Raw genomic sequence first — 57671 nt, 5'->3', positions numbered from 1 at the left:
GGTTGCTCAGGTGACGCTGTCTGATCCCCGTCAGCCGGTCTCTCAAGTTGCGCTGGAAACCCGTCCTGACCTGGTGCTTGTGCTTGACGGGATGGATATCCCTATCGAGCATATCGATGCTATACGCCAAGCGGGCATTCAGACGGCGATCTGGCTCACCGATGATCCGTATTATACCGACATGACTCTGGAGATTGTGAAGCATTATGATCATGTGTTCACACTGGAACTGAATTGTGTAGAACTGTATCGCCAGCATGGCTGTGCATCCGTGCATTATATGCCTTTCGCCGCCTTTACGAACCACTACTTCCCAATTACAACCCCATCCCCACTGAAAAGGGACGTCAGCTTTATCGGCTCGGCATACTGGAACCGCGTGTATTTCTTCAACCCGATTATGCCACAGCTCATGTCGCATAATACCGTCTTTAACGGTATCTGGTGGGATCGATTGCCTGACTATACGGCTTATGGCGAGAAAATTGAGCTGGGTCGCTGGATGAGTCCTCAAGAAACCAATGAAGTTTACAACGGCACCAAAATCGTTATCAATCTGCATCGCTCCCATGAGGATGATTCGGTCAACAATAATCAGATCAAAATTCCGCCAGCTTCACCAAACCCGAGAACGTTCGAGATTGCAGGTAGCACAACATTGCAGTTGACCGATGCACGCGACGATCTGGCTCGTTTCTATAAACCGGGGGTAGAGATCGAAACGTATTCTTCACCGCAAGAGATGATGGAGAAGGTCGAGTATTACCTCACCCATGAGAAAGAGCGGCGCGAAATTGCCCTGCGAGGACTTGAACGGACGTTGAAAGACCACACGTATGACCGAAGAATCAATGAGTTGTTAAGCATTATTTTCCCTTAATCTCGGCCAGGAGGAGGTGTGCACAGTACCCCGTATCTGCTTGTAAGTTGTATACGGGGTCCGTGTGCGGCCATGGCAATGAAACCCAAACTGATGCTGTTTTCCCATGTGTGTAATACCCGCAGTATTACAGGGGCGGAGAAGCTTTTGCTTCATTTTATGAGAGAGATTGGCACGATCTTTGAATGTGTGCTTGTTGCGCCGCAGGAAGGGAAACTTACCGGACTCGCACGAAGGTTTGGCATCCAGGTTCATATATGTAATCTGCCGATGCTTCACGGTGTGTACACACCGTATCAGGGGATTGCACAAGATGCGGAACATCTGCGGAATACACCGGCATTTCAGGATGCGCTCTGGCTGATCCGCAGTCACGAGCCGGATATGGTTTTGACCAATACCTGCGTGAATGTCATGCCTGCTGTAGCGGCAAAATCGCTCGGGATTCCAGTCATCTGGAAAATTACCGAGATTATTCAAACGAATGAGCATACACCCGAAGCGATCCAGATGATTGGGTGGTATGCGGACTGGATTATTGCAATTTCCGAGACAGCGTCTGTGCCGTTCAAACAAGCAGGTATGAGTGACAGGATAACGATTATTCCTCCTACATGGGAGCCTGCTCTGCCTGCACCGGACCGCTGGCTTCACCTGCGTGAGCGAAAACGGTTGGAGCTTAGATTCAAGTCTTCGCATACCTGTATCGGTTATATTTCTTCCTTTATATATGATGCCAAAGGTTTAAAGCCCTTTGTGGATATGGCGCTGAAGCTGTGTGAGACCCATTCACGTTGTCGCTTCTGGATCATTGGCGCACCGTCAGACAAAAAGTATTACGACGAATGTGTTTACCAGGTGAAACGATCCGGGTATTCAAGGCGTTTTACGTTTACCACGTTTGAGGAAAATGTATCGCTGGCTTACTCCGCAATGGATATCGTGGTCATTCCCAGCATGGTCAAAGAAGGCTTTGGCATGACTGCGCTGGAGGGACTTTATTTTGCTAAACCAGTCATCGCTTTTGCCCAGGGTGGTCTCAGTGAATTGATGGAATCCGTAGGCAGCGGTGCATTTCTGGCTCCACCCGGGGATAGCGATGCGCTCGTTACGCTGGCTACGACGTTGCTGAATGATTCCGAGCTTGCTTCCGATACCGGATGGCGTAACCGGACAGAAGCGGAAAAGCTGTACGGAATCGAAACCTACCGGGTGAAGTTGCATACGATGGTCACACAGTGGTTATTGCGTTTTCCCGGATGGTTCACGTATATCCAGCCACCGAGCGGTCCTGTGCTGGCGTGGGGAGAAGGGGGACTGCGTACAGTGCTTAATCCCGATCCGGCCCTTATTCGAACGTTGTTGCTTCCAGAGAGTATTGTACAGCTTCTTCCTCGTTCTTCGTTGCCTCCAGTAACCGTAACACAGCAGGGGGAGGGAGCCGGGAAACCCCGCGAAGAAGATCAACGGACCGAGCCGGAAATTCATGTAGGTAAACGCCGTAAAAGAAAGGTTCCCGCTTCTCGCCGCAAGCTCAAAAAGCTGAAGCGAACGATTCAAACCGGGAAAAAAAGCCGTTTGGCTCGTACTCGTAAAGTGAAAAGGCGGCACACATCAGCCTCGAAGTTGTCCACTCGCAGACGATCTACGAGGAACAAGGGACGTAGCCGGATGGCACGTAAAGGTTCCAAGTCACGGTAATCAAAACCGTTTTTTATACTCGATAAAGCACACGGGTTCCAATATACGACAGAAGGCAGGGATGACGATGAAGATCATGACGGTGCTGGGTACGAGACCTGAGATTATTCGGCTCAGCCTGATCATTTCCAAGCTGGACCAGTATGCGTCCAAACATATTCTGGTGCACACGGGACAGAACTTCACAGAAAGTCTCAGCGGTCTTTTTTTCAAGGAAATGGGTCTGCGTGCCCCGGATTACGTTCTTCAGGATGAAGCCGCCTCATTGGGGCGACAGTTGTCCTCGATGTTTACTCAGATGGAAGATTTGATCCAGCAGGAGAAGCCTGACAAATTGCTCCTGCTTGGTGACACCAACAGCGCTTTGTGTGCGGTACTTGCTGAACGTATGGGCATTCCGGTAATTCATATGGAGGCTGGCAATCGCTGCTTCGATCTGGATGTACCAGAGGAGAAAAACCGCCGCGTGATTGATGCGATCTCGACCATCAACATGCCTTACACCGAACAAAGCAAGAAACATCTTGTCAGTGAAGGCGTGCCCAGCCGCCGCATTGTGCTTACGGGCAATCCGATCTACGAGGTGATGGAACATTACGGTCCGCAGGTCAATGCCAGCAAAATTCTGAAAAAACTCAAGCTGAAGCCCGGACAATATTTTCTCGTTACCGCTCATCGGGCTGAAAATGTCGATCACCCTCCTCATCTGCTGGAGATTATGAAAGGGCTGAATCAAGTCGCGGAGGAACACGGGCAACGCGTGATATGCAGCATTCATCCGCGAACGGCGATTCGCATTGCCGAACATCTGCAGCTGGAGATGCATCCGCTGGTGGAATTCCATGAGCCGTTTGGATTTTTCGACTTTGTCATGCTGGAGCGACATGCACGCTGTGCGCTCACAGACAGCGGAACGGTTCAGGAGGAATGTTGCATCATGGGGGTGCCTACCGTAACGATGCGTCGTACGACAGAACGTCCGGAAACGGTAGACTGTGGCAGCAACGTGGTCTCTGGCCTGGATGCCGCGCGCATTGCGGATTGTGTGAACGTGATGACCAAACTGCCAAATGATTGGGATTGTCCGCAAGGTTACAAGGCAACAGATGTGTCCAGTAAAGTGGTCAAATTTCTGCTTGGAGGGAAAATGCATGTTTGAAAATAAGCGTATAATCGTGACTGGCGGTACGGGATCATGGGGGTATGAGCTTGTCGCTCAACTGTTGCCCCAGCAGCCAAAAGAAATTATTGTGTACTCTCGCAACGAGTCCAGCCAGGTAGCGATGAGTCGTGATTTTGAAGATCCGCGCCTTCATTTCCGCATTGGTGATATTCGTGACAAGGATGCCTTGACGGCGGCCTGCCAGCATGTGGACTATGTTTTCCATCTGGCAGCACTCAAGCATGTGCCGGTATGTGAAGACCAGCCTTATGAAGCACTCAAAACAAACGTGATCGGCACACAGAATGTCATCGAAGCGGCGATTGAAAATAAAGTGAAAAAAGTCATCTATATTTCGACCGACAAAGCGGCCAATCCTTCGAACTTCTATGGAATGACCAAGGCGATCGGTGAGAAATTGATTGTTTATGCGAACCTGCTTCATAGTGATACGAAGTTTGTCACGGTACGGGGCGGCAATGTGCTCGGCACGAACGGCAGTGTAGTTCATCTGTTCAAAAACCAGATTCGCCAAAAAGGTCAGGTATCCATTACGGATATGGGCATGACCCGGTTCTTCCTTACACTTAAGGATGCGATCAAACTTCTGTTCAAAGCCTCGGTAGAAAGTGTTGGCGGTGAAATCTTTGTTATGACGATGCCAACATGCAAGATTGTCGATCTTGCCGAGGTGCTCATTGAAGATTCCGGTGTGGAAAACGTAGCGATTGTAGAACGTGGCGTTCGTCCGGGTGAGAAAATCCATGAAATTCTGATGAGTGAATTCGAGAGCATGACAACGGTTGTCTACGACGAACAGTATCTGGTCATTTTGCCTACGCTCGGCATTCCAGGATTGCGTGAGCATTACACTAACTGCCCACCGGTCCCATACAGTAGCTTTAGTTCCGAGCACCAACTTATGACCAAAGAAGAGATTCGTGAAATTCTGAAGCGCGGAGGGTTTCTATCATGAAGCTGCTGATTCTTGGGGGAAACGGAATGGCCGGCCATATTCTGGTCGACTATTTTCGCCGTCAAGGTGTGCACAGCGTCTTCTACACCACGCGGGACGTGACTGACCCGAACGGGTTGATCCTGGATGTGAATGACAGCTTTATGGTCGACAGGCTTGTAGAAGCAGTGCACCCGGACGTCATCATTAACGCGGTTGGTGTGCTGAACAGCTTCGCGGATGAGGATAAAATTGGCGCCTATCACATCAACGGTTTTCTGCCTCATCGTCTGCGGCGGATGGCCGATTCCATTGGTGCACGCCTAATCCATATCAGCACAGACTGTGTATTCAGCGGTGATCGCGGAGCATATCGGGAGGATGATGTGACAGACGGTACGTCCTCCTATGCGATTACGAAAGCACTCGGTGAGGTGCAGGATGAAGGGCATCTGACGATACGGACGTCCATTATCGGACCTGAAATCCGGCAGGGTGGTATTGGTCTGATGCAGTGGTTTATGTCCAGTACTGGTGAGGTCGGCGGGTACACACGTGTCTTCTGGAATGGGGTAACCACACTTGAGCTTGCCAAATGGGTAGACCATTATCTGGATTCTCCAGTCAGTGGTTTGATCCATCTTGCTCATCCTGCACCCGTCAGCAAACATGACCTGCTTGTGCTGTTCCAGCAAGTCTGGAACAAACAGGATGTGAAGATTATACCGGATGATAGCATGGTTCAGGATCGCACGCTGGTATCCACCCGTGAGGACGTGAAGACAAACCTGCCGGACTATTCAACTATGCTGAAGGAGCTGGCATTATGGATGGAGCAGAGCTGACGGGCAAAAAAGTACTGATTACAGGCGCGTCCGGTTTTACAGGACGACATGCCGTAACCTATTTTCAAGGTGCCGGCGCGGATGTTGTAGCCGTTGTAAGGCGGCCGGCTGTGTATTCGTTTGATGAAAATGTGGGTGTATTCACCTGTGATCTCAATAATAAGGAACAAGTTCGTGAACTGATTCAGGAGATCGAGCCGGATTATGTGCTTCATCTCGCTGGCAAAAACTCGGTACCGGATTCCTGGGCTGATCCACTGTTAGTGCTTGAAACGAACGTAATGGCGGTGCTGTACCTGCTGGATGCTTTACGCATCTGTCCGAAGGCCCGGACGGTGATTGTAGGGTCCAGGCTCAAGTATACGCCGAAACCTGGGCGCATACCCCAGCCACCACATCCATACAGCTTGAGCAAAGCGCTGGAAGAGATGGTGTCGCTATCTTGGAAGTCCCTGTTCGGTCAGCAGATCATGCTGGCCGAACCGGGCAATCTGATTGGTGCCGGGCCCTCTACGGGCATCTGCTCTCTGCTTGCCCGCCATGTGGTTGCTTGTGAGCAGACGGGCAAAACAGAAGCGTTCCGTCTATCCGGGCGCGATAATACACGTGATTTTCTGGATGTACGGGATGCGGTTCGTGCGTATGCTACCTTACTGGTGCATGGCACCAGCGGTACCGTATATCCGGTGGTGTCGGGGGTGGAACGGAGCCTTGGCGAGATCGCTGATCTTCTGATGTCGATGACCGAAGCCAACGTACCGATCCGCTGGGACGGCACTTCATCCGGGCCGGACGGAGCAGGGAAACAGGAGGAAATGTCGGAACTGCGCAAATTGGGCTGGCAACCGCAGATCTCATTTGAGGCATCGCTACGCGATATTTTGAGTGATGTTCGTATCCAGCAAGGGAGGACGACAGGATGAATCCGCGTGTATCCATTGTGATTCCGTTCTACAATTGCCCTTATGTGCCGATGGCGATTCAGAGTGCGCTGGATCAAACCTACCCCGAGGTCGAGGTTATCGTTGTCAATGACGGCTCAACAAGACATGCGGAGCTACTCCAGCCGTATCTGCCCCGGATTAATGTGCTTGGCAAAAGCAACGGCGGCACCGCCTCGGCACTAAACCACGGCATTCGGCATGCCTCGGGTGATTATGTGGCTTGGCTGAGCTCGGATGATTTCTTTTATCCTGACAAAATTCGTTACCAGCTTGAATTCATGCAACGTGAGAATGTGCTGGTCTCGCATACGAATTTTCACTATATCAATGAACATTCGGCGGTGACCAAAATGCATGGCGGGCCCGAGCCGATGTCTGAACTGGATTGTTTACGCCGTTTTAACGGGGGGAATCCGGTCAACGGATGCACGGTCATGATCCGCAAGGATCTGTTCAGCGGCGTAGGGCTGTTTGACGAACTGTTGCCTTATACCCATGATCTGGATCTCTGGCTGCGAATGCTACTTAACGGTCATCGCTTCCCTTACCTGAACGAGCCTTTAACGGCGTATCGCTGGCATGGGGGGATGGGGTCGGTGCGTCATGCGGACGTGATCGGCAGAGAAGCGTCCATGGTCTGGTCGAGGTATCGCGAACCGTTGCTGCAGCGTATTGCTGCGCTTGGCGGGTAGCGATGGAGGCCGTTATGAAGCCGCGCTGCGTGCTGATTAACGGCTTCTTTGGCGCAGCCTTTTGTGAGAGAGAGAAAGGTTAGGGAACGGGACGTACGCATAATCATGAGCTCTATGGTGCATGAGGATGCCGGGGGCTGTGACGGTTCTGCAATACGCTGCAAAATGTACGTTCACCCTGTTGTGAATGCCCGATACTGCTGGTTGAAACCTTCATATACTGGAGGAGACGCAAGAGTTTGCTTTGCACAGATTTGAGAAGGAAGGGGATGCCCGGATGGAGCCAAAGGTATCGATCGTGATTCCTTTTTATAATTGTCCATATATCGAGCAGGCCGTTCATAGCGCCCTTCATCAGACGTATCCGCATATTGAAGTGATCGTGGTGGATGATGGATCGACCCAACATGTAGAGCGGCTCCAGCCCTTTATGGATGAGATTCATTACATTCGTAAAGAGAATGGCGGCACAGCGACCGCGCTCAACGAAGGCATCAAACATGCGACAGGGGACTATTTTGTCTGGCTCAGCTCGGATGATGTGATGCTGCTGAACCGGGTGGAAAAACAGTTAAAATTCATGCTCGATGTCAAGGCTTCGTTCTGTCACGGGGCGTATCATTACATCAATGAACATGGCGAATGGCTGGATACGGTGCAGCCCGAGGTGGGAAGCCGTCTGGAAATGCTGCAGGTATTGATGGAAGGCTGCCCGATTAATGGCTGTACCGTAATGGTGGAGATGGAGGCGTTTGAGCGCTTTGGAGTGTTCGACACGGATTTTCGGTATACGCATGATTATGAGATGTGGCTGAGGCTGTTCCCGCTGTATGAGCTATTTTATTTCAATGAACCGCTGATGTGTTACCGGCTGCACGAGTCAATGGGCACGAAACGTCATTTCAAGGAACTGGTTGCGGAGATGGAACGTGTTCAGGAGAAGCACCGTCCAATCCTGCTTAACTTGCTACACGTTGGCGGGTACTGGAAATGATGGATGGTGCGGTTGTAGGTCTATCTAGCAGAGTAACATGCATCATTAGGATGAGTAGCTGAAATAGGGAACATGGGGAGCGAACACCTGAGTAGCAATGGTTTGGATGCTAAAGGGTGCACGCTCTTCTTCTTTTTTTTCCTGTATAATGAACAGTGACATGTACATAGAAGGGAATGAATGATGCGCAGATATCAATATCGGATAACCAGACTATTAACTAATGATAATGGAGGTTAACGTATTGATTACCGAATTACACACGACAAGACTACATTTACGTCAAATGAAAGCATCCGACTCTACTGATCTGTTTCAGGTATGGTCCGATCCAGCGGTCGCCAGATTTATGAATATTTCCCCGTTCTCGGATGAAAAACAAGCGCGAGAGATCTTACGAGAGAGCAGGAAGTGTAGCAGGATCAGGATTAAGACCAGAAGATGCGTTTAATGATCTGTATATGTATTCGAAGTTGGCATCCGATTAAGGAGACTTGATGTAAGAATGCAGGGATGATTCGAGAAAAAGAGAGAAAAAAGTAGAAAGTAGAAAGTAGAATAGCAAAGATAAAGCATTAAGTATAAAAAGAGTTTAAGTATTTTACTGGATACAAAAAAGAAGCTGCAGATTTAGAGCTGTGGCTTCTTTTAGTAAATGCCTGCACATTAGCCTTGAAGAGGATACAAGACCTTAATCTGTTAGTCCTTTTCATTCAGAATAACCATGGATACCGGATCGGGAAATACATATCCTTTCGGAAGCTTTTGCATCAGGGTGTTCATGGTCTCGTAGTCCACCTCAATGTGAGGCGTGGAGACGGGGACGGAAAACCAGCGATTATACAGATCGCTTGGAACAAGCAGGGTCATGTCGAAAGTCCTCCTCTATAGATGGCTTCTTGATACACATGCAACGTACGCAGTCCCATTTCTTCCAGAGAACGATGCTGTTCAGCCCAGGATTTGGCGGCGGCTCCTACCTTTCTGCGGGTTATATCATCTTCAAGCAGTGCGTGCAGCAACTCGCTGAGTGAATCGGCATCCTGCGTGGGAACGACCCAACCGGTGTGCCCCGGTTCGACCATTTCGGGCATGCCTGCTGTACCACTGACGATAACAGGGACACCTGCAAGCTGCGCTTCGGTAACGGAAAAGGGCTGTGTATCCTGAAGGCTGGGTTGTACATAGATATCGGCATGTTTGAGGAAAGAAGGGATGTTGTCCAGCTTGCCCCAGAATACGATATCGGACGCAATGCCAGCCGCGGAAGCCTGGCCACGCAACTCTTCCAGCAGATTTCCTTCTCCGGCAATCCAACATATCCAATCCGAACGTCTTTTCTTTAGGGTAGCAAGAGCTTTGATTAGTACATGTACGCCTTTGATATATTCCAGTCTTCCGGTAAAAGCAATAACCTTTTTGCCCGCAGGTGCACGATGGGGGAACCTGGCAGTCGCGGCTTTGCGATAAGCCTTCAGATCAACAGCATACGGAATCTGTCTGAATTTGGACTCCGGCACGCCGAGTTCAGTCACCGTGCTTTTGATCCAATGGCTCGATACGAGAATCAGCTCAGACAGTGCCGCGCTTCGTTCCTCCAGAGAGAGGAAATAACGTCCGCGTTTAGATTGCAGATAGGAAGATAATGTAAGATGCGGGTTGGAGTTTTGCTCATCATAAAAAGCTTCGCGGGCAAGAGCTCCATGGTAACTTGTAACGAGAGGTATGTTCCGCTTCATAATCCGTTTGATGGCTACCGCTGCAACAGGGTCTTGTGCATGAATAACGTCATAATGCTCCACGCCAAGATAGGAAGCAGCCATCTCAAAAGCATATCTGTTCAATTCGTAATAGGCCAGCAGTGAGTCAGCTGTGAATTGTGGCAGGTCCGTTGGGTTAAGCTTGGCTTGCAGCATAGGCCATACCAGGTCTTTCGAGAATGAACGATTGAGATTACGGACATAGACTTCATTTCTGGCGCTGTTTGTGCCCATGATGTCCACTTCAACACCGAGGGTAGCGAGACGGTCGGCGAGTTGTTTAATATATGTCCAGATGCCTCCCATATGTGTTAGTTCCCAATACGTAACGAGCAGAACTCTCATAACGACCTCCTTGTCGCGGCCTGCACAGGCCGAACTCCTATCCTGTTATTCTATGAAATAAGCGGGAGTTCAGGTCGGGCATCCGTTGCAATCCTTAAAATTAGGTGACTGTACATGCCAATGGACGAGAAGAAACATATTCTGTCTACAGGGAGAATTGCGAAGATTCAGGCTCCGCAGGAGGGATACAAAATGGCCGTATATATTGTCCAGATGCATGAGAATGTGCTTCAGACGTTTATTCCTGTGAAATACATGGATGTGGAAGTTGCTTATGTTGGAGATGGGGAAGGAACAGATGTATACGTTGGAGTAGGCGGAATTTACGGAGAAATGTACCGGAACTTATTTCATGTAAACCCGGGCTCCGGGGCGGTAGCCAATCGTTATGTCATTCGTAATCTGAATGTGTCCGGCGAAATCTATGAGTTGAAAATCATAAGTAATAGCTCTGTACCCAACCATCTGTTGATTCGAATCTATTGTCGCAACGGGGACGGACAGCTCATCGGCGTATTGTCGGAACATCAAATGATCAAACTTGCGGATTAATGTGTACACAACGACAAGGAGCAGGCGAGGGGCCTGGTCCTTTTTTTGTCGATTTTTTTATATATTGGTGCCTTGAAAAATAGCTTGACAGCAAAGGTATTTTCATTACAATTAAACCAGTATAAAACGAAAGTTTAAAACAATGATTTAAAACGATGGTTTGAACAATCGTCATTATAGGCAGTCCACAGGCCGGGTCATCCTGATGCCATTGCGACGCCGGAAAAGAGAGTGAGTGCGTGAAACAACAAACATCAGTACTACAGGCGACAGAAGAATTTTCAATCAAAACAATTATTCTGCCGCTTCTATCGATTATCGTCGGCATGATTATGGTCATTCTGGATAGCACGGTTGTTAACGTAGCTATTCCAAACCTGGTACAGTACTTCGAGACAGACCTGAAGACCATTCAATGGACGGTTACAGGGTATACGCTGGCTTTGTCCGCTGTGATTCCACTAGCAGGATGGCTGACCGACCGTTTCGGAGCCAAAAGAGTATTTTTATTCACTATTGCCATGTTTACGCTTGGCTCTGTATTGTGTTCGATTGCTCAATCACCGGAGCAGCTGATTTTATTCCGTGTCATTCAAGGACTTGGCGGAGGGATGGTTGCTCCAATCGGGATGGCTATGGTGTTTCGTCTGGCTCCGCCGGAACGCAGAGGGTCCATTATGGGTATGCTCGGTATTCCGATGCTGCTTGCACCTGCGCTCGGTCCGGTATTGTCCGGCTGGTTTATTGAATCGGTCAGCTGGCACTGGATTTTCCTGATTAATCTGCCAATTGGTATTGCGGCTTTCCTTCTGTGTGTTCGATTCTTGCCGGATACCGACCGTGGCCGCACACCTGCTCTGGATCTGCTGGGTATGATTCTTGCACCAATTGCTTTCTCCATGCTCGCTTACGGTGTAAGTGAAGGCGGCACGAGCTGGACGTCCGCGACCACACTTACGGGCGTTATTGTCGGCGGAGTAGCGCTGATCCTGTTTATTATCGTAGAGCTTCGTCAAAAGAATCCGTTGCTTGAGCTTCGGGTGTTTGCCTCTTCCGATTTCTCCAGAGGTATTGTCCTTGCTTGGGTAGCCCAAGTAGCTTTGTTCGGCTCCATGATTCTGATCCCGCTCTATTTGCAACAGATCAAAGGATACACCGCATTGGAGACAGGACTTATCCTGTTGCCTCAAGCGCTGGCTTCCGGGATTTCTATGCCACTTGGTGGCCGATTGTTTGACAAGATTGGAGCAAGACCGCTGGCCTTTGTAGGTCTGGGTATTATCTCAGGAGCGTTGTTTATTTTGTCCAGCATTACAGCAACAACAGGGCTTGGTCTTATTATTACGGCTCTCCTTATGATGGGCTTTGGTATGGGCTTGTCCATGATGCCACTAAACACACACGTACTGAATGCGGCTCCGCGTAAACTGGTGGCACGTGTAACACCATTGACTGCTGCTGCGCAGCAGGTCGTTGTATCCTTTGCGGTAGCGGGTCTTACCGGTTTTCTTACCTCTCGTGTAACAAGTAACACAATGGGTACGGAGAAAGCGGATATCGTAAACGGACTGGTGAGCGGATTCAATGATACGTTTTTCCTCGCAGCGTGTATTGCGCTGTTCGGTTGTGTGCTGAGTCTAATTCTGCGCAAACCGAAGCGTATGGCTGAACCTGAACCGGAATTGCAGACAGGAGATAGCCCTGACCCTGCAATGATGATGGGACATTAATACTTTCTAATATATAACAAGTCGAAGGCAGTCCAGAAGCGTATGCTCTGGACTGCCTTTTTGAATACCCAATTCTCGATAGTCGTCAATGAAAAATTCTCAAAGCCGTCATCATTTCGCGGAAAGAGGTTGCGTATCGGTCGGGTGAAAAGGACAGGCTCAGATGTTGTCTTCCCTGGATACGGATATATTCTCGCAGTTTTTTGTTGTTCATCAGCTCCATAGCTTCTTCTACTGCGGATTGCACGTTGCCGATCGGATAGAATTTACCCGTTTTGTTGTGAGTAATAAATGAACGAACGCCATCCGAATCTGTACTGAGTACTGGGCAACCACAGCTAATGGCTTCGGCTACGGCATAACCAAAACCTTCGACTAAAGAAGTGGATAACATAATCCCCCCTGAAGCAGCAATCATAGAGTAGAAGGTTGGCATCTCCGAGTGGGGAACGTTCACAAAGATCCCGATGCGATCTTCTAATCCATACTCGGCGAGCATATGCCGAAACATGACCTCATCTTCCGGATTAGCCAAGGTGGGATCGTGGAAGAGCCATAGTCTGGCCTTTGGTTTCTTTTTCATAATCGCATGGGAAATTTCGAGGAACTCACGCCAGTTTTTGTTGTGCTCCAGACGTCCGACCCACGCAAGAACCGGGTAGGGCGGAGTATCCACAGCGATTGGGGCAAAAGCATCCGTATCCAGCATGTTGGGAATGACAAAACGATGAAGCCAAGGGCAAATATGGATGAACATATCTAGCAAATGATCGGTTGGCGGTATTACAGCAGCATCGCAATGAGCCCGTAGGTAAGGGATTGCCATTTTAATTGTTTCCAGTGCCTGTTCCCGGGTACCAAGGCCCTGTGCCTCAAAAATAATACGCCCTTTGTAACCGAGACCTCTTAAACGGCCAGGCATGGCAATATCCGAAGTGGTAATAATAGCATCATAATGCTCGGTATGGATCAGATGATGTATATCCTGGTCACTGGAGGCGGTGAAAATACGAGTATCGCTGTTATTCTGCAAGCCTGAGCCTGTATTCAAATACAATAGATGGGCCTCTATGCCATGACGTTTCAATACAGCGGTTCGCAGTCGGTTGAGCGTATCAACACCGCCGCTGGGAACATAAAACGTGAACAATACTTTCACACGATTCACCCTCTGACTTTTGGTCAGGAGCACATTCTCCTGTACTGTATGTTACGTATGGCACCAGAGTGGGGTGTGGGTATAATGCTGGATGTTCACAATTTAGACAAAAAAAATTAAGCTTTATTTTAAGTGTTCTTAAGCTGAGGTTAGCGTACATGCCATATCATACAAGGAACTTCCCATGTTGTGTTTAATTGCGCTTCATGGGCATTTTTAACGGGAAAGGATGAAGGACGTGCTCGAAGTGAGACAGGTGAGCAAAGTGTACGAGGGCCAGCGCGGTGTGCACCAATTGGACTTCACCATGGAGCGAGGCGAGATCGTTGGATTTTTGGGACCCAACGGTGCTGGAAAAACGACGACGATGCGAATGATTACAGGGTACTTGCATCCCGGTGAAGGCTCGGTGCTGGTCGATGGTGTATCGGTGCATGATCAGGGGCGAAGTGTTCGCTCGAAGATCGGGTATCTTCCCGAAACGCCGCCGCTTTATCCGGATATGACGGTGCAGTCATATCTTAAATTTGTCGCTAAACTGAGGGACGTCCCGGCGCGTGAGGTCAAACTTCGGATTAGTGAGATGGTCAGCAGGCTGGGATTGCAGGGCAGGGAAAAACAACTGGTGCGCGGATTATCCAAAGGTTATAAACAACGGCTGGGATTAGCAGGAGCGATCATACATAAGCCAGACCTGCTGGTGCTGGATGAACCTACCTCTGGACTTGATCCGAACCAGATTATCGAAATTCGGGATTTGATTCGGGAATTGGGTGAAAATCATACCGTGTTACTCAGCACGCATATTTTGCCTGAGGTAAGCACACTATGTAACCGAATGCTGATTATTAATCAAGGGAGGCTTGTGCTCGATGGATCTCCGCAGGAACTTGGGTCTGCAGTGGGGGATCGTTTCAAAGTGTCCCTTGAAGTCAAAGCAACGGAGCAACAACTGCTACAGGTATTGAATCCTTGGGAGAAGGCTAAAAGTGAAATCATTACAATATCATCAACGTCTTCATTGACTTCATCCTCTGACGATACAACATCTCATGTACCTTCTACTGTTCACGTAAGACTCACCGGGGACACGTCCGAGGATTTCCGGGAAGAGCTGTTTTATCTGTTATCGGGTGCAGGTTTGCCTATTCTGGAGATGAAACGCGAGAACCTGAGCTTGGAGCAAATATTCCTGAAGTTAACAACATCCGAACCTGTCGGAACGGAGGATGTAGCTAATCCTACAGAACATACCCAGAATGTCGATCAACTGAAGACAAGCACCTCCCGAGAGGCATCTTCCGATAAGCATGAAGAGACGGGGGATCATGATGCAGCAGACACGCAGGACGTGTCTGATCCTAAAACTTCGCGTTCGGATTCAGGGGAGGGAAGCCAATGAGACGAATGATGGCGATCTGTAATAAGGAGCTACAGGCGTATTTCCTGTCACCAACCTCTTATTTTGTTTTTGCCGTATACGTGCTGATGACGAGTCTGTTGTTTTACTCCAGCTTCGTATATGTTCAGCCGAGCATTGTAGACTACCGCCTTGTCTTGGGGGATACGTTGTCCATGTTGCTTTTTGTCGTGCCATTGTTGACGATGCGACTCGTTGCGGAGGAGTTCAGGCAGGGAACGGACGAGTTGTTGCTGACTTCGCCTACACGAGTAACTGAGATTGTTTTTGGAAAATATTTGGCTTCACTCGCCATTTTGCTCGTGCTCATTTTGTGCAGTCTGGTGTATCCATTTATCATGTCTTTCTACGGGAAACTGGATCTGACATCCGTCTGGTTGTCTGCCCTTGGTTTGTTCTTCCTCGGGGCGAGCATGATGGCGATTGGACTATTTGCTTCCACGTTATCGCAGCATCAGATGGTATCTGCGGTGGCGGGTTTTATTATGTTGCTCGTTTTGTGGATGCTTGATTCATTTGCAGGCAATACGGGCTCTGCTTTGCAGAAGTGGCTTGATCCGTTTGCGCTGACGAGGCACTTTGACAATTTTACCAAAGGTGTGCTCAGCGGACCGGATGTTCTATACTATGTCACACTTACGGGTGTGTTTTTATTGTTAAGTATTCAAATTGTGGAACGGAAGCGGTGGAGGTGAGAAGATGAAAAAATGGTTAAGTCATACCAATAGTACCGTCTTGTCCGTCGCGGTGATTGGCATCTTTATATTGCTAACCCTGTTCCTGAATTCGCTTGGCGGCTTCCAGCTCGACCTGACCTCGAATAAACAATATACACTATCTGACCAGTCACTAACGGCGATCAAAAATGTCAAAGATGACGTGAATATTCTCGTATTAACGGTTGAAAATGTAAACAATACCGTCCTGAACCGCGAAGTGGCGGATACGGTTGAAGAGTATACCAAACGTAGCAGCAAGCTGAAAATGAAACAGTACAACTTGACGCAGGAACCTGCACTTGCCTCCAAATACGGGATCACAGGCAGCTCGATTGTGCTGGAGCAGGGAGACCGGCATAAGGTCATCGATATTGCCAGCCTGTTTACCGCAAACGGAGATGGAAGCGATGGGTCTTACCAATTTACAGGTGAGGAGAAATTAACACAGGCATTGATGAACCTTTCCTCCACGGAGACGAAAAAAATGGTGTTTCTGACCGGACATGAAGAACTGAGTCTGGATCAGATGGGAACATTGCGGTCTTCACTGGAACAGAATAATGTCTCAACAGAGGAGTTGCAACTGAATCAAGCCGGCAAAGTTCCTGAGGATGCCGATGTACTCGCTATTATTGGGCCGCAGCGTGATCTGAGTGATGCTGAGCTTAAGGCCGTACGGACATATATGAGCAATGGAGGTAAGTTGTTATTATCCCTCGGCTTTGCGGAAGATATGAAGTCCAGTTGGAAAAATATCGATGCGTTGATCGCAGACTACGGCGTAGTTGATGAGCATGCGGTTATGGTGGATAACAAACAGGCCAGCACAATGGGGCCGCTGTGGGTAGTTCCGGAGTACGGCAGTCATGCGATCACAGACAAGCTTGCTCAGAACCAACTGTTCCCGATGCTGTCTTTGTCGATTGCACTGACCAGCAAGGAGCAGGACAAATACAAGCTGTCTCCATTGATGCATTCCTCGGATGACAGTTACGGAGAGACCAATATTAGCGGTTTGCTGCAAAATGAAACGAACAATGACAAGGAGGTGGACATCCAAGGGCCTGTCGAACTTGGCTATGCCGCAGATACGAGTGACGGCAAACCCAAAGCCGTCATTCTGGGGTCGTCCATTTTCATGCAGGATTCGGAAATTGCGAATGGCGGCAATCGGGATTTTATTTTGAATACCGTGAATTATTTGAGTGAAAAACAAGACGGTCTGACGATTCGTCCACGCGTACAGACTGGATATGAGATTGCGTATCTGAATGGTCAGCAGGCCAGAACGATTTTTTTTGCAGCGATTGTAGCATTCCCGCTTGTCTTTGTGATCATCGGTATACTCTTATGGTGGAGGCGCAGACGGGTATGAAAAAATTAATACCAACGATGGTGGTCGTTGTTATATTGATTGCAGGCTGGGTGTATGCTGCCAATCAGAATTATTTTCGGGAAGAAGAGGCGGTGCAGGCCAAACTTCTTGGCATATCTTCAGCGGATATTCAGGCCATTACGCTACATGAGGGGACTAAAGATAAGCCTGGTACAGGTACAGGTTCAGATGCTGTGTCAACGTTAGAGCTAAAGGATGGCGTCTGGCATATGACGGAGCCGAAGGACTATCCGCTGAATGAATATAGCGTTGGCAGCTGGCTTGATGCGATAAGTAGTGCGGATCAGGAGATGGTTGTCGAAGAGTCGCCAAAGGATGTAGCAAAGTACGGCTTGGGCACGACGGCTACACGCCTGGATATCAAAGCGAAAGACGGACAAGAGTTCAAGCTTGCGATCGGCAGCCAGTTGCCTGCGGGGGATACGCATTATGTTCAGGTCAATTCAGGAGCAGTTGTCGCTGTGAAAAATGATGCCGTGACCAATATGGCTCTCACACGCCGCCAACTGCTGGATACAACTCCATTCAATATGGATGAATCTAATGTGCGTACGTTGGAGTGGGAAGGCGAAGCATCGAGCTGGATGCTGAAGGCATCGGGGGAAGGGGATACGGCATCCGAACATACTTGGACCTTAAATGGCAAGTCCATTAAGGCCGAAGATGCGATATCTTTGATCAGCCAGATTAAAAATCTGACTACCGCTGATGACGTTCGTAAGGCGTCCGATTTAAAAGATGCGATTCCTCGTTCCACGCTGTCGGTAGAACAGCAAGTGGACGGAAAGGCGGTCACGGCGGTGTATCGATTGCTGACAGTCCCTTCCGAGCCGGATACGATCTGGTTGATCACTACGGATGAAGGGTGGGCCTATGCGATGGATGCGGCTGGTCTGAAAGAAGTGGAGAAGGTTGCGGAAAAGCTCAAAACCTCCACTGCGTCTTCGGAGCCAACGAAGCAATCCACAGAATCCGCAAAGTCAGGAGCGTCTGAGCATTCAGCTGATTCTGGAAAAGATTAGATTCTCATCAACGTCCGAGGCATTTTTTAAGAAGTGAATTGAGTTAAGACGGAACAGTGTTGCAATAGATGCAGCACTGTTTTTTATATTTTGCTTAATAAAGACACCAAGTTAATTTACATAAACCTGTAAAAGTGAGCCAGCTTGTCAGGTCAGGTGCCATATCCTTTCAGCATATCGGTAACTACATACGTGCATCCTATCTATGTGAACCAAACCAACCACATTGGAGGATGAACATTACATGCCAACAGTCAAAAAGGCAACAGCGATTACGTTATCATTGTCTACTGCAATTTTTGTAATGGCCGGATTGACGGGTTGTGGGAATCGCGATAATAACATGCATACTCAAAGCGTTCGGGAACAAGCTCATGGTATCAATCGTTACGGCGTTGAAACCAACGGCATGGACGGCATCCGTGCAAGAAGTTACCGGATGCACAATGTCACAGACCTGAGATCAAGCGATGAGCTTGCAAAGCGCATTACTGAAATGAAGGAAGTCGAGTCTGCTCACGTCATGTTAACGGATCGTAATGCTTATGTTGCTGTGCGTCTGGCTCATGGACATGCAGGCAAGCTGGGCAGCAAATCGGTTGGTCAACCGGGCAGTCGTCTGAATGGCACCATGCGTAACCATGCCAGTGATACGATGCGTGGTGGCTTGATGAATGAGGATATGGGCGGTATGCGCGTTCATGGCGGTTCGGGCACAAATTCCCCATACAGTACAAGCGGAATCGCTCCGGGACTTAATACGGGTACGGCAACAGACCGTAGCCATATGGGCAATGATCGCGGAATCTATGGCACGATGGGCACGGGAACAATCGGAATGATGCGCGGCTTGACGGATAGTGGCAAAGCCCGTCCGATGAACGAAAGTCAGTATGGCACAAGAAGCGAGCGCCCACGTATGATGGATAGCTCGGATGACAACACGCCTGAAGAAATTAAAGGTAAGATTTCAGCCAAAATCAAGCAGTTCGCACCCAACGTGGAGAACGTATATGTGTCGGCTAACCCGGATTTCGTAGGCCAGGTGGAGAACTATGCAACTGATCTGCGCAACGGTAAGCCAGTCAGCGGCATGATTGATACGTTCCAGTCGATGGTAGAGCGTATTTTCCCGACCAACGCAGGTGATACCCATAACCGTGACGGTATCCTGGGTGATGGCGTCATGAATCGCAACCACGATGGCTTAATGAATCGTAACCATAATGATGGCGGCATGATGAACCGGATGACTCGGTAAAACAGTGAATTAAACAGAGTGTGCCTTTGCGGAGGGTTATACCCAATGCAAGGGCATATTTGTTATAGCAAATGAATGCGGACGTATAAAAGGACAAAGCATAATCGAAATGCAGCCCATTTTTCTTCTAAAACTGAACCAACGCCCTTGACCTTACATAAGATGAGTTGACTGTATCCCCTTAACCTTGTTACACCAACACAACCCGAGCAAGGAGGGGTGAACATTGAAGGGTATCGATCATCATAAAAGCAAATTTTTGTTAACCCACCGTGAACGCGAAGTATTCGAATTGCTGGTTCAGGACAAAACAACGCGTGACATCGCAGGGCAGTTATTCATCAGCGAGAAAACGGTGCGTAACCATATCTCCAATGTGATGCAGAAACTCAATGTTAAGGGTCGTTCGCAGGCAGTTGTAGAGCTAATCAAGCTCGGAGAACTTAAGATTTAGCTTGCGAACCGAAGTTAAAATGAGGGTAACACAAAAGCCTTTCTCTATCCTTCAGTATGAAGCATGGGGAAAGGCTTTTATGTTTGTTTTTTAACGAATACAGCTACTTTTCAAACGCTATACTCATGGATTCAAAATCAACTTTACATTTGGCTCTCATCATGAAATCAATACCAAGAATTCCGTCAAAGCCACAGGGTTCTCGAATTGAACCAAGTTGAAGAGGGAAATCAGCTAATTCAATATGTCCAATGAAAAAGTCAGGAACCTGTTGCTCATAGCAAATTTCACTGGTACCTCCAACCCCATACATTCGTTTAGCCCTTCCGTTAATGAAATCTATGTGTAAACCAATTGTTTCTAAAGCATCGGTATCAAAAACAGTTGCCGCACAGCCTGTATCGAAAAGTATATTATTCAAAACAATGGATCGTTCATTATGAGTTACAGTCAAGGAAATGATAGGTAAGCCATTAATAAGTTTTAGCTTCATGTTCGTTGCCTTACTCCTGAGAAAAACTCCTCAACAACTTCCACATCGCTTCTACTTGTATGAAAAACATACAACTCTCGTGAGGGGTGAAGTTTATGCATCTCTTTATACCCACTCCACGCCTTTTGTGGATCATCATAGTCTTGAATAACTGACATGTCCTCCAACTGACGTAGCTGATTATTGGAACTCGCCTTAATTGCCTCAACTAGCACAAAACGACCCGGATGCAATTCAGTAATGTCCTCCCATTTCCCTGGCTCCACCTCGCTATGAATCTGATGATCTAAGTATAACATAATCCTCCAACGTTAAAAGGAAGCAATAATCCCAATCCACCTCTTGTTCACTTTAATCAAGCCTCTTCTTTACGCGTATGTTCCTTCATAAAAACCTTCCATCTTTTCTTTGAAAACGACTGATAAAATAGTTGCTCCAATTCCTCATACTGTGTCTCGTTTAAATACAAAAACAATGCCTTTTTGGCGATTTGAGCGGCAGGTTTTGAAGAGTGGGCGCGTCCTTCTACTTTTCGTTTGACCGGCACGTGAAATTGCAAAAACTCTTCGTAACGTGTCCAACCTTCCCAGCTCAAGCGGGCCCCACGCCTCCAGTCAATGGCATAGAGAGCAAAATAATGGTGGGCGGTGTCACTACGCTTGGCGGCAATGATCCAGATATTTGGAACGATTTTATTACGCTGTCTACGATTCATGAGCAGTTCCCCTTTTTATATCCTTGAAAGTATCATCACATATAGACTCATCCATTTGTTCTGTTGTTGTTAAATTACATACGATTAACTTTAGCAGACTGTGTGAAAACTTCAAATGAACTGAAGGTGTGACTAAGTCTGATTGATTAACATAATGGACTTATATCAACTCCAGCGAAAATCCTCTTGCTTTGCCAGAGCACCTTGATTAAAATAAGGGTGTAAAAACTATTTTCTTATTAAACTCAAAAAAAATAAAAATAATTTTCATATTAAAGAGGTGCTTATGGCAGCCATCTTACATGCATTGAAGCAAGAATTGCACCATTTGCCGTCTCAAGAGAGACGAATCGCCGAGGTGATTATCCAATCGCCATCGGACGTGCCGGGGATGACCATCAACCAGTTGGCTGAACAGAGCGGGACAAGCGCGGCGACCGTGACCCGTTTTTGCAAATCATTTCACTTCAAAGGTTTTCCCGATCTCAAAATGAAACTCGCCGCCGAGCTCTCGCACGCACCGAATGAAACGGCCTATCAGGATATTGTTGCAGGCAACCCGTTATCTAAAATCGTCGAGGCGATTGAAGCGAATCATCTCGCTTCGATTGCAGATACCACACGTTTGCTGGATTTGGGCAGGTTGGAACAAGTGGTGCAGCTGTTGTGTCAGGCCCGGCGTATTGACCTTTACGGGGTGGCGACTTCGTCCATTGTTACACAGGATTTTTATCAGAAGCTGGTGCGGATCGGGAAAAGCTGTACTGCCTTTTCCGATTCCCATATGCAAATCACATCCGCTTCCTCGCTGGGGCCAGGAGATGTGGCGATGGCTGTGTCCTACTCAGGTGAAACCCCGGAGACCATCGATGCCCTGACTTGTGCCAAACAGGCTGGCGCTTCCACCATCTCGCTGACGTCATATGGCAGTAACTCACTGACAACCGTATCGGATATCCCACTCTTCACATCTTCTCTTGAAGAAGGGATGCGGCGCGGGGACATGGCTTCACGCATTGCGTTGCTACATGTGATTGATATTTTGTTCACAGGCATGGTGAGTGCCGATTTTGATCAATTTATACCTAAACTTGAGCAGTCGTACCACAATGTGCAGTCCTATCGTTTCCATCACACCGGAGGTGCTTAACAGATGAATATTCGTATTTTTGAACATGAAGAAGATTTGAACGCGACAGGTGCAGGTTTGATCGCCAGCTTGCTGCAAACGAAACCTCGTGCCGTACTTGGACTTGCAACGGGAAGTTCACCTGTGGGTGTTTATAAACAGTTAATCACGCTATATCAAAAAGGATTAGTAAGCTTTGCACAGGCCTCTTCTTTTAACCTGGATGAATATGTAGGTTTACCTACAGAGCACCGTGAAAGCTACCGCAGTTTTATGAATGAACAGCTGTTTAATCATATCGACATCGACCTGTCCCGCACGAATGTGCCAAATGGCGAGGCGGTGGATTTGGAAGAGGAATGTGCTGGTTATGAGCGACGTTTGGAGGATCGTGGGCCTGTGGATCTGCAATTGCTCGGGATCGGGCACAATGGTCATATCGGTTTTAATGAACCTGGAACGGAATTGACGGGACGCACCCATGTGGTGGAACTGAAGGAAGAGACGAGAAAGGCGAATGCCCGCTTTTTTGACAGCATCGACGAAGTACCAGCGCAAGCGATCACGATGGGGGTCGGTTCTATTTTAAAAGCAAAACAGATCCTGCTCATTGCCCGTGGAGAGGAAAAAGCGGAGATTATCCGCGAAGCGTTCATGGGTCCGATCACCACATCCTGCCCGGCATCCTTGCTGCAATGTCATCCGAACGTGGTTGTTTTGCTGGATCGAGCGGCAGGGAGGCTGGTTAGATGAACGAAACCAATCCTAAAGTCAGCGGCGGTGAAGGTGAGAAAAAGATAACCATGCTTCGCGGCAGACTGTTACTTGCCGAGGAATTGCTGGAAGACGGCCTGATTGCCTGGTGCGATGGAAAAATCGTGTATTCCGGCATACCGGAAGGTCTTCCTGAATCCATTGGACGAGAAGCGGGAGCACTACCTGCCAAAGGGAAGGGCTTAATTGTGCCTGGTTTTATCGATATCCATGTGCATGGCGGTAACGGGGAAGATTTCATGGATGCCAGTCCTGACGTGTTGGACAAGATCACTTCATTTCATAGTTCACAGGGGACAACGGCAATGTTGGCAACATCGATGACGGCTCCGAAGGAACGTCTGGATCATGTTTTGGCTGAAGTACATCGCTACCGATCAGAGGAAATGCCGTACGCTCAGCTGGAAGGCGTTCATTTGGAGGGACCTTTTTTTAGTCCAAAGTGGCCTGGCGCGCAAAATCCGGATCATATCGTGCTTCCTGACGTTAGCTGGCTACAAGGATGGGAAAAGCAATATCCCGGTCTCATCCGTCAGGTGACGCTGGCACCAGAACGTGAAGGTGCGCTGGAGGTCATCTCCTGGCTACGGGAACAGCGGATAACGGCTGCGCTCGGTCACACGGATGCAACTTACGATGACGTACAGCGCGCAGTGGAGGCCGGATTGCATCATGCCGTGCATACGTTTAACGCGATGACACCGCTACACCATCGTGAGCCGGGAACAGCAGGAGCCGTGCTAAGTGATCCGCGTATTAGCGCCGAAGTCATTGCCGACGGCATTCATGTGCACCCTGCCGCGATTTCGATCCTTGCTCAACTGAAACAAGGCAATGATCAGCTGGTGCTGATTACCGATGCGATGTCAGCGGCAGGGCTTGACGATGGCGAGTACAAGATCGGTGATCTGCCCGTTATTGTGAAGAACGGCGAAGCGCGTTTGAAAGAAGGCGGCGCGCTGGCAGGAAGCACGTTGACTATGGTTCGTGGGTTCCGTTATCTTGTGCAGGAAGTAGGGCTGAGTCTAGTCGCTGCTTCTAGAGCAGCCAGCTTGACGCCAGCACGTTTGCTAGGTATTGAATACCGAACGGGTTCCCTGACGAAAGGGAAACAGGCAGATATCGTTTTGCTGCATGAGGATTTGGAGATTGATACGGTGTGGGTGAAAGGCAGAAGGGTGAGCATCTGAGAGGAAATACGCTGAACAATATGTTAAAATAGATCTCAAAAATGAGATCTGCGGATCATTAACGGAGGCATGCACCATGGAACGTAACGCCATGCTGGAACATGATCCGTTTATCCCTGTGCTGGCGGAGAAGCTGCACATTCACGGATACTATGCTTTTTATGGCGAGCATTACAATGAGACGGATATGGAGCAGTACCGCAAACATCTGTTCACAACCTTTAACAACATCGTATGGATTGAGCTGGATAAACGTAAAAAATACATGATTGTGGATCATCGTGGACGCAATACGGTCATGAAGCTCATTGAAGGCATGTTGAATACACGCAGAACGTTGCGAGCTAATCAGGCAATGGCTGGTGCAGACACCAAAGACGTGGATCGGGAGATCACTCATTTCTCCAAGCTGGTGCACATGCTGAAATTTACTACGTTTCGAACGTAAAGTTAGAACAAAGTCGGAGTTGGTTGAGGATGGATGGATGCAGGCAGGCCTGTAACTTTATCCTGACGAATAGTAGAGTGGGGAACCCAGTAATAACCCAAATATATTGAAGAAGTATCGAAATATGCTTAGTCGCGGCTGACCACCTCGTTATGAAGCAGGGCACTACGTGCTGGGAGCTGAACGCTGAACGCAATGCGAATAGTTCACACTATAAACCGTTGCGGCAAGTGGTGAGTAGCGAGCCAGACTGTGACAATGATGTTTGACGCTCTAACGATCCTGAGGGAGCTTATTTGCCCTATCTTGCAGTGTTTTCGATTCTAACGATCACCACACACGCTATTTCATGTAAATGAGCAGTTTTAGGGTGTAAAAGAGACGTTTTATCGCAAATAAGGTCTCTGGTGATCGTTAGATTTCTGAAAGACTCTAAAAGTGTGAAATAAGCTCTCTGGTGATCGTTAGAGCATCAATTAGCTAGTTTTTGTCTATGTTTTTTTGGTTTGCTCTTTGTTTTCGGTTTGCTCTCTGTTTATTAGTGTGCTCTTTGTTTTTTTGTTTGCTCCTTTCGCGAAGGTGGTGTGCCGCCCAGCATGGCACTTTTATTTATGGGGTTAGTTCTTACATACTTTTTCTTTTTAGCTTTACAAAAGAGACATCTCCAAAAAAGAGTCCTGTCTTAGAATTAAAATGTCCTTACTAAGTCTAAGGGTACATTTAATTCTGACAGGGCTCTTTTGATCGTTTCGTTGGATATCTTTATTTAATATTTGATATTAACAATCATAGAAATGAATCAAATCACACCCAAGCTTCAAGTATTCTGTTCAACTACTATCTAAACGAAGTCACGAAACTGCTGAACAGTGTTCGCACATCGTATTGATATTGATGGATCGGCTCAACCGGACGGTTGATGCCAAGTAAGGTATAGACGGCAATGCGTGCGGCGCGAACCGAATATTCCTCCGTGAACACCACATCATCTGGAATCTCGCAAAATTGACTGATAAATGCCAGATTCGTTGAACCTTCCGGCACGACTTGAGGGCGGTCACTGTTCAGCCTTGGCATGAATTGCGCGGTGATATAAGGCATCATACAAGGGATACAGTTGGCTGTAGCCATGATCTCCTCTTGGTGCTCCTGGAAATGAAGATGGCCGATCAATTCTTGCATAATCTCTTCACCCGTGCAATCACACATTCTTTTTTTCACATAGTCCCCTACGTTGTCAGGATACAAACCATAGCCCCAGAAGACTTTGACATGGTCCGGCTGATTCCGGAAATGCGGCTGGAAGGCCAACACGACTGACATGAACCAACTTGAATCTTTGAATGTCACAAGGGCTCCAGTACCCGCGCGGTTGCGTGTGAATTTTTCCATCAGATCAAAGAAAACGGAATCCTGGAAAGTGACGGTGAATGATTCCCATTTGGATTCATCGATATGATCATCGAACGAAGAAGGGTTGCCCAGCATCGGTTTTTTCGCCGCAATGTTTTCCCACAGCTTCCAAGAGCTACCCTTGCCGTTCAGTTTGGGAGCGGAAGTCATCGAACCAAGGTCATCACCTTCCGTCATCGAGCCGTTCGTAACAATGACCAGATCGCCTTCAAGAATGTCGATCACTTCCTCGGTACCGTTCCGCCGCACATGCATACCTGTGACCGTAATTCCGTCGCCCTCTTTGAAGTCCAGGTCAGTAACGGTACATTTCAGCGTAAAATCTACGCCGTACGGCTCCAAATATCGGTGCAGTGGCAGAATGATGGAGTCATATTGGTTGTAGGGGGTACGTGTAACCCCTTCGAGCGTTTGAATTCGTGGAAATTCGTGAAAAAAGCGAAGCATATATCGTTTGAACTCCACCGCACTGTGCCAAGGCTGAAAGGCGAAGGTTGTCGCCCACATGTACCAGAAGTTCGTTTGGAAAAAGTGGGGTGCAAACCAATCGTTGATCCGCAATTTACCCAGCGTGTCTTCAGGAGTAACGATGAGTTTGCCCATCGCCAGCCGGTCGGCCATATCAAACCCCATGGACAACACATCTTCCACCTGCCCATCGCGGTTAATTAACCGTGCATTGGAATGTGTGGGGTTAGCGTTGTCAAAGGCCGTAATTTCTTCTCTGACTGACATACCCGGATGTTCGATGGAAGGGATGGTCGCCAGCAGTTCCCACAGATTTTCATATGCCTCATCGTTGAGCATCCGCCCACCGCGAATGACGTAACCTTGTTCCGGATTACCTGCACCGTCATTGCTGCCCCCGAGAATCGGCATTTCCTCAATGATGTGAATATTTTCGCCAGGGAAATCACAGTCTCTGACTAAATAGGCTGCTCCCGCGAGAGAAGCAATACCGCCGCCGACAAAATAAACCTGTTTAGAGCCATGTTCTTTTTTCACGATCAATCGCCTCCAAAAGATGGTGTATTCTTCACATTTCCAATGTAAACCTGCACCGGGAAAGAAGGTATGATCAAAAGAATACAGCTGTCTGTTTTTTAGTCACTTTTGGAAAAATGTCTAGTTTTATAGTGTTATCGGATGATTTCATCTGTAGTAAAGGTACAAATACATATATATTCAATATTTTGGAACTATGTCAAGAAAGTAGACACTCACGCGATGGATTTGTCCGTAAATTTCTTCGCAAAACGAGCAGGGGAAAGATAACCTAGCGCACCATGCATTCGCTTGCGGTTGTAATAGAACTCAATGTACTGGTAAATGGCGGTATAAGCCTCTTCTGGATTCTTAAAACGAGGGTTACAGTAAATGAGCTCCTTCTTCAAAATACTGTGCCAAGACTCGATACATGCGTTATCTTAACAGTTTCCTCGGCGGCTCATACTGAGTTCCATACCATACGATTTCAGTTGCTCCACGTATTCTTTTGACGTGTACTGTGAGCCGCGATCCGAGTGATGGAGCAGTCCTGGAGCGGGACGTTTAGCCCGGTAAGCATCATTCAATGCATCGAGCACCAGGCTCGTTTCCATATGGTTGTACAGACGCCAGCCTACAATTTCACGCGTACACAAATCCAGAACACTGGCGAGATGTAACCGGCCTCCTCGGCAGGGAATGTAAGTGATGTCGGTGACCCATGCGGTGTTTGGTTTGGACGTTTGAAATTGCTGGTTCAGCGTATTGGGTGCAATGGGATGATGATGGTTAGAATCCGTTGTTTGGACACGATACCGAGGACTATGCACGGAACGAAGATTCATTTGACGCATGTATATACTGACGGTACGGGAAGAGATTTTGTATCCTTCCCGATGGAGCGCATACGTAATTTTCGGACTTCCACACCGCTTCTGGTGGTCCTAGAAATGAAACCGAATACGCTTCATGATCTCAGCTCTCCGGTGCTGCTGTTTACTTGTTCGATCCATCCGCCATTTGTAATATCCGCTCCGTGACACATGTAACAGGGTGCACATCTTCTCCAAAGAAAACAGGGAGCGATGGTTTTCCACAAATTGAAACCTTAGTTCTTTGGTTTGCTGAAGATGTGCACTGCTTTTTTTACGATAGCCAGTTCCTCTTGCGTGTCCGCAAGGGTATGTTCTTTCTCTTGAAGTAACCGGCGCATTTCTTGGAGCTCAGCTTCCAGTTCTTTCACGCGATCTACGCTAGCTACAGGCTCATGTTTAAGTTCACGATATTTGCCCATCCACTGGTGTAATGTACTTTTGGGAATGTTGAGTTCTTCTGCCAAGTCTCCGAGTGTCTTGGTCTGCTCTTCAATAAATTTTACCGTTTGTTTCCTGAATTCTTCATTGTATCGTTGCCGTTGTTCTCCCATATGGACACACCTCCGTTAGCCTTATTATCCTTCTGTCCGTTAATGGGTGTCCACTTTTTATTCTAGCAACATTTAAAATGTTTCAGGAATCCAAAATATATATACTTATGTAATTTATTCTCTTATATTATTGAAATAAGTATTTTTTGGTGTATATTAACAGGTAGTTATTTATATATTTAGGAGGTTAGTATATGTTAAGGATTGCAAGTAAACCTTTCAAAGCTTCAAAAGTTGCAATATTAAGTGTTGTGCTATTCTCATCAGTTGCTGGTTCGGCGTTCGCTGCTTTGAACACTTCTCCTGATTTAACTATCTTTCCTTACTCTGGTACCACAAATACTTACGTAGAAGGTGGAGTTTACGCATCGACACGTGATAAAAACGTTAGTAAAATAAGAGCATATTATGAACTTTATCGGGATGGGGCTTATCTCGGTTCTGGGTTCGATGAGCAAAATGGAAATGTTTTTAATCAAGGAGGCCTATCTTCAGCTGCAGCGAACATTTCATCCAAGACTCATTACTTACCTGGTACTTACAAAATGAACTGGTCTTCCAGAATAGTTTATTATTTTGGAAGTGATGCTGATGATGCTGGGGCGGTCAACTTATATAAATCTTCAAGTAGTTCAAGATAATTAAAGGAGTGAAACTTATGAGGATTAAAAGAAAGACGATTATAATTATGACGACTTTTGCTTTAGCTTTAACAGGTACTAGTGTTTATGCTGGTAGTACTTTTGGGAATTTGTTTCCTGATGTAGATCCTCAGTATCAGTAAGAAGTAGGGGCAGTACAAAATAAACTTGAAAAATCTTGGCTTGCTGGAAAAGAAAAACTTACTAAATCAGTAAGCACCCAATCAATAGCTAGTCGAGAAGTCAATCAGTCAGTTGAAAATTGGAGATTTGTTGATACAGAGAATTTAAAAGAAACATTGCTATCAAATTTTGTAGAAGAGGAAAAATCCTCTTTTATGGATGCATTTTACAGTGATGAGAGGAAAAAAAATCTGGAGGTTGGTGATCTGATGTCAGTATTGCTAATTAATCCAGAAAATACAGAAGCGAAACAGTTATGGGAGAAAAAAGATGGTTCTTATATAGTCATTAATTTAAAAACAAGACACCATGAAAATGGTTATAACGAGTGGTATGTTGATGGTAAAGCGGTGAAAATCCACTAAACATATTAATTGAGAGTGATCAGTGGATTTTAGATTCTTTCTTTTATCTTCATACAAATTTTAAGCAGATATACTTCACTATTTACCACAGTAGTGAATCCCAGAGAGAGTCCTATCTAATTGAGGACTCTCTCTGTTCTTTGTAGGAAGTGTGAGGACTTCTTCTATAAATGATACAACTATAAAATTACAGAGGTGGTATTGGAATTACTGTTAGTCTTCTTAGTTTAAGTAGAGTCCAAAATTACCTGATATTGATGGATCTAATTAATGGAGGGGAGCGGCCGATACCAATTATTTTTTCGTGAACACCACGAAAGTAACTGATGATCTTAGGTTCGATCCTTCTGGCACAACTTGATGTCGATCTCTATTCAACGTTGGAATGAATTATGTTTTGATATTGAATCTGATGGGTGTCAGAGTTCCAGTACGGATACGAGTAAATTTTCCCTCAAATCAAGAGGAGGGGTTCCTAGAATGTGACGGTAAGCAATTCCCATTTCGAATTTTATGCTCATACTTATGTAGTGCTCTGACTACATTTCCTTCAATCAGTTCGCTCAACTTGTCGATAATCTGTTTGGGTGGTTCTTTCATGTCATTCCGCATCCATTGGATAATGAGACCCGTGAAAGCCAGTGTATAAAAATTAGCAATAAACTCTTTATCCTCACCGCGAACCTTGACTCCGCAAGCCAGCTCATCAATAACACCCATAATCAGATCATGCGTCACTTGATAGAGATAACCATCCAGATGAGAACGACCAAGCGATTCCAGTGTATTGCAGCAAAAGGCCTTATTATTTTCGATGTAACAGAAAATTTTGTAGAACCCTTCTGTCCATGTATCATAACTGCGGTACTCATGGATACTTTCCACCGCTTCCGTTTCGTAAATCCATCCAAGCAGAGCATAAATATCTTGAAAATGATAATAAAACGTTTGCCGGTTTACCCCGCAGCCATCCACCAGATGTTTCACTGTAATTTTATTGAGCGGCATGTGTTCCATCAGGCATTTAAGCGAATGAGCCAGCGCGGTTTTGGTCAAATGGGAAGCAGACATTACCGTTCACCTCATCATTCAGAGTGTGGTCGTCATACGACATTAATTTACTACTGAAAACGTACATAAGAAGACTACCACTTTTTTCCTTAATATGGTATCTCATTGATCACTGCAAACCCAGAAAAATAAAAAACGATGACCGTTTAGGCCATCGTTTTTGCGTTTTTACATTATTGAAGCGAGAATAACAGCGATTAAAAGAACGATTCACCACCGGAGCGCCTCCACAAGCGCGCCCTGTGTTATTGTGCTCATCCCCAAAAAGCTAGATTACGTTTTTAAAACGACTTATAGGAACGCGCATAACGTAGTGGAGGGGGCGAAATCGATTCTGAAGAAGCGAACCACGCTCTCTTATACATTATCCTCTATAGGGGTTAAATAAAAATTTACACGTTAAACGGAGTGGGGAGAAAAAAAGCTGTAGAAGCGAAGCGCTCGCCTTTATTACCGGATTTTCCCTTTAGAAAAGGAATCAAAGAAATCTGGGAATAACAGCGATCGAAAGCTTATTCTCCCTGCGCAGTGGCCTCCGTGTAAGCGTGTTTTTTAACGATTATAAGCTTTTCATGAACTCTACAACCGTCAGCAACCCTTTATCAAAGTTCTCCAGATTAAAGTGCTCGTTCGGTGCATGCAGATTTTCGTCCGGCAGACCAAAGCCCATCATCACGGCAGGCACGCCAAGTACGCGGGAAAGCTTCTCAACGATTGGAATAGAGCCGCCATCCTTAGTGAATAGGGCACGCACGCCATATACTTTTTCGTAAGCGTCAGCGGCTTTTTGCAGGATAGGATCGGTCGGATCGGTATTGAACGCAAAAGCCTTCTCAATCTGTTTGATCTGCAATGTCGCTCCTGGTTGAACATGTGCACGCAGGTGAGCTTCGATGCTATCTAGTACATGCTGCGGATCTTGGTCAGCGACAAGACGGCAAGTGATTTTAGCGTGAGCTTCTTTTGGAATAACCGTTTTACTGCCTTCGCCTTGGAAACCGCCCCATACGCCGTTCAATTCGAGTGTTGGGCGCGCACCGACACGTTCCACGAAGGAATATCCTTCCTCACCATACAATTGCTCCAGTCCGAGATCTTGACGAAGTTGTTCTTCATTGAAGCCTTGCTTCACGAATTCTTCTCTCATCTCTGGAGACAATGGTAGAACGCCGTCATAAAATCCATCCACGCTCACGCGGCCTTGCTCATCGTGCAAAGATGCCAGCAGGGAGACGAGGGCATGAAGCGCGTTCGGTACACCGCCGCCGAAGGAACCGGAGTGCAGGTCGGTATTGGCGGTGAACAGATCCACATGCATCGAGCACAGGCCGCGCAGGCCCGTGGAGATAGCAGGTTTTCCTTTTTCCAAAAGAGATGTATCCGAGATTAACACCATGTCTGCTCTCAGTTTGTCCGTATGATCGTTAAGATAGATCGGCAAATTCGGGCTGGAGATTTCCTCTTCGCCTTCGATGCAGAATTTTACGTTAATCGGCAATTCTTTATTTTCGGCAATCAGTGCTTCGACGGCTTTGATATGTATGAAAATTTGTCCTTTATCATCCGTTGCACCCCGAGCATACAGCTTCCCGTCACGGATCGTTGGTTCGAAAGGTGGTGTCTCCCACAGGTGAAGCGGATCAACAGGTTGTACATCATAGTGTCCATAGATCAGGGCTGTTGGTTTGCCTGGTGCGTGCAGGTGGTCTGCATAAACAATGGGGTGACCTGCCGTTTGGATAATCTCGACATTTTCCATACCCGCACGTGTAAGTGCATCCGCTGCCCATTGTGCCGCACGTTGAATGTCTTCTTTATGCTCAGAAATGGCGGAAATACTCGGAATGGATAACCATTCGTTCAGTTCTGCCAGATGTTTATCCCGATTTTGCTCCAAATATGCTTGTTCTTTCATTGAAAAAGGCCTCCTTCAAATCTGCTTTCAATCTATTGTAATCCATTTTGCCCTGTTAATAAAACATTGGTTAAAAAAATGCTTCCTAATGTTGGGTTCCCATAATGGGTCAAATATGAGTTGGTGTCTGTCTCAGCGTCTATTGAGATTAGTTTATCAGAGTCGATGCCAGCTAAGACTATTAAAAGGTGCTTTTATCGGATTAGGACTGTTTATCCTGAGGTGCGAACCCCAAGCACACATGATTTCCCCGGGAGATTCGCACCCAAATATACTCCTTTTGTTCCCTTTTGGTATCATATTTGTTGAATTATTTGTTTGCTTTGTATAAGATGAAGGTGAAATCTTGGTTAGAAAGTGCGGAGTTACGGAACATTTTCGTGTTTGAAAATGTTTAAACGTTATTTTTCGCGGTCGCACTCTACACGAGTGCGTGGATTGAAATCATCAACGAGCTTCACGATTTTTTCTGTTTTCACAATATTCAACACCCGTAATACCGTTTAAAGCATTTGAACTAAAACATCCCGTTCTTATTTTCTTTTGTGAACAAAAGTGCTCTGACTTTTATGTTAGAGCATTTTTTTATTTTGTAAGAAGGGGCATATTCGGAGAAAAATTTACCTGTCCCATTATGTACGCAACACTTGATACATGCCAGTGGAGCTTCAATAGACATTGTCCAAATACAATCCTTTTGACCTATTTAATTATTGATAGTTCTTTTGACTTATGTATTAATGAAAGAGTAAGATTATTACTTTTATATGGAGGAATATGGTGTTGAAGAGAAGAGAAACATATCCAAAATTCACTACAATTCTTGGCATTTCGTTCTTGGTACTTATTGCGTCAGTACTTATGTTGCCGAGGGTTGCGCTAGCAGCAAACGATCCAGCTTATACTGAGTGGGCTAAGCAACAGGAACATGTGGGATTAAGCCATCTGTGGTTTACGGATCGAGCTGCCAACGGACTCATCCCGGTTCGTCAAAACTGGAAGTGGGGATTCATCAATTATCAGGGCAAATTTGTGATTAAGCCACAGTTTCAATTAGCAAGAGATGCGTTCAACCAGGGTGTAGCAGTCGTAAATAGAAATCAGTTAATAAACAGTAAAGGTAAAGTGATATTTCAGGATAAAAACATTGAATATATTGGTTGGTTTGATTATGGGCTGGCCATTGCTAAGAAAAATGGGAAGATTGGTTACCTAGATACTAAAGGCAAGTTTGTTATTTCTCCTACATATGAAGAAGGAACGAGCTTTTACAATCAAGTCGCAATGGTAAAAAAGAATGGTAAGTGGGCATTGATCAATACCAAAGGGAAATTACTAACGGCATTTAACATCGAAGAAATGGATTATAGAATAGATTATCGTAAATCCGGGGTATTTCCTGTCAAGATCGATGGGTTGTGGGGGAGTATGAATTATAAGGGGCAGCTCGTGGTACCTGCAGAGTTCAAAAACAAACTTGAATTTACAGGCAATACACTAGAGTGGGGACTCCGCCGCGATAACCATAGCGCTATTGTTCGTCAAGATGGATTAATCGTTTCGTTCAATGAGTATTATTCCAAGTCAGGCGAGCCACAGAGTGGACTTTGGAAAATCCAGCAAAATGGCGAAGGCATCGTGGATGTATCCGGGCGTATGATTGTAGAACCTCAAAGTGACCGAAAGGTTATTCTTTCAGGAGATGGAAGTTACGCAGTAAGAGATATGCAAGATGAAAGTTCCGGGTGGACTTTTTATAAAAAGGATCAAACCCTACTATTTGAGTCCAGTTATACAGATATGCAGGCTTTTTCAGAGAATCTGGCGGCCGTGAAAGTGAATCAAAAATGGGGATATGTTTCGAAGAAGGGAGACATCGAAATACCTGCTCAGTACGAAGAGGTTAATCTGTTTCAAGCGGGAAGCGCGGTCATTCGTAAGAATGGTAAATATGGATTAATTGGAACTCGTGGTGAGTCCGTACTAGCTGCGAAGTATGATGAAATGATTCCACTTATTGAGCGAACGAATTACGTGAATAACCAGATTGAGAAATTGACAACAAAGAATCCGCTATACCGAGTAAAGTTAAATAAAAGCTATGGGATAGTGGATAGTCGAGGAAACTTCGTGATGGATGTGAAATACGAAATGATTGAGCTAGATCGTACCGACTATTATCACGATATTGATCCAATCGCAACGGTTCAATATGCATTGAAAGCTAAAGAGGGTTCAATCTCGGCATCAATCAATATTAAAACGGGTAAACGGATATTCCCAGCCTATTCCATGGTAATTTACCTTGGTGACGGAATGTACAGCGGGGTTCCGGTAGGGAAGAAGAGTCATTATGTTATTTTCAATGCAAAAGGAAAAGAAGTATTCCGCTCAGGTATTGAAGGTTAGACCATTCAGGATCATAAACAGCTCAGAACCTGGTTGAATTGGTTTAGACATAGAGCGCATCAAAATGAATTTGGAGAGGGAACTACATCATGAAATCAATGACTCGATTATTTTTACCGTCCGTTTTACTGCTAATTATATCTTTTTTCACCGTTTTTGAAGGTAATGCGTATGCTTTAGGTGTGAATGAAGACATAACTAGCTCATCCACTGTTAACAGTGGAACTGAAAAGATTAGAGATAGGTCGACATACATGTTTGACGAAAAAAACAAGCAAGTTACGATCCGAACCAATCGAATCAGTTTCGTTACCGGGATGCAAAAGATCAACGAGTACAACTTTACCGATCCTTCTTTGCTTCCGTCGTACTATGAGTTTGATTCCACAAACGGTTTCAATCATCAAGACGGTGTAGTTGTGGATACACCCAAAGGAATCAAGGCTTACACCGTTGCAGTACAAAGTACGTTGAAGGGGAAAAGCGGAGTAAACATCATATATGAGTTTGACTATTCGAACCTTACGCTGAGAAAGATAAAAGAGATCCCGACTCAGAAAAGCGTACAGCTCGATGCCGCTCAGCTCGGATTGTACTCTGTAGAGTCAGACAAAGAGGGGATTCAATATTTCTCCTTGGAAAATAACAAGCAAATGTTGTCAGGTGGGAAACTTATCACTTCCAAGGATGTGACTGACACCCGTTTTAGTCTTTCACCGGCTCCGGCCTCTCAGACATTTGGCGTCTACTGTCCTAAATATCAATATACGAGCTGTTATAATATCGAATTTGGCGGAGTTAAAGGTAAAGCCGTTAAAGTCACTAAAAATAATGTGATCGAAGATGCAAGGCAAGCTTCTTCCAAAAGCTTCATGGCTGGAGGTACGAAGATAAAATGGAACCAGAGTAGTTTTCAGATGAACACTCCATATCAATGGAATGTGACTGCTACTCGAAATGGAAAAACGGTATCTTTGTTCAACGGAAAGGCTTATGAGCTGGATACCTTTGTATCTCCAGGGGGAAAGTATTTGGTTATAAATGCAGATCCTTCGTATCATTTCAAACGGACACAAGCAACTACGATATATGTGTATGATTTAAAAACGATGGTACAAGTTCAGAAATACAAATCTTCGTATAATACGAATGTCACAGGAATTCAATGGCTTTCAGATGATCTCTATATCATGGAATATTATTTTTCTAATCCTGGTGCGTATCCGCCATCTTTCTATTACATACCGGAAGGAAAACATTTTAAGATTGAGTACTCTCAATATCAAGATTGGGCAAACTATCTGGATTCCTTCACCTATGATGATCTCTTCTTTTTGACACTTCCAGTTGCGATAACGTCTGGTGAAGGAGTCCTGCATTATGAAGGACAGCCCACGTTCTATATGAATGGACTCTATTACGTTCCGCTGAAGGAGTTTATGAATGCATTCCATGTCCAGGTAGAAGAGAAGGATAAGACCTACTTGTTTAAGCGTCTTGATCGAACAAGTAAGCTAGCTCTTAGTCAGAGTAAGAGACTGATTGTTAAAGGGAAAGTATTTCTTCCACTGGGACAATGGAATAAGGAGCTAGGATTAAAAGTTGCTCAAGTTGGCATGCATTCGATGAGTTATGAGATTCTAATTAGCGACGAATTAAGAAAAACTGAAGCAGCGATGAAGGCAGAAATACCTGAATTTCAAGCCATTCTAAAACGTCTTAAGAAGTCTGAGGATGGATCTGATGGATTTATTGCAACAGAGAAACCATTTACTCAAAAAAATTCAGATCATGCGAGTCTTAGAGGTGTCACGGCTGTATTAAACCATAATCGTAGTTTAAGTTTCAGATTCTCCCCATTTGTTTCATACGGCGAGAGCTTACAGATATACATCACGAGTAGAGACAGTAGCAAGGTTCTGATGGAGTTGCCAATCCAGATTACAGGAAATGAGTATACAACTGTTGCTTTGCCAGAGCGTGTATTTGAAGAGGGAATACTGACTTTTGCTTTTCCCGAGTCAGATAATGAACATTTAGAACATTCACATTTGGGATTTACACTAAAACTCCCTGAGTTTAGTAAAAACAGGCTTTAGGCGTAGCTGGAAGTGGTCGATCGGGAGAGGGAATTTTAAGAAGACACTCATCCGTCCTCTAGAAAATACGAAAGCACTCTTCAAGAAAAGGTGCCTCAACGGAGGCACCTTTTTAGGTTATTTATTTTAATTCCTTTGGATGGTCAACATTCAATCAGTTAACTTTTTCAAGTTTTTTTTGACGATACTAAATAGGTATCCAATATCCCGGTGTCTAAAATAACTCCAGCTGCTCAGGGCCTTCTTCCTTTTCTGGCTCGGTGCGGTCGGGAAATGGTTTGATAGGCTGACCTAGCAGTTCCATCATCATCTGGGCGTTGGTTGCTGCATCTCCGGCAGAGTTATTGTTAAAAATAACAAACACATCCTCACTCTGCTCCTGGAGCTGTTCCAGATAAACTTTCCATTCCGACAGTTCCTGTTCGTTGTAGCGATACAGATAACGTGTCTCACGCCAGTTTGGTGCGCCGTTTTGCTGCCAGCCGGATACGTTGCGTCCATGCATGCGAACGAGTGTCATCCGGGAATCCGTTGCGATGGGCACAATGGGAATAGAGCCTGGCCCTGCCTGTGGTTCATCACAGACGCTATGAATCCATCCCTGTTCTTTTAGAAAATGAAGCGTGCGCTCACGCATGTTGTCCGCATACCAGCTTTGGTGACGAAATTCGATCACGCATGGAATACCCTCCATACGGAGCTTCACTTCCCGTAGTTCATTGACGTTGTCCCGGTTGCATTCGAACCAGGGGGGATATTGAAACAAGGCAGCCTGCATTTTGCCTGCTTCGATCACAGGTTCAAGCGATTCACGAAAAGCTTTGTACATCTCGGACGTGCTGGTAAAATACGGCTTGCCCCTTAGATGTCCCGTCATTCCCTGATAGGCCTTCACGATAAACGAAAATGATTCAGGAGTCTCCGAAGCCCAGCGGGCCATCCGGTCGCGAGGTTGCACGGCGTAGAAGGAACTGTCTACCTCCACCGTGGAAAAATATTGTCCATACAGACGAAGCTTGTCCTTCGCTTGGGTACGGTTTGGATAGAGGTCTTCCTGATCGCCCCATCCCGTAAGTCCGATACGAATCATAAGAACACCTCCTGTTGTATGTATTTAACCGATTCGTAGGAGCATGACATGTCTAACATTATATCTTGCGTTGTAGAGCCGTTCAATGAGGGTGGCAGACGATCATTTTGAGTTTGGGAACTAAAGCGTTACAATAATTTGAAATGATTCAAAACAGACACCAGTTTTAGCTTAGTGCGGGGTGTTCTAGCCAGCAAAATCTGCACAATGCGGATAAGGGTAACTGATGATACGGAGGGCGAAGATTGACATGACGGCATGGTACGAAAAGAGTTTTGGCGAAGATTATCTGCTCGTATACAAACACCGGGATGTGCACGGTGCTTATGAGGAAGTACATAAAATGATTAACTGGCTGAAGCTTCACCCTCGTGCAGAAGTGCTCGATCTCTGCTGCGGGATGGGCAGGCATTCGCTTGCGCTTGCGGACGCTGGCTTTCAGGTGACGGGAGTAGACTTGTCCGATGTGCTTCTGCGTGAAGCCAGAGAACTGGATACCGATCATCGGGTTAGATGGTGTCATGCCGACATGCGCAAAATCCCTCTTGGCGGTGGATTCGATGCCGTAGTTAACCTGTTTACTTCGTTTGGATACTTCCCCGAGGATATTGAACAATTGAAGGTTCTGCGTGCCATCCATCGAATGTTGAAGCCTGGAGGCAGATTCATTCTTGATTTTATCAATACAGCCTACGTGCAAAAACATCTGGTGCAGCACTCTGTCCGTGATGATGAAGGGCAACGGATTGAAGAATTTCGCAGGATACGAGACGGGTTTGTGCAAAAGGAAATACATATCACGGACATCTCTGCCGGAACCGAACCGCGAATCTATAAGGAAAGTGTTAAGCTATACTCGCGTGAGCAACTGAGTGAAATGCTGGAGGATGCAAATCTTCGGGTGGATCAGGTTCACGGGGGATACGATGAAGAGAAATATGATGAGCAGACTTCGCCGCGTATGATCTTTGTGGGACATCGTCCTATTGACTAATCGAGAGAGGGGAGAGACCATGAAACGTACAAGAACCGAATCTTTATCTATGCCAGAAGGGATGCACCGTATTCAAATCACGATGTCTTTTCCGCTTCGATGGGTGAACAGTTATATTTTAACCGAACCGGATGGCAAGGTGAGCATTATTGATCCAGGACCGCGTACAGCGGAGACGGAGCAGGAGTGGCATGAAGCGTTGGGCAGACTCGGCTTGACCTTTCAACATATTCATCAGATTGTACTGACCCATCATCATCCGGATCATCTGGGATTGTCCGGCTGGATGCAGCAGATGTCGGGTGCACCTGTGTTAATGTCAGCACGCTCCCGCCAGGAAACAGATTTTATGTGGGGAACCGGGGCGAGCATTGAAGAGAGACTGCCAGAGTATTACCTTCTTCATGGCATGCCGCAACATAAGACAGTCGAAATTAAGGAACATATGAAAACATTCATCTCACAAATCACACCACTTCCTGAGGTAACCATCATTGCAGATGGTGATACCATCCGGATGGGTGGAAAAGCATGGATCGCTGTGGAAACGGGGGGACATGCCCCCGGTCATCTCTCATTCTATGCTCCTGAATCAAAAGAGATTTTGTGCGGAGATGCGGTTTTACCCCAAATCTCGCCCAATATCAGTTTGCAACCGGGCAGTGATGCAGAACCGCTGCAATCCTACATGGACGGCTTGCGGCTTCTGAGCAATTTGACAGTGGAACGTGCATATCCGGGGCATCGAAATCCGTTTACCCGTTTTACGGAACGCACGATCGAATTGCTTGCTCACCATGAAGAACGTCTGGGTAAACTAGCGGAACGATTGCAGGAAAGCCCTGCTCACGCATATGATATTTGTGTACATTTGTTTGGTGATCGGCTTGGAACACATCAATTACGTTTCGCCATGAGCGAAACACTGGCGCATTTGCAGGAATTAATTCGGCGTGACTTGGCGGGACAGGTACAACAGGCTGACGGCATTATTTATTTTCAACATTTAACTAGCTAGTCGTCATAGGTTGCATATAGACACATTTGGCACAGATGATAATAGCTTTTTTCAATAGTGATCTCATCCTTATCCCTGAGCAGGACTACCTGTTCGGGGCTTTTTTGTGAGAAAAAACGAAAAGCTTTAGGCGCGGTTAACCGTTTATTCAGCTTCTTTTAAGCCAGCGAGCCTATCATACAACTATGAACTTCGCTATAGAAAGCAGGGATAAGCGATGACGAGACGTAAACGGAACCAATGGCGGAAATGGCAAGCTTCGGCTGCGGCTACATTAACGGTGGCTGCACTCTTTCAATATGTAAGAACTTCGGATGCTTTTGATGCGGCTTATGCGGCGGCGAATGGGACAGACACCGGAATAACATCTTCCACACGGGTGGATTCACGTGACGATGTGATGGATGAATGGTCTCCAGAAGGTACGGATCAGTACAATTGGGATACAGACGGATACTCGGTTGGATCAGATCAGGATCAGGCCAATTCGTTCCGCTCGGGCTCTGAAAACAATCGTGGCAATTATCGGTCACGCACAGGTGCATCATGAGCCGCACAGAGCAGGCTGTACGTCCCCTTCGGTTTTATTTTCACGCGATGAACACGAAGGTGGAAGTGCAGTTGTCGGCAGATAGAGAACAGGCGGAACACGCTGCCTCGCTCGTCAAAAACTGGTTTGAAACACAGGAGCAGCGCTTCAGTCGTTTTGTGGCTGACAGTGAATTAAATCATCTGAATGAGAGTCAAGGATGGATCTCTGTCTCGGCTGCGATGGATGAGGTGCTCAGCTTAGCATATGGTTATATCGGGCAAACGGAGGGTATCTTCCAGCCCAACATCATGAAAGCTCTTCGTTCATCCGGATACGATGCAAGCTTTGAAAAGATACAGCAACGAACATCCCAGCGGCCTTTGCTGGAGCGACTATTACCTATAACAAAATCGGAAACCCATGGCATGAGGGAAGATCCATATGACTACAGTCGTCCAAGCTGGATACAGCGGGAAGGGAGCCGAATGGTGCACCTTGACCCGGGAACGGAGCTGGATCTTGGCGGTATTGTAAAGGGCTGGGCCGTAGAACGTATCGCGGACTGGCTGCAGAAGACAATGAACATTGCTGCGGGAATGATTAATGCAGGCGGTGACATTCAGGTATGGGGTACCACAGACCATCCTCATTGGACGCTGGAGGTAACCAGTCCGTTTCCACAGATTCAAGATGTGTCGGGAGCGGTACGGCTACAACGAGGGGCTGTGGCCACATCAGGGATTACACGTAGACAGTGGCAAGATGACAAGGGTTATACAGCACATCATCTTATTGATCCCCGGACGATGAGACCGGCAGACACAGACATTTTACAATGCACCGTCGTTGGTCAGCATGCTTCGCAGTGCGAAATTATTGCCAAAACCGTATCGATCTTGGGGAGCGCAGAGGCAGTGAACTGGCTTAATCGACATTATGACCGACATGATGTTCTTTGGATCACTCGAGAGGCAAACGTTTATTTTAGAGGAAATCCATCAACACTTGCTGAGCGCTGGCCTGGATTCGACCCGGATCATCGTTTTAGCTTGATCGAATAGGAACGGGACAAGTCTGATAGATTTGGGGGAACCGGTTATGGCACAGTGGATTGTAGATTACCTGCCAACGTGGAATATCATTCGTATTAGTGGAATTGCTGCATATATATTGCTTTTTGCTGGTGTGTTTCTGGGCATTGCTCAAGGGATGCCGATCGCGAAGGGGAAACCAAAAGCTGTCATGTTTAAGTGGCATACACGAACAACCTGGCTTGCCTTTGGACTTGGCATCACACATGCACTTACGTTGGTTATTGATCATTACAGCCCGTTTACCTGGAGAGAGCTGTTGATTCCTTTTACAGCGTCAGTGCACCCGATTGGCACTGGACTGGGGACGTTAGCTTTCTACGGCCTGCTGATCGTGCTGTTGTCCAGTGATCTACGAAACAAACTGGGGCGCAAATGGTGGTTTATGTTCCACATGTTGTCTTATCCGGTTTTCGCCGGGTTGTTGATTCATGGCATGGTAACGGGAAGTGATTCGGGTCATGTGATCATGCGCCTGATGTATGTATTTACCGGAGTCAGCATTATTGGAATAACGGTATTGCGTGGTCTGATGCGAGAGCGAAAAGGCCCAGAGATCACGATTGGACCGAAACGGACCGAATCAGAATCGATGAAGGATCGAAAGTGGGCAGAAGCCTACGGCTTGGCTGTGCCTTTGGGGCAAGAGCAACTCAAATAGGTGTTGCAACATGAATTAGCCATATGAAATAAAGAAGCGGCCTGCACTGGCCGCTTTTTTTGACTCGTTTTCCTTCGGAAACCACTCTAAAACCAAACTAGATTTTGTCGTCGCTGACTGGCTTTTCTCCCAGTGCTTCTTCAAGCTCGGATTGTTTGCGGTGAGCAATCCGGCTACTCGCGGCTGAAGCGATGGCCCCGACAATATCGTCGAAGAACGTATGCACAGGCCCCAGGCTTTTGTCATTGAGACGTTCCAATACCCCGGGTTTCAGCTTGTCCACATAACCGTAATTGGTAAATCCGATACTGCCATATACATTCACGATCGAGAAGGCGAGAATCTCATCTACGCCATACAGTCCTTCATCGTTCTCAATCATCTCTTGCAAAGGAGAGATCAGTTGTCCTTGTTCTGCCAGGAGATCAAGCTGGATACCCGTCAGGACAGCGTTCTGAACTTCACGTTTTTTCAAAACCATCTCCACGTTCTCAATGCATTCTTCCATCGTTAGTCCAGGATAGTACTTTTTCTGAAGTAGCATGACCAGTTCTGCGATCTCAGGAATCGTGACGCCCCGTTTGTGTAACCATTCCCTTGTGGCTTCAGCAACTTTGCGGCTATTCAGACTGTAAGGGATTTTTTCCTGCTCCGGATGCTCCATGGGCGAATCCTCCTCTGGTGTAAAAAATTCATTCAACTTATATATCGATGAATTGCATAGATCTTACTTATATACGTTATTAACCGTATCGCGTTGCTTTTATGTTTGTGTCACATGAAGATTGCCAGATTGAGCAAGAGCTTGTGCAAAAAGTAGTTATTTTTTGAACGAAGGCTCGTATACATGGTAGTACAAACTGTAAAAATGATGAGGGGGAACGTGATCATGAGAAAAATCCCATCTTTACGTAAGGCATCAGCGGCAGCATTGCTTGGCATTCCTGTCGTATTATCTGGTTGTGGAATGTTCGGAGCCCAATCTTCAGAAGCGATTGATCCGCCGCCACGTATTCAGGAAGCCGCTATGATTCAGGCCGCCGAAGGCAATGGAAAGCTTGCAACACTTCCGCTTACGACAGTATATCTGCAAGACCAGCAGGGGATGCTCGCTCCAGTCTCGTTAACCCTCCCATCCGGAACCGATGTAAGCAGTCCGAAGACAGCTCTGGATACATTAGTTACAGGCGGAGCATATGCTGGAATGTTACCTGAAGGGTTCAAGGGTGTATTGCCACAAGGAACGGTCGTGCAGAATGTAACCATCCACTCCGATGACAAGCTGGCTGTTGTCGAGTTCTCGGGTAACTTTGCCAAATACGATGCCAAAGATGAGCGTAAAATGCTGGAAGCCGTGACGTGGACACTGACAGGTACGCCGGAGATAAACAACGTACAGATTTGGGTAGATGGTAAAAAGCTGAGTCAAATGCCTGTCAATAGTACACCTCTTCCTGAGCCGTTGAATCGTGCGGTAGGCATTAATCTGGATTTAGGTGAATCCTTTACAACGAACAGCAGTCCTGTGACGGTTTATTTTTCAGCCGCTTCTCCTGCTGGTGTGCAGTATTATGTTCCGGTTACACGGCTTGTGGCTCCAGGTGGCGACCGCGTTCAGGCCGCTTTAAACGAGTTGATCAAGGGGCCAGCCAAGGACGGAGAATTGGAAGAAGTGATGACAGGTGGGACGGAATTACAATCTGTTAAGACGTCTGAGGATGGCACGGTAACGGTTGCGCTGAAGGATGATATGTTCACAGAAGGGGATATGGTACCTAGTGAGTTGTTGCAGTCCGTTGTCCTGACCACCGCGGAGAATACAGTCAGCAAGGATGCCAAAGTGCAGATTGAATGGAACGGGCAGAAAACGGTCAAAGGCGATGATAACCGGGATTACAGTGCGCCGGTGTCCAAGCCAGAATACATTAACGAGATCCCGATTTAACAGATAAAAGAGCCCCGAGGGTGCTTTTAACTGAACTCTTTGGTAAAATATAAAGGATGGTTGCAAGAAAGAACAAGTTCAACATTACAGGATGCTTAAGTCGTAGGAGGCAGAAGATATGAGATCTAACGGACGAACTAGCGAACAGCTGCGCCCGATGAATTTAACAATTAACACGAATAAATACGCCGAGGGCTCTGTATTGATTGAAGTCGGTGATACAAAGGTAATCTGTACGGCAACGGTGGAGGAACGTGTTCCGCCTTTTATGAAAGGACAGGGCAAGGGCTGGGTTACAGCAGAATACTCTATGCTTCCGCGTGCTACTCATACTCGCAACCAGCGTGAAGCGAATCGTGGCAAGCTGACAGGACGCACGATGGAGATTCAACGTCTGATTGGCCGTGCTCTTCGTTCGGTGGTGAATTTGCAGGCACTTGGGGAGCGTACCATTACGCTGGATTGCGATGTGATTCAGGCGGACGGAGGCACACGCACAACGTCGATTACCGGTTCATTTGTGGCGCTCGCGCTCGCAGTGAACAAAATTGCCCAGCAGCACAAACTTCAAGTGTTCCCGATTACCGACTTCCTCGCTTCCGTGAGCGTAGGCGTTGTCGGAGAACAGCCCGTACTGGATCTGAATTATGATGAGGACTCCAAAGCCAAAGTAGACATGAACCTGGTGATGACGGGCAGCGGGAAATACGTGGAGCTTCAGGGAACAGGTGAGGAAGCACCCTTTGACCGCCGTGAACTGAATGCGATGCTGGAACTTGGCGAACAGGGAATTTTGGAAATGATCGAGCGGCAAAAAGAAGCCCTTGGACCGATCGCGCTGAAGATTGGTTCACGTGGATTGGGTGAGGCTTAAGATGAGTCTGGACAGCCCGGTTATCATTGTTGCCACCCGCAATGCAGGAAAAGTACGTGAATTCGCGCATGCTTTTGCTCCGCTGGGCAAAGAGGTCAAAAGCATGTTTGATTATCCGGAACTTCCGGATGTTGTGGAAGACGGTGTTACCTTTGCCGAGAATGCGTGGAAAAAAGCAAAGGCCGTCGGTGATGCACTAGGTCTACCAGTTCTGGCAGACGATTCAGGACTTTGTGTGGATTTGCTGAACGGAGAACCGGGTGTTTATTCCGCAAGATATGCTGGTGAAGGTGCAACCGACGCCCAGAACAATGCCAAGCTACTGGATGCTCTTGCTGCGCTAAAGTCAGGTGAGGATTCCCAGCAACCGCTGTTAAGTCCTGCTCGATTCGTGTGCGCACTGGTGCTTTACGATCCAGCAAGTGGAGACAAGTATGAAGCTGAGGGTTCGGCTGATGGCTGGATCACAGCTGATGCTGCAGGTGAGGGTGGCTTCGGATATGATCCCCTCTTCTATGTGCCGGAGTATGAGAAAACGATGGCAGAACTTACGTTGGAACAAAAACAAGCGATCAGTCATCGGGGACATGCGCTGCGAGCACTCGTTTCCCGCTTGCAAGCATAAGCATTGAATTCATTAAGACGTTAATGGAAACAACTTTCATTCCTGTGGGGAAAAGTTGTCACTCTGTTAGCGTTTTTTTTGATATGCGTTGTTAAGCTAATCAAGTGTGCTCCTTCCATATACCTAGATATCATGACTGATTAAAGATATTAGATATGGGGAACATGTGTTCTTTTTCCTATACCGAACAGGAGGTGGTTTGCATGATTGGGAATGGCAGTGGGACTGGGGTTGGAAGAAGTTGCAAGTCAGACCGGGTATGGGTTAACATTCAAATTAGTGAAAGATGATACACCTTATACGGGAGGGATTTGGCATGCAAGAAGTGAAGCTGGTTGTATCTTACGATGACTATGAAGACGGTACTCGAATGGAAACACTCCTTCGAGATTTGGCAGCAAAACCGGAAGCGGCAACGCTGGACAGCCTGATCATTGGGGATTGGGGACAAGCTTATGAAAATTCTCCGCAGGAATTCAAGGATACGTTGATTGAGCTTGCACCAAGTTTCCCGGCGTTGAAACAATTGTTTATCGGAGATATGGAGTCCGAAGAATGCGAAGTGTCCTGGATTGTTCAGACGAATCTTGCGCCGATTCTGCAAGCTTTTCCGAATTTGACCTCGTTTGTGATCAAAGGCAGCAGCGGACTTGAACTGGAACCTCTCCAGCACAGCAAGCTGGAAGAATTAATTATTATCTGTGGCGGTCTGCCGAAAAAAGTGTTACATTCCATTGCCGCCGCCGAATTGCCTGAATTGCGCAAGCTCGAACTGTATCTGGGTGTGGAAGATTACGGATTTAACGGTTCATTAGAGGACGTACTGCCATTGCTTGAAAAAGGTCGTTTCCCTAAACTGGAGTACCTAGGTTTGAAGGACAGCGAAATACAGGATGAGATTGCCAAGGCTGCTGCAGATGCATCGATCTTGGAGCAGATTCAGATACTTGATTTCTCCGAAGGCACATTATCCGATGAAGGTGCAGAAGCGTTGCTTGCCAGCGAACAAATCAAACAATTAAAACATTTGAACCTGAGCTATCACTTCATGACGGACGAAATGATGGAGCGTTTTAAACAATCAGGCATGTCGGTGGATGTCAGTGACCAGCAGGAAAGTGATGAGGATGACTGGCGTTTCCCGATGCTGACAGAATAAATGATGTGGCATGAAAAGGATCTGTTATTAATCGGTAATCCAGATAACCGACGAACGGCAGGAATACAAGAAGCCAGAAGCCGAATGGGCATGAAACCCGCGACGGTGTTACCTTATGAGAATCTGCTTCGAACCTGGAGACACGGAGGCAGTCTTGCCGAACTTGTGCAGTTTGGTTCCCCTAGTCCGCTCATTCGATTGGATGCTCCCGGAGAGGATTGGGAGGTAGAGCGCGGGCTGTTACATCTCGGGGCAACCGACTACGATGTATCGGAAAGCAAAGTGCTGAGCGATCAAGTGCCGAGCTTTAAGGGAGTGAAAGCCTGCGTAGAAACTGATCTGCCGTCCTCCTTGCAAAAGGTAGAGCGGGAATCGTTCTCCGCCGAAGCAGCGCTCACATTAGAGCAACAATGGGGTAGAATTTATGCCCCTGCCCAATGGTTCAGAGGCTGGAAGGCTTGTCTTGACCGGATTGCGCGAGAAGCGCGTGAAGTATGGCCTGATGTGCAATTCTGGAATGATCCTGACGAGATTGGCATGATGTTTGATAAAAGAGAATGCCAGCTTCACCTCATGCGTCATGGAATTTCGGTGCCACCGATATTACCTTCTTCCGAGCCAATTCAGTGCTGGGAACAGTTGCGAGCAGCGATGGACGCCTCACGGATGCATCGCGTTTTTGTCAAGCTTGCTTGCGGCTCGGCTGCTTCTGGCGTGGTTGCATATCAGGTGAATCCGCGAACAGGTGCAGAGATTGCTGTGACAACCGTAGGTATGGAAACCAGTCAGGGTAGAACGCTCTTTTATAACGAGGGTAAACTGCAAAAGTATGCGCATCCTGGAGAGATTCGTACACTGCTGAGCTGGCTTTGTGCTGAAGGGGCTCAAATTGAACGGTGGATGCCCAAAGCAACACTGGATCAGCGCGCTTATGATATTCGTCAACTTGTAGCGGCAGGGCAGGCTGGACATGCGGTCATGCGTCTTAGCCGTACACCAATCACCAATCTTCATTTACGGAATGAGCGCATGCTACCAGCGGAAGCTGGTCTGCCCGACCCACACATGTCGATTATCCAGAGAGTAGCTCGGGATACGATGTTGACTTTCCCCAATTCATGGTCATCAGGCATTGATGTGATGCTTACCGGCGGTATGCAAACTAGAGCGTACGTGCTGGATGTGAACCCGTTCGGAGATTTGTTATACCGGGTCAAACATCAAGAGATGTCCCCTTATGAATGGGAAATGAAGCTTTTGCGAAAGGAGCCTGTTCGACATGCCTGATATGAACGCCATTGTAGGCTCCCATGATATATTGATGATTACACTGGATACGCTGCGGTATGACGTTGCCAAACTCGAAGAACAGCATTGCCCCAATCTGTGCGGCTCGGGTTCATGGGAGAAACGGCATACCCCGGGGAGCTTTACGTATGCGGCTCACCATGCTTTTTTTGGCGGTTTTATGCCCACACCTGCAAATACAGATAAAGCATCTCATATCCGGTTGTTCCATTCTCGAAATACGGGACTTCAAACCCATCCTCATACTTGGTTGTTTGATACGCCGGATATCGTGTCCGGCTTTGCCGCCGAAGGGTATCGAACGATCTGTATCGGTGGCGTCATATTTTTTACGAAAAAGAATCCTCTCGCCAAAGTACTGCCTGGTTATTTTCAGCAAAGTTATTGGCGCATGAATTTTGGGGTTACCAATCCAAGGTCAACAGAGAACCAAGTCAACCATGCCTTAAAGCTGCTTGATCAGACTGGGCCAAATGAGAAGCTTTTTCTTTTCATGAACGTTTCCGCCATTCACGGCCCCAACCGATACTTTGTTGAGGGAGCCCGAGAAGACTCGGTAGAGACGCAGCGGGCTGCACTGCGATATGTGGATAAGGCGTTAGGGCCGTTGTTTGAAGCGATGAGAAAGCGAGAACGGCCAACGTTCTGCCTTGCTTTTTCTGACCATGGCACTGCCTATGGTGAAGATGGGTATCACGGACACCGGCTGGCGCATGATGTTGTTTGGACGGTGCCGTATCGTGAATTTATTTTATAAGGAGGGAAGCTGATGAGTGAGTATGCAGAGCGAACTACAGCAGGTGTCACACATTCTGCCTCCGATCCAGTAGCAAGTCTTCGTGATGTGCTGACATTCCCTTATCGTTCCTATTTGTACTCTTACCCGCATAAGACCGCATATCGTGAACTGACTCCGCCTGTTCCGTTGCAATCGCTGTGGGAGAAGGAAGATACGGAGACTTACTTTTTATACATGCACATCCCTTTTTGTGCTGCACGTTGCGGGTTCTGCAACCTGTTCACACTGCCGGACAAGCGGCAGGATAGCCATGAACAGTATGTGGACGCACTTGAACGTCAAGCAAAGCAGTGGGCGCCAGTGACTTCGCGTAGACCGTATTCGAGGTTTGCCATCGGCGGGGGAACACCGACATTGTTGAATGAGACTCAGCTTAGCCGGCTGTTTGACATTGCTGAACATACGATGGGACTTGATCCGTCACAAGCTTCTATATCGGTGGAGACTTCCCCTGACACCGTTACGGATGGGAAATTAAGCATCTTGAAGGAACGACTCGTGGATCGGGTGAGTATGGGGATTCAGAGCTTTATTGAAGCAGAGGCCTCCGCCATCTATCGGCCGCAAAAACCACAAGAGGTAGAACGCGCACTGGAGAAGCTGGTTCGTTATGATTTTCCGCTATTGAATCTGGATCTGATCTATGGTTTACCGGGACAAACGGAGGAAACATGGATTTATTCCCTTGAACGTGTGCTGGCTTATGATCCGGGGGAAGTATTTATTTATCCTTTATATACACGGGAAAATACGATCGTAAAGCCAGAGGATATTCAGCGTCAAGGACCGGATATTCGGATGCAACTATACAAAGCAGCGCGTGAACTTTTAAAAAGCAAAGGGTACACGCAATATTCGATGCGCAGATTTGCGAAGGAGCAGTCTTCTGCCAAAGCACTTTTACCGTACAGTTGTCAGGAAGAGGGCATGGTCGGTCTGGGATGTGGTGCCCGCTCCTATACGAGCGAGGTTCATTATGCTTCTAAATATGGTGTGACCTATAAGGCTACGCAAAGCATTATTGCTGATTATGTGAGCACGGAGCGTTATGATGTGGCTGATTATGGCATTGTGTTAAGCCGTGAAGAGCAGAAACGCCGATTTATATTAAAAGCGTTGCTACATCGTGAAGGACTCATGTTGTCCGCTTACCAAGAGAGGTTCGGAACAGATGTGATGTCTGACTACCCTTGGCTGAACGAATTGTTGGTCGAAGAGATGGCATGCTTGGATGTCGATGCCGGAGGGCAAGTGCTACGTTTGACAGAGGAGGGGCTGGGATACTCCGATGCCATTGGAGACTGGCTTATTTCTGCGGATATTCGGGAGCAGATGGAAGGATTTGTTTTCTCATGAGAGCGACCTTGTATTACCGGGGAAAGTTGTCCTCTTGTAACTATGACTGTCCTTACTGTCCGTTTAGCAAAACAGTGGATTCCAAAGAAACGTTAAACGTGGATGAACAGCAGCTTCGCCAGTTTGTAAACTGGGTGAGAGAACAGGAGATTCATGGGCATCGTTTTTCGATCTTTTTTAACCCCTACGGCGAAGCTTTGGTGAGGCGCTGGTATCGGGAAGCGATGGTTGAATTGTCACATATGGCTCATGTGGATAAGGTAGCGATTCAGACCAACCTTTCTGTAAAACTGGATTGGGCAAGTGAGTTGCATGCAGACAAAGCGGCCTTCTGGGCAACGTATCACCCTCGTGAGACCAAAGAGAATTCCTTTGTGAACCAATGTATGACATTACGGCAGATGGGGCTGTCTTTCAGCGTCGGCACGGTGGGACTACGCAGTGCATTTCCAGCCATAGAATCCATGAGGAATGCCCTGCCTGACGATGTATATATGTGGATCAATGCGTTCAAAGATCGGCCGAACTACTACACCCCGGACGAAATCAAGTTCCTCAAGGACATTGACCCGTTCTTTGAAGGGAATTTGCAGGACTATGATAGCTTGGGTAAGCGCTGTGCTGCAGGCTCGGATGTGTTTTATGTTCAAGGCTCGGGTCATGTAAAAAGATGTTATAAGGATCGACGTATCATCGGTCATCTCTATCGTGATGGTTTGCAGGCTTTGGCTAAAGACCGGCCTTGTGGTATGAAAAAATGCGGTTGTTACATCGGATATATTCATATGCAGGATTCCCCGTTCAGAGACAAATTTGGCACAGGACTGCTAGAGCGGAATCCGACCTTCATTCATCAATAAACTCATCTTTCAGTAAGTGCTTGCCTCAGACCGTAAGGTTTGTTTGCAAGTGTACTGGAGGGTGTTTTTTTATTTTCTGTAATAAAAGAAAGATTCCTAAATCCGTAGTAAATAGGTCTTGACTTTTTTTGTTGCAAATTTAATATATTTCATGTTTCAAGTTTTGGTGGTTTTGGGTTAGTATTAATTAGGAATAAAGACCTGTTTATTGAATGATATATATAATTATTATATTGTTATATATAAAATTATAGGTCTTTAGGCTTATTATTGGGGGTGAGTGTGAAAAAGTATAAATTATTTTACATACTTGTATTGAAATTCGGGAGGAATTCAACGTGAAAAGGGTATCCATCAGTCAAAAGTTACTTATCGGTTTTTCGTCCGTTTTAGTGTTGTTGGTAACGGTTACAGCTATTTCATACTTTCAATTTGTAAGTTTGGAAAAAACGTTCACCGATTTAATCAATGATAGAACAAGCAAATTGCTTAAAATTAAAAATATGACGATTGACCTGAAATCACAACAAGTGGCTCTCAGGAATTACATCATGAAACCTGGTCAGGAGAATGAGGACGCATTTCAGCAAGCGTATGAAGATTACATAAAATTGAGCGAAGAATTAAAAGCGACAGTTACCAGTACCAATATGAAACAATATCTGGCAGACTCCGAAAAATTGATGAGCCAATATTATGATATCTCAAAAAACGTAATGTCTTTGACCAATCAAGGGAATGTGGAAGAAATATCCCGGTTAATGGAAAATACCGTCCCGCCGCTTATAACTGAATTTGAGAATATCGTTGAGTCGATGGAAAACCATCAGCAAAAAGCAATGGATGAAGGGATCGCTGCGGCCAATGTTCAGACGGCTACGGTTCTTCGGTTAATCAGCATCCTGGGTATCGTTTCTATTATTATTGGTCTGGCAATCGCAACGGTCATCGGCCGAATGATCTCCAAACCGGTGCAGGCTGTTGCACAAGCCGCTAGCCGTATTGCGGAAGGTGACTTAACAGGGGAATCATTGAAGATTCGTAACAAAGACGAGATCGGGGAGATGGCTGAAGCATTTAATGTGATGTCCGTCAATTTGCGTACGCTGATTCATCAAGTGAATGATAGTGCAGAACGTGTAGCAGCTTCGTCGGAAGAATTAACGGCAAGTACCGAACAGACGGCTATAGCTAATGAACAAGTAGCCACTACGATGGGTGAGATCGCAACAGGGATGGATGCCCAGGTTCGTATGGTCAGCGAAGGTTTCCAGACGATGAATGAACTGGCTACCGGTTTCCGGCAAGTGGCTGAAAATACAACTGTTGTTTCCGAGCAGGCTGCTGAAGCTTCTGCCCAGACGATATCGGGGAGTGAATCCATTCGCACAGCGGTTGGTCAGATGAATTCCATTCAGAATACAGTTTCGAGCCTTGCAGGAGTTATTGAAGAACTTAGTAAACACTCGACAGATATTGTGAAAATGGTGGACGCGATTTCGGAAATATCTGCCCAGACGAATCTGTTGTCTCTTAATGCAGCCATTGAAGCTGCGAGAGCTGGAGAGCACGGCAGAGGATTCCAGGTCGTGGCTACCGAGGTTCGAAAATTGTCAGAGCAATCCGCACAGTCTGCAGGAGAAATTGTCGGACTTGTTTCTTCCATTGAGACAGGCATGAGAAATGCTGCGCATTCGATGAGCGTGGTATCTTCTGAGGTGCAAGAAGGAATACAATTAGTACACCAGGCAGGGTCTACTTTTGACCAGATTCGAACTTCAGTTAGTGGTGTTGCGGGACAAGCGCAGGAAGTGTCTGCTTCCATTGAACAGATGAATGCTGGCGTAGAGCAGATTAATGCGTCTATGAAATCAATTATGGATGTAACGGAGAACGCGGCTGCGGGCACAGAAGAAGTAAGTGCAACAACCGAAGAGCAATTGTCTGCGATGCAAGAGATTGCATCGGCAGCGAATGATCTTTCATCTATGGCGGAGATGTTACAGCAGTCCGTTGCTCGTTTTAAAGTTTCTTAAATTAAAAAAAGGTAAATATGTGAAATGCCCTGCACCATGTTGATGGTACGGGGCATTTTTTATTGCGGTTGTGAAGATAGCGAATTGAATCATCGGATCGCAACGTTATATGTTTTCAGCCAGCTATTGATTTGAGTCAAATAAGCAAACAACTGTGGCCCTGACATTAATTGTCCAAACCACGGCAGATTGGATGAGGCATCTGGGGAAGAGGCGAGATTCCGAATCTGTACTTTGTCGATTAGAGGCAGGATCGGCGAAGTTGGATCATCCAGTATTTCAAGAACCTGCTGCTTGACTGCTGCAAGATACTGCGGATTATGTGTTTTGGGATATGGACTCTTTTTACGATACAGCACATCGTCAGGCAGGACACCTTCAAGCGCTTTTCGCAAGATACCTTTCTCTCTTCCACCGGTAATTTTCATTTCCCAGGGAATGTTAAACACATATTGGATGAGCCGATGATCGCAATAAGGGACGCGCACTTCCAGACCAGCGCCCATACTCATCCGGTCTTTGCGATCCAGCAGTGTAGGCATGAAACGGGTAATATTCAAGTAAGACATAACACGCATCTGAGCCGTTTTCCCCTTTTCCCCTTCCAGTCGTGGAACCTCTGCTACGGCATCCGAGTATCGGTCTACAAGGTAGTCGAGCGGTCTGATCCACTCCCGAATGTCTGGAGATAACAGCCCTGCTCGCATGTCGGGTGCTACAGACCAAGGGAATGTACCTGAATTCAGCATTTCATCTCGGTGAAACCATGGGTACCCGCCGAATACCTCGTCAGCAGCTTCGCCGGAGATGGCGACAGTTGCTCCTTTTTTGATCTCTTTACAGAATAGATACAAGGATGAATCGACATCTGCCATACCCGGCAAATCTCTTACAAGCATAGCTTGAGTCAGTGCATGAACGAGTTCACCATTTTCAATCTCGATCCAGTGATGATCGGTTTTGAGCTCATCCACCATCCGCTGAATCCATGGGCCATCTGCCCCGGGCTGAAAGGAATGGGCTTGAAAGTGTTTCGCATTATCCACATAATCAACCGAATACGTACTCACTTGACCTTGCCCTGTTCGGTTATAATAATCGACAGCCAAAGCTGATAGAGCACTTGAGTCAAGGCCGCCGGATAAAAGAGAACATACAGGAACATCGGAAGCTAACTGGCGTTCTAGCGTATCCTGCAACAGACGGCGTACTTCAACTGCAGTCTCTTCCAGATTATGTTCGTGTTGCACGGATTCTAACTTCCAATAGGCATAGGTCTTGATCCCATTCCGGCTGTATATCATGGCGTGAGCGGGCTTCAGTTCATGAAGTGAAGAGTATACACCATGTCCTGGTGTTCGTGCAGGTCCGACAATAAATACTTCGGCGAGTCCTTCGGGTCCTACTGCAGCTTCCACATCTGGATGAAGGAGCAACGCTTTGGGTTCTGAACCAAATACAAGTGTATCATTTGCATTACTGTAAAACAGAGGTTTGACGCCCAGCCGGTCACGGGCTAAGAAGACCTGTTCTCTTGCGCCGTCCCATATTGCAAAAGCAAAGATACCGTTAAACTTTTCAACACATACCGGTCCCCATTCGATATATGAGGCGAGCAGAACTTCTGTGTCACATTGAGTACGGAAATGGTGCCCACGCTGAAGCAACTCTTTTTTCAATTCGGGTGCATTGTATAGTTCTCCGTTATACACAACGGTATAGGAGTAATCTCCTTGCAAGGCATGCATGGGCTGTGCCCCGTTCTCCGGGTCCATTACGCTGAGGCGGCGATGTCCAAAAGCACAGGGGTTGGAAATCCATGTACCTGAAGCATCGGGGCCACGGTTCGATAAGCTATTCGTCATCCGAACGAGCAGCTCCGATTCCTGTGTCAAATCCCGATTCCACTGTACGAAGCCGGTTATACCGCACATGGTTTGTTCATCCTTTCTTAATCGAGTCATTCATCCGTATGCTGCCAAATTCGAAGCAACTAGCAAATGTTCTCTTTTTCGTCAGAGGTCGTAACAAATATATGCCGAAAGCAGGCATAAAATGTCTGTCCTCTTCGGAAACTATATGTAGGGATACAGCCTTAAGCTGCCTGTGAAGGGGAGTACATGCAATGGAAAGGACCAATTATTATGTGTCTGTCATGGGCCGCTCTGTCATACCGGATTCGTCTGTAACGTCGTATGAATGGGTGATTCAGGCAACACCGCAGGAAGCCGAACATTTACTGGGATTACTATATCTTATGCAGGAAAAGGAAGAAGAAGCTTTTCCAGGAATGGTATTTCCCTGGCCGGACACGCCAGAACATGATGTGAATCGTGCTTATGAAACTGTTTTGCAACAGGTATACCGGGAAATTTATCGGTTAGGTACGCCAGAGACCAGGCACCAGATTGAACAAACGACATGAACAGAGTGAGCAACATGATTAGAATGAAGCAATTGAAACAATTGCAAATGATCAGAACAAAAGGAGAAGATGACAATGTATGCCATTCAGGATGCTAAAATACGCAGATTAACAGAAGTGGACGGGTTATCTTGTGCAGAGGTTGAAGTACAGCCTGGCAACGCGGGAGATCCGTCATTACTTGTATATGTAGCTAGTACTCAGCCCGCCAATGAACTGCAAGTGGTACGTATTGTGCGGAATCACTCGGATGGAGCCATTGACTGGTATAACAACAACATGCATACCGCCTTTGAAGATGCGACGGAAACGGCATTTGAAAATAGCGAGGGCATTACGGCAGAAGAGGATAAAGCTCAGTTTCAAAGTAATTTGTTTGCTTTTGGATTGCTGGGCCCTACGCTGCAACGGTACCTGATTGGTCAGGGATAATCAGATAGCACAATTGTACAAGTGATTAGGATTATGCAATCAGCAGTGATAAGCAGATAAAGAACGTATGTAGAATTAAAGAGTAATTATGATGGACAAACCCGCTGTAACATCACAGCGGGTTTGTTTGGATAGGGAATAGATTTTAATAGTTGTGTGCTAGTCTTAGTAATATTCACGCAGGACCTGAATTCCTTTTACCACATTGTATACAAAACTCAAGCCATATATAACAAAGAACAGAACGACAAACCCGATTGCTGATGCTAAACTGTGGGCTGTTATGAAGAAATACAGCAGCGGGATCGCCGCAAGGAAAGGAAAGACATGGGAGAAAAGTGCTCGCTTCGCATGTCCTGCAATGTATTCATCTCTCGCCACAATCCATACAATAATGGGAAACAGAAACGGGGCAAAAAAAATGCTGAAATAGGATAGTGATGATAAAAGTTGTCTCATAAATGTTCTCTCCTTCAATAGAATTTCATAATGTATGTATGCAACAGATTACCCAGATGGAAGGGTGCTGAATAAGTATACACTTGGTACGGGTACTATTAATAGTTCTCGTTATTACTTCAATATTACCTCAAAAAGATTAGCTTATTCGGCTTTTTGTCTAAGTATACGTACTCATAAGATGCTGGTTGTTATTGGGATGCATTATTAATTTTTAATAAAACTATTGCTAAAAATAGAAATCGGAGTATAATAGAGATCGTGCCGAATTTTATTATACATATTTGTCTCAGTAGCTCAGCAGGATAGAGCAACGGCCTTCTAAGCCGTCGGTCGGGGGTTCGAATCCCTCCTGGGACGTCAAAGAAAAAGCTTCCTTCGGGAAGCTTTTTGCGTACGGGGGTATGAGAACCCCGAAGGTTCGTCGAAGCATTAGGTTCCGTTGCCTTGTGTGCTTAAGTATTCACTTCGTCAACTCTTACCTCGCGGCTCTGACTTCAGGAAGCAAACCGTTGCTGAAAGCTAATAAGCCATTTCACAATAAATCGGCATCTCGCCATCGTGCTAAAAATTCTAACGATCATCAGAAGCGCTATTTCCCCCATTTTCATCGTTTCGAGATTCTAATGATCACCACAGACCTTATTTTCTCGATTTTGTAGTTCTTTTGTACTTTTTCATACGGATGTAACGAAATAGCGTTACTGAGGATCGTTAGAATTGAAGAAGGCCTTTTCTTCTACAAATAAGGCTTCTTG

The 57671-nt window shown here is 46.6% G+C and carries 55 protein-coding genes, 1 tRNA gene and 1 pseudogene (1 of these 57 running past the window's edge); 41 read left to right on the top strand and 16 right to left on the bottom strand.

The annotated features are described in order from the left end of the window. The 8 genes from Q9R46_RS27100 to Q9R46_RS27065 form a co-directional block, all read left to right on the top strand. Window positions 1-880, top strand: the 3' portion of a protein-coding gene (locus Q9R46_RS27100) for a CgeB family protein (protein ID WP_311282468.1). 263 nt of this gene lie to the left of the window's left edge; the window shows 880 of its 1143 coding nt (coding positions 264-1143); its start codon lies beyond the left edge, outside the window; the stop codon is at window positions 878-880. Between the two features lie 18 nt (window positions 881-898). Beyond that, on the top strand, window positions 899-2581 hold the full coding sequence (locus Q9R46_RS27095) for a glycosyltransferase family 4 protein (RefSeq protein WP_311282467.1): 1683 nt from the start codon (window positions 899-901) through the stop codon (window positions 2579-2581). Window positions 2582-2648: 67 nt separating this feature from the next. Then, the gene (gene wecB, locus Q9R46_RS27090; protein ID WP_090919756.1) at window positions 2649-3740 is read left to right on the top strand and encodes a non-hydrolyzing UDP-N-acetylglucosamine 2-epimerase; all 1092 of its coding nucleotides are present in this window, start codon (window positions 2649-2651) and stop codon (window positions 3738-3740) included. Beyond that, the gene (locus tag Q9R46_RS27085) at window positions 3733-4719 is read left to right on the top strand and encodes a polysaccharide biosynthesis protein (RefSeq protein ID WP_311282466.1); all 987 of its coding nucleotides are present in this window, start codon (window positions 3733-3735) and stop codon (window positions 4717-4719) included. The genes wecB and Q9R46_RS27085 overlap by 8 nt, the downstream gene beginning before the upstream one ends. Further along, the gene (locus Q9R46_RS27080; protein ID WP_145335428.1) at window positions 4716-5543 is read left to right on the top strand and encodes a dTDP-4-dehydrorhamnose reductase family protein; all 828 of its coding nucleotides are present in this window, start codon (window positions 4716-4718) and stop codon (window positions 5541-5543) included. The genes Q9R46_RS27085 and Q9R46_RS27080 overlap by 4 nt, the downstream gene beginning before the upstream one ends. Next, window positions 5525-6466 (top strand): NAD-dependent epimerase/dehydratase family protein, encoded by a 942-nt coding sequence (locus Q9R46_RS27075; RefSeq protein WP_311282465.1) that lies wholly within the window; start codon window positions 5525-5527, stop codon window positions 6464-6466. Before Q9R46_RS27080 ends, Q9R46_RS27075 begins: the two co-directional genes overlap by 19 nt. Then, window positions 6463-7179, top strand: coding sequence for a glycosyltransferase (locus tag Q9R46_RS27070; RefSeq protein ID WP_311282464.1), 717 nt, complete (start codon window positions 6463-6465; stop codon window positions 7177-7179). Before Q9R46_RS27075 ends, Q9R46_RS27070 begins: the two co-directional genes overlap by 4 nt. Before the next feature lie 277 nt (window positions 7180-7456). Continuing rightward, window positions 7457-8173: a glycosyltransferase gene (locus Q9R46_RS27065; protein WP_145414976.1), complete on the top strand. Its 717-nt coding sequence runs from the start codon at window positions 7457-7459 to the stop codon at window positions 8171-8173. A gap of 699 nt (window positions 8174-8872) precedes the next feature. Here the strand turns inward: Q9R46_RS27065 and Q9R46_RS27055 are convergent. Together Q9R46_RS27055 and Q9R46_RS27050 are read right to left on the bottom strand one after the other, a co-directional pair. Continuing rightward, window positions 8873-9043: a hypothetical protein gene (locus Q9R46_RS27055; RefSeq protein WP_311282463.1), complete on the bottom strand. Its 171-nt coding sequence runs from the start codon at window positions 9041-9043 to the stop codon at window positions 8873-8875. Beyond that, complete coding sequence (locus tag Q9R46_RS27050) at window positions 9040-10278, bottom strand: glycosyltransferase family 4 protein (protein WP_311282462.1); 1239 nt, start codon at window positions 10276-10278, stop codon at window positions 9040-9042. The genes Q9R46_RS27055 and Q9R46_RS27050 overlap by 4 nt, the downstream gene beginning before the upstream one ends. Window positions 10279-10392: 114 nt before the next feature. On the opposite strand from Q9R46_RS27050, the gene Q9R46_RS27045 reads away from it, so the two are divergent. Together Q9R46_RS27045 and Q9R46_RS27040 are read left to right on the top strand one after the other, a co-directional pair. Next, window positions 10393-10830: a hypothetical protein gene (locus tag Q9R46_RS27045; protein WP_311282461.1), complete on the top strand. Its 438-nt coding sequence runs from the start codon at window positions 10393-10395 to the stop codon at window positions 10828-10830. 239 nt (window positions 10831-11069) lie between these two features. Continuing rightward, window positions 11070-12560, top strand: coding sequence for a DHA2 family efflux MFS transporter permease subunit (locus Q9R46_RS27040; RefSeq protein WP_397386427.1), 1491 nt, complete (start codon window positions 11070-11072; stop codon window positions 12558-12560). An 85-nt stretch (window positions 12561-12645) separates the two neighbouring features. Here Q9R46_RS27040 and Q9R46_RS27035 read toward each other — a convergent pair whose 3' ends face one another. Continuing rightward, window positions 12646-13719: a glycosyltransferase family 4 protein gene (locus tag Q9R46_RS27035; RefSeq protein ID WP_311282460.1), complete on the bottom strand. Its 1074-nt coding sequence runs from the start codon at window positions 13717-13719 to the stop codon at window positions 12646-12648. 238 nt (window positions 13720-13957) lie between these two features. Here Q9R46_RS27035 and Q9R46_RS27030 point away from each other — a divergent pair, with 238 nt between their 5' ends. The 6 genes from Q9R46_RS27030 (at window position 13958) to Q9R46_RS27005 (ending at window position 19991) form a co-directional block, all read left to right on the top strand. Then, the gene (locus Q9R46_RS27030; protein ID WP_311282459.1) at window positions 13958-15121 is read left to right on the top strand and encodes an ABC transporter ATP-binding protein; all 1164 of its coding nucleotides are present in this window, start codon (window positions 13958-13960) and stop codon (window positions 15119-15121) included. Continuing rightward, window positions 15118-15834, top strand: coding sequence for an ABC transporter permease subunit (locus tag Q9R46_RS27025; protein ID WP_145414970.1), 717 nt, complete (start codon window positions 15118-15120; stop codon window positions 15832-15834). The genes Q9R46_RS27030 and Q9R46_RS27025 overlap by 4 nt, the downstream gene beginning before the upstream one ends. Before the next feature lie 4 nt (window positions 15835-15838). Next, a complete protein-coding gene (locus Q9R46_RS27020; RefSeq protein ID WP_311282458.1) occupies window positions 15839-17233 on the top strand; it encodes a GldG family protein in 1395 nt (464 codons plus the stop codon). Beyond that, a complete protein-coding gene (locus Q9R46_RS27015) occupies window positions 17230-18276 on the top strand; it encodes a DUF4340 domain-containing protein (protein ID WP_311282457.1) in 1047 nt (348 codons plus the stop codon). Before Q9R46_RS27020 ends, Q9R46_RS27015 begins: the two co-directional genes overlap by 4 nt. A 244-nt stretch (window positions 18277-18520) precedes the next feature. Beyond that, a complete protein-coding gene (locus Q9R46_RS27010; protein WP_311282456.1) occupies window positions 18521-19537 on the top strand; it encodes a YhcN/YlaJ family sporulation lipoprotein in 1017 nt (338 codons plus the stop codon). Between the two features lie 226 nt (window positions 19538-19763). Then, window positions 19764-19991, top strand: coding sequence for a helix-turn-helix domain-containing protein (locus Q9R46_RS27005; protein ID WP_090919235.1), 228 nt, complete (start codon window positions 19764-19766; stop codon window positions 19989-19991). 103 nt (window positions 19992-20094) lie between these two features. Here Q9R46_RS27005 and Q9R46_RS27000 read toward each other — a convergent pair whose 3' ends face one another. From Q9R46_RS27000 to Q9R46_RS26990, 3 genes are read right to left on the bottom strand one after another with little or no spacing between them, the layout of a single operon-like run. Continuing rightward, window positions 20095-20484: a retropepsin-like aspartic protease gene (locus tag Q9R46_RS27000; protein ID WP_311282455.1), complete on the bottom strand. Its 390-nt coding sequence runs from the start codon at window positions 20482-20484 to the stop codon at window positions 20095-20097. Next, complete coding sequence (locus tag Q9R46_RS26995; protein WP_311282454.1) at window positions 20481-20783, bottom strand: hypothetical protein; 303 nt, start codon at window positions 20781-20783, stop codon at window positions 20481-20483. Before Q9R46_RS26995 ends, Q9R46_RS27000 begins: the two co-directional genes overlap by 4 nt. A gap of 56 nt (window positions 20784-20839) precedes the next feature. Continuing rightward, complete coding sequence (locus Q9R46_RS26990) at window positions 20840-21199, bottom strand: hypothetical protein (protein ID WP_311282453.1); 360 nt, start codon at window positions 21197-21199, stop codon at window positions 20840-20842. 286 nt (window positions 21200-21485) lie between these two features. Between Q9R46_RS26990 and Q9R46_RS26985 the strand changes: the two genes are divergently transcribed. The 4 genes from Q9R46_RS26985 to Q9R46_RS26970 all read left to right on the top strand — a co-directional run bounded on the left by Q9R46_RS26985 (window position 21486) and on the right by Q9R46_RS26970 (window position 24740). Next, window positions 21486-22349 (top strand): MurR/RpiR family transcriptional regulator, encoded by an 864-nt coding sequence (locus tag Q9R46_RS26985; protein WP_311282452.1) that lies wholly within the window; start codon window positions 21486-21488, stop codon window positions 22347-22349. A gap of 3 nt (window positions 22350-22352) precedes the next feature. Next, window positions 22353-23081: a glucosamine-6-phosphate deaminase gene (gene nagB / locus Q9R46_RS26980; RefSeq protein ID WP_311282451.1), complete on the top strand. Its 729-nt coding sequence runs from the start codon at window positions 22353-22355 to the stop codon at window positions 23079-23081. After that, window positions 23078-24292, top strand: a complete 1215-nt coding sequence (gene nagA, locus Q9R46_RS26975) for an N-acetylglucosamine-6-phosphate deacetylase (RefSeq protein ID WP_311282450.1) — start codon at window positions 23078-23080, stop codon at window positions 24290-24292. The genes nagB and nagA overlap by 4 nt, the downstream gene beginning before the upstream one ends. Before the next feature lie 76 nt (window positions 24293-24368). After that, window positions 24369-24740, top strand: a complete 372-nt coding sequence (locus Q9R46_RS26970; RefSeq protein ID WP_145414952.1) for a hypothetical protein — start codon at window positions 24369-24371, stop codon at window positions 24738-24740. A gap of 837 nt (window positions 24741-25577) precedes the next feature. On the opposite strand, the gene Q9R46_RS26965 is transcribed toward Q9R46_RS26970, so the two are convergent. From Q9R46_RS26965 to Q9R46_RS26955, 4 genes and pseudogenes are all read right to left on the bottom strand, one after another. Further along, entirely contained in the window at window positions 25578-27158 is a 1581-nt protein-coding gene (locus Q9R46_RS26965; RefSeq protein WP_311282449.1) for an oleate hydratase, read from the bottom strand. 215 nt (window positions 27159-27373) lie between these two features. Beyond that, complete coding sequence (locus Q9R46_RS28645; protein ID WP_145335568.1) at window positions 27374-27568, bottom strand: IS3 family transposase; 195 nt, start codon at window positions 27566-27568, stop codon at window positions 27374-27376. A gap of 12 nt (window positions 27569-27580) precedes the next feature. Continuing rightward, window positions 27581-28072: pseudogene (locus Q9R46_RS26960) on the bottom strand (IS3 family transposase); the annotation flags it as partial. A gap of 176 nt (window positions 28073-28248) precedes the next feature. Beyond that, complete coding sequence (locus Q9R46_RS26955) at window positions 28249-28566, bottom strand: transposase (RefSeq protein ID WP_145335380.1); 318 nt, start codon at window positions 28564-28566, stop codon at window positions 28249-28251. Window positions 28567-28760: 194 nt separating this feature from the next. Here Q9R46_RS26955 and Q9R46_RS26950 point away from each other — a divergent pair, with 194 nt between their 5' ends. Together Q9R46_RS26950 and Q9R46_RS26945 are read left to right on the top strand one after the other, a co-directional pair. After that, entirely contained in the window at window positions 28761-29207 is a 447-nt protein-coding gene (locus tag Q9R46_RS26950; protein ID WP_145335378.1) for a hypothetical protein, read from the top strand. Window positions 29208-29545: 338 nt separating this feature from the next. Further along, window positions 29546-29755 carry a hypothetical protein gene (locus Q9R46_RS26945; RefSeq protein WP_311282448.1) on the top strand — a complete coding sequence of 70 codons (210 nt, stop codon included), beginning with the start codon at window positions 29546-29548 and terminating at the stop codon, window positions 29753-29755. A gap of 459 nt (window positions 29756-30214) precedes the next feature. On the opposite strand, the gene Q9R46_RS26940 is transcribed toward Q9R46_RS26945, so the two are convergent. Together Q9R46_RS26940 and Q9R46_RS26935 are read right to left on the bottom strand one after the other, a co-directional pair. Continuing rightward, a complete protein-coding gene (locus Q9R46_RS26940; RefSeq protein WP_311282447.1) occupies window positions 30215-30826 on the bottom strand; it encodes a TetR-like C-terminal domain-containing protein in 612 nt (203 codons plus the stop codon). 559 nt (window positions 30827-31385) lie between these two features. After that, window positions 31386-32741 (bottom strand): dipeptidase, encoded by a 1356-nt coding sequence (locus tag Q9R46_RS26935; protein WP_311282446.1) that lies wholly within the window; start codon window positions 32739-32741, stop codon window positions 31386-31388. Between the two features lie 783 nt (window positions 32742-33524). On the opposite strand from Q9R46_RS26935, the gene Q9R46_RS26930 reads away from it, so the two are divergent. After that, window positions 33525-35150: a WG repeat-containing protein gene (locus tag Q9R46_RS26930; RefSeq protein WP_311282445.1), complete on the top strand. Its 1626-nt coding sequence runs from the start codon at window positions 33525-33527 to the stop codon at window positions 35148-35150. Between the two features lie 254 nt (window positions 35151-35404). Beyond that, window positions 35405-37249, top strand: coding sequence for a hypothetical protein (locus tag Q9R46_RS26925; protein ID WP_311282444.1), 1845 nt, complete (start codon window positions 35405-35407; stop codon window positions 37247-37249). Between the two features lie 214 nt (window positions 37250-37463). On the opposite strand, the gene Q9R46_RS26920 is transcribed toward Q9R46_RS26925, so the two are convergent. Then, the gene (locus Q9R46_RS26920; protein WP_311282443.1) at window positions 37464-38339 is read right to left on the bottom strand and encodes a DUF72 domain-containing protein; all 876 of its coding nucleotides are present in this window, start codon (window positions 38337-38339) and stop codon (window positions 37464-37466) included. A 250-nt stretch (window positions 38340-38589) separates the two neighbouring features. On the opposite strand from Q9R46_RS26920, the gene Q9R46_RS26915 reads away from it, so the two are divergent. The 5 genes from Q9R46_RS26915 to Q9R46_RS26895 all read left to right on the top strand — a co-directional run bounded on the left by Q9R46_RS26915 (window position 38590) and on the right by Q9R46_RS26895 (window position 42635). Further along, on the top strand, window positions 38590-39333 hold the full coding sequence (locus tag Q9R46_RS26915) for a class I SAM-dependent methyltransferase (protein WP_311282442.1): 744 nt from the start codon (window positions 38590-38592) through the stop codon (window positions 39331-39333). A gap of 19 nt (window positions 39334-39352) precedes the next feature. After that, window positions 39353-40351, top strand: coding sequence for an MBL fold metallo-hydrolase (locus Q9R46_RS26910; RefSeq protein ID WP_311282441.1), 999 nt, complete (start codon window positions 39353-39355; stop codon window positions 40349-40351). A 217-nt stretch (window positions 40352-40568) separates the two neighbouring features. Then, window positions 40569-40901 (top strand): hypothetical protein, encoded by a 333-nt coding sequence (locus Q9R46_RS26905; RefSeq protein ID WP_311282440.1) that lies wholly within the window; start codon window positions 40569-40571, stop codon window positions 40899-40901. After that, window positions 40898-41944 (top strand): FAD:protein FMN transferase, encoded by a 1047-nt coding sequence (locus tag Q9R46_RS26900; RefSeq protein ID WP_311282439.1) that lies wholly within the window; start codon window positions 40898-40900, stop codon window positions 41942-41944. The genes Q9R46_RS26905 and Q9R46_RS26900 overlap by 4 nt, the downstream gene beginning before the upstream one ends. A 37-nt stretch (window positions 41945-41981) precedes the next feature. Further along, complete coding sequence (locus Q9R46_RS26895; protein WP_311282438.1) at window positions 41982-42635, top strand: ferric reductase-like transmembrane domain-containing protein; 654 nt, start codon at window positions 41982-41984, stop codon at window positions 42633-42635. Window positions 42636-42732: 97 nt separating this feature from the next. On the opposite strand, the gene Q9R46_RS26890 is transcribed toward Q9R46_RS26895, so the two are convergent. After that, a complete protein-coding gene (locus tag Q9R46_RS26890; RefSeq protein WP_123064590.1) occupies window positions 42733-43299 on the bottom strand; it encodes a phosphatidylglycerophosphatase A family protein in 567 nt (188 codons plus the stop codon). Window positions 43300-43524: 225 nt separating this feature from the next. Here Q9R46_RS26890 and Q9R46_RS26885 point away from each other — a divergent pair, with 225 nt between their 5' ends. From Q9R46_RS26885 to Q9R46_RS26845, 9 genes are all read left to right on the top strand, one after another. Then, window positions 43525-44580, top strand: coding sequence for a GerMN domain-containing protein (locus Q9R46_RS26885; protein WP_311282437.1), 1056 nt, complete (start codon window positions 43525-43527; stop codon window positions 44578-44580). Between the two features lie 118 nt (window positions 44581-44698). Beyond that, window positions 44699-45454, top strand: a complete 756-nt coding sequence (gene rph, locus Q9R46_RS26880; protein ID WP_090919178.1) for a ribonuclease PH — start codon at window positions 44699-44701, stop codon at window positions 45452-45454. A gap of 1 nt (window position 45455) precedes the next feature. Beyond that, a complete protein-coding gene (locus Q9R46_RS26875) occupies window positions 45456-46079 on the top strand; it encodes an XTP/dITP diphosphatase (RefSeq protein ID WP_145335351.1) in 624 nt (207 codons plus the stop codon). A gap of 316 nt (window positions 46080-46395) precedes the next feature. After that, window positions 46396-47238: an STM4015 family protein gene (locus tag Q9R46_RS26870; RefSeq protein ID WP_311282436.1), complete on the top strand. Its 843-nt coding sequence runs from the start codon at window positions 46396-46398 to the stop codon at window positions 47236-47238. Then, on the top strand, window positions 47239-48525 hold the full coding sequence (locus Q9R46_RS26865) for an STM4014 family protein (RefSeq protein WP_311282435.1): 1287 nt from the start codon (window positions 47239-47241) through the stop codon (window positions 48523-48525). Then, window positions 48518-49303 (top strand): STM4013/SEN3800 family hydrolase, encoded by a 786-nt coding sequence (locus Q9R46_RS26860; protein WP_311282434.1) that lies wholly within the window; start codon window positions 48518-48520, stop codon window positions 49301-49303. Before Q9R46_RS26865 ends, Q9R46_RS26860 begins: the two co-directional genes overlap by 8 nt. 12 nt (window positions 49304-49315) lie before the next feature. Beyond that, window positions 49316-50701, top strand: a complete 1386-nt coding sequence (locus Q9R46_RS26855; protein WP_311282433.1) for an STM4012 family radical SAM protein — start codon at window positions 49316-49318, stop codon at window positions 50699-50701. After that, complete coding sequence (locus Q9R46_RS26850) at window positions 50698-51561, top strand: STM4011 family radical SAM protein (RefSeq protein ID WP_311282432.1); 864 nt, start codon at window positions 50698-50700, stop codon at window positions 51559-51561. Before Q9R46_RS26855 ends, Q9R46_RS26850 begins: the two co-directional genes overlap by 4 nt. 338 nt (window positions 51562-51899) lie before the next feature. Then, on the top strand, window positions 51900-53597 hold the full coding sequence (locus tag Q9R46_RS26845; RefSeq protein ID WP_311282431.1) for a methyl-accepting chemotaxis protein: 1698 nt from the start codon (window positions 51900-51902) through the stop codon (window positions 53595-53597). Window positions 53598-53686: 89 nt separating this feature from the next. Here the strand turns inward: Q9R46_RS26845 and asnB are convergent, their stop codons facing one another. Then, complete coding sequence (asnB, locus tag Q9R46_RS26840) at window positions 53687-55531, bottom strand: asparagine synthase (glutamine-hydrolyzing) (RefSeq protein WP_311282430.1); 1845 nt, start codon at window positions 55529-55531, stop codon at window positions 53687-53689. Window positions 55532-55722: 191 nt separating this feature from the next. Here asnB and Q9R46_RS26835 point away from each other — a divergent pair, with 191 nt between their 5' ends. Further along, the gene (locus Q9R46_RS26835; protein ID WP_311282429.1) at window positions 55723-56022 is read left to right on the top strand and encodes a hypothetical protein; all 300 of its coding nucleotides are present in this window, start codon (window positions 55723-55725) and stop codon (window positions 56020-56022) included. 75 nt (window positions 56023-56097) lie between these two features. Further along, window positions 56098-56454, top strand: coding sequence for a hypothetical protein (locus Q9R46_RS26830; protein ID WP_090919153.1), 357 nt, complete (start codon window positions 56098-56100; stop codon window positions 56452-56454). Window positions 56455-56619: 165 nt separating this feature from the next. Here Q9R46_RS26830 and Q9R46_RS26825 read toward each other — a convergent pair whose 3' ends face one another. Beyond that, on the bottom strand, window positions 56620-56913 hold the full coding sequence (locus Q9R46_RS26825) for a magnetosome magnetite crystal formation protein family (RefSeq protein WP_145335335.1): 294 nt from the start codon (window positions 56911-56913) through the stop codon (window positions 56620-56622). Between the two features lie 286 nt (window positions 56914-57199). On the opposite strand from Q9R46_RS26825, the gene Q9R46_RS26820 reads away from it, so the two are divergent. Then, a tRNA-Arg gene (locus tag Q9R46_RS26820) sits at window positions 57200-57273 on the top strand. Window positions 57274-57671 lie beyond the last annotated feature (398 nt).

The organism is Paenibacillus sp. RRE4 (genome assembly GCF_031844205.1).
In the GTDB taxonomy this organism is placed as follows: domain Bacteria; phylum Bacillota; class Bacilli; order Paenibacillales; family Paenibacillaceae; genus Paenibacillus; species Paenibacillus xylanexedens_B.
The sequence above is the reverse complement of the archived record's forward strand: the minus strand, read 5'-3'. Positions and strand labels throughout refer to the sequence as shown.

Coding starts and splice junctions, on each gene's coding strand:
- wecB (WP_090919756.1), top strand. CDS start 2,649: ATGAAGATCATGACGGTGCTGGGTACGAGACCTGAGATTATTCGGCTC.
- Q9R46_RS27085 (WP_311282466.1), top strand. CDS start 3,733: ATGTTTGAAAATAAGCGTATAATCGTGACTGGCGGTACGGGATCATGG.
- Q9R46_RS27080 (WP_145335428.1), top strand. CDS start 4,716: ATGAAGCTGCTGATTCTTGGGGGAAACGGAATGGCCGGCCATATTCTG.
- Q9R46_RS27075 (WP_311282465.1), top strand. CDS start 5,525: ATGGATGGAGCAGAGCTGACGGGCAAAAAAGTACTGATTACAGGCGCG.
- Q9R46_RS27070 (WP_311282464.1), top strand. CDS start 6,463: ATGAATCCGCGTGTATCCATTGTGATTCCGTTCTACAATTGCCCTTAT.
- Q9R46_RS27065 (WP_145414976.1), top strand. CDS start 7,457: ATGGAGCCAAAGGTATCGATCGTGATTCCTTTTTATAATTGTCCATAT.
- Q9R46_RS27055 (WP_311282463.1), bottom strand. CDS start 9,043: ATGACCCTGCTTGTTCCAAGCGATCTGTATAATCGCTGGTTTTCCGTC.
- Q9R46_RS27050 (WP_311282462.1), bottom strand. CDS start 10,278: ATGAGAGTTCTGCTCGTTACGTATTGGGAACTAACACATATGGGAGGC.
- Q9R46_RS27045 (WP_311282461.1), top strand. CDS start 10,393: ATGCCAATGGACGAGAAGAAACATATTCTGTCTACAGGGAGAATTGCG.
- Q9R46_RS27025 (WP_145414970.1), top strand. CDS start 15,118: ATGAGACGAATGATGGCGATCTGTAATAAGGAGCTACAGGCGTATTTC.
- Q9R46_RS27020 (WP_311282458.1), top strand. CDS start 15,839: ATGAAAAAATGGTTAAGTCATACCAATAGTACCGTCTTGTCCGTCGCG.
- Q9R46_RS27015 (WP_311282457.1), top strand. CDS start 17,230: ATGAAAAAATTAATACCAACGATGGTGGTCGTTGTTATATTGATTGCA.
- Q9R46_RS27010 (WP_311282456.1), top strand. CDS start 18,521: ATGCCAACAGTCAAAAAGGCAACAGCGATTACGTTATCATTGTCTACT.
- Q9R46_RS27000 (WP_311282455.1), bottom strand. CDS start 20,484: ATGAAGCTAAAACTTATTAATGGCTTACCTATCATTTCCTTGACTGTA.
- Q9R46_RS26995 (WP_311282454.1), bottom strand. CDS start 20,783: ATGTTATACTTAGATCATCAGATTCATAGCGAGGTGGAGCCAGGGAAA.
- Q9R46_RS26990 (WP_311282453.1), bottom strand. CDS start 21,199: ATGAATCGTAGACAGCGTAATAAAATCGTTCCAAATATCTGGATCATT.
- Q9R46_RS26985 (WP_311282452.1), top strand. CDS start 21,486: ATGGCAGCCATCTTACATGCATTGAAGCAAGAATTGCACCATTTGCCG.
- nagB (WP_311282451.1), top strand. CDS start 22,353: ATGAATATTCGTATTTTTGAACATGAAGAAGATTTGAACGCGACAGGT.
- nagA (WP_311282450.1), top strand. CDS start 23,078: ATGAACGAAACCAATCCTAAAGTCAGCGGCGGTGAAGGTGAGAAAAAG.
- Q9R46_RS26970 (WP_145414952.1), top strand. CDS start 24,369: ATGGAACGTAACGCCATGCTGGAACATGATCCGTTTATCCCTGTGCTG.
- Q9R46_RS26955 (WP_145335380.1), bottom strand. CDS start 28,566: ATGGGAGAACAACGGCAACGATACAATGAAGAATTCAGGAAACAAACG.
- Q9R46_RS26950 (WP_145335378.1), top strand. CDS start 28,761: ATGTTAAGGATTGCAAGTAAACCTTTCAAAGCTTCAAAAGTTGCAATA.
- Q9R46_RS26945 (WP_311282448.1), top strand. CDS start 29,546: ATGGATGCATTTTACAGTGATGAGAGGAAAAAAAATCTGGAGGTTGGT.
- Q9R46_RS26940 (WP_311282447.1), bottom strand. CDS start 30,826: ATGTCTGCTTCCCATTTGACCAAAACCGCGCTGGCTCATTCGCTTAAA.
- Q9R46_RS26935 (WP_311282446.1), bottom strand. CDS start 32,741: ATGAAAGAACAAGCATATTTGGAGCAAAATCGGGATAAACATCTGGCA.
- Q9R46_RS26925 (WP_311282444.1), top strand. CDS start 35,405: ATGTTTGACGAAAAAAACAAGCAAGTTACGATCCGAACCAATCGAATC.
- Q9R46_RS26920 (WP_311282443.1), bottom strand. CDS start 38,339: ATGATTCGTATCGGACTTACGGGATGGGGCGATCAGGAAGACCTCTAT.
- Q9R46_RS26915 (WP_311282442.1), top strand. CDS start 38,590: ATGACGGCATGGTACGAAAAGAGTTTTGGCGAAGATTATCTGCTCGTA.
- Q9R46_RS26910 (WP_311282441.1), top strand. CDS start 39,353: ATGAAACGTACAAGAACCGAATCTTTATCTATGCCAGAAGGGATGCAC.
- Q9R46_RS26905 (WP_311282440.1), top strand. CDS start 40,569: ATGACGAGACGTAAACGGAACCAATGGCGGAAATGGCAAGCTTCGGCT.
- Q9R46_RS26900 (WP_311282439.1), top strand. CDS start 40,898: ATGAGCCGCACAGAGCAGGCTGTACGTCCCCTTCGGTTTTATTTTCAC.
- Q9R46_RS26895 (WP_311282438.1), top strand. CDS start 41,982: ATGGCACAGTGGATTGTAGATTACCTGCCAACGTGGAATATCATTCGT.
- Q9R46_RS26890 (WP_123064590.1), bottom strand. CDS start 43,299: ATGGAGCATCCGGAGCAGGAAAAAATCCCTTACAGTCTGAATAGCCGC.
- Q9R46_RS26885 (WP_311282437.1), top strand. CDS start 43,525: ATGAGAAAAATCCCATCTTTACGTAAGGCATCAGCGGCAGCATTGCTT.
- rph (WP_090919178.1), top strand. CDS start 44,699: ATGAGATCTAACGGACGAACTAGCGAACAGCTGCGCCCGATGAATTTA.
- Q9R46_RS26875 (WP_145335351.1), top strand. CDS start 45,456: ATGAGTCTGGACAGCCCGGTTATCATTGTTGCCACCCGCAATGCAGGA.
- Q9R46_RS26870 (WP_311282436.1), top strand. CDS start 46,396: ATGCAAGAAGTGAAGCTGGTTGTATCTTACGATGACTATGAAGACGGT.
- Q9R46_RS26865 (WP_311282435.1), top strand. CDS start 47,239: ATGATGTGGCATGAAAAGGATCTGTTATTAATCGGTAATCCAGATAAC.
- Q9R46_RS26860 (WP_311282434.1), top strand. CDS start 48,518: ATGCCTGATATGAACGCCATTGTAGGCTCCCATGATATATTGATGATT.
- Q9R46_RS26855 (WP_311282433.1), top strand. CDS start 49,316: ATGAGTGAGTATGCAGAGCGAACTACAGCAGGTGTCACACATTCTGCC.
- Q9R46_RS26850 (WP_311282432.1), top strand. CDS start 50,698: ATGAGAGCGACCTTGTATTACCGGGGAAAGTTGTCCTCTTGTAACTAT.
- asnB (WP_311282430.1), bottom strand. CDS start 55,531: ATGTGCGGTATAACCGGCTTCGTACAGTGGAATCGGGATTTGACACAG.
- Q9R46_RS26835 (WP_311282429.1), top strand. CDS start 55,723: ATGGAAAGGACCAATTATTATGTGTCTGTCATGGGCCGCTCTGTCATA.
- Q9R46_RS26830 (WP_090919153.1), top strand. CDS start 56,098: ATGTATGCCATTCAGGATGCTAAAATACGCAGATTAACAGAAGTGGAC.
- Q9R46_RS26825 (WP_145335335.1), bottom strand. CDS start 56,913: ATGAGACAACTTTTATCATCACTATCCTATTTCAGCATTTTTTTTGCC.